Annotated in this window: 47 protein-coding genes and 4 pseudogenes (2 of these 51 cut by a window edge); 19 read left to right on the top strand and 32 right to left on the bottom strand. The window is 61.9% G+C overall.

The genetic code is table 11. The annotated features are described in order from the left end of the window. The 3 genes from NMB39_RS26730 to NMB39_RS26720 form a co-directional block, all read right to left on the bottom strand. On the bottom strand, positions 1–538 hold the 5' portion of the coding sequence (locus NMB39_RS26730; RefSeq protein ID WP_046070550.1) for an SPOR domain-containing protein. The gene continues 164 nt to the left of window position 1, outside the view; 538 of the gene's 702 nt are visible here — the first part of the coding sequence; it begins with the start codon at positions 536–538; its stop codon lies off the left edge, out of view. Position 539: 1 nt separating this feature from the next. Beyond that, positions 540–2276 (bottom strand): arginine--tRNA ligase, encoded by a 1737-nt coding sequence (argS, locus tag NMB39_RS26725; RefSeq protein ID WP_306956886.1) that lies wholly within the window; start codon positions 2274–2276, stop codon positions 540–542. Between the two features lie 187 nt (positions 2277–2463). Further along, positions 2464–4683, bottom strand: a complete 2220-nt coding sequence (locus tag NMB39_RS26720; protein WP_494339850.1) for a primosomal protein N' — start codon at positions 4681–4683, stop codon at positions 2464–2466. Between the two features lie 215 nt (positions 4684–4898). On the opposite strand from NMB39_RS26720, the gene rpmE reads away from it, so the two are divergent. From rpmE to NMB39_RS26705, 3 genes are all read left to right on the top strand, one after another. Beyond that, on the top strand, positions 4899–5135 hold the full coding sequence (gene rpmE / locus NMB39_RS26715) for a 50S ribosomal protein L31 (protein WP_003237330.1): 237 nt from the start codon (positions 4899–4901) through the stop codon (positions 5133–5135). A gap of 14 nt (positions 5136–5149) precedes the next feature. Next, on the top strand, positions 5150–5956 hold the full coding sequence (locus NMB39_RS26710) for a thermonuclease family protein (RefSeq protein ID WP_494339851.1): 807 nt from the start codon (positions 5150–5152) through the stop codon (positions 5954–5956). Between the two features lie 182 nt (positions 5957–6138). After that, on the top strand, positions 6139–7407 hold the full coding sequence (locus NMB39_RS26705; RefSeq protein WP_005784034.1) for a malic enzyme-like NAD(P)-binding protein: 1269 nt from the start codon (positions 6139–6141) through the stop codon (positions 7405–7407). 207 nt (positions 7408–7614) lie between these two features. On the opposite strand, the gene NMB39_RS26700 is transcribed toward NMB39_RS26705, so the two are convergent. Further along, positions 7615–10077, bottom strand: a complete 2463-nt coding sequence (locus tag NMB39_RS26700) for a penicillin-binding protein 1A (protein ID WP_494340564.1) — start codon at positions 10075–10077, stop codon at positions 7615–7617. A gap of 233 nt (positions 10078–10310) precedes the next feature. Between NMB39_RS26700 and pilM the strand changes: the two genes are divergently transcribed. The 10 genes and pseudogenes from pilM to hemE all read left to right on the top strand — a co-directional run bounded on the left by pilM (position 10311) and on the right by hemE (position 24784). After that, the gene (gene pilM, locus NMB39_RS26695; protein ID WP_198719545.1) at positions 10311–10967 is read left to right on the top strand and encodes a type IV pilus assembly protein PilM; all 657 of its coding nucleotides are present in this window, start codon (positions 10311–10313) and stop codon (positions 10965–10967) included. Then, positions 10964–11515 carry a PilN domain-containing protein gene (locus NMB39_RS26690; RefSeq protein WP_494339852.1) on the top strand — a complete coding sequence of 184 codons (552 nt, stop codon included), beginning with the start codon at positions 10964–10966 and terminating at the stop codon, positions 11513–11515. Before pilM ends, NMB39_RS26690 begins: the two co-directional genes overlap by 4 nt. Next, on the top strand, positions 11512–12483 hold the full coding sequence (locus NMB39_RS26685) for a pilus assembly protein PilP (protein ID WP_494339853.1): 972 nt from the start codon (positions 11512–11514) through the stop codon (positions 12481–12483). Before NMB39_RS26690 ends, NMB39_RS26685 begins: the two co-directional genes overlap by 4 nt. Positions 12484–12621: 138 nt before the next feature. Further along, positions 12622–13878, top strand: a pseudogene (locus tag NMB39_RS26680) (type IV pilus secretin PilQ); the annotation flags it as partial. Positions 13879–13882: 4 nt separating this feature from the next. Further along, entirely contained in the window at positions 13883–14401 is a 519-nt protein-coding gene (aroK, locus tag NMB39_RS26675) for a shikimate kinase AroK (RefSeq protein ID WP_003187914.1), read from the top strand. Positions 14402–14526: 125 nt separating this feature from the next. Further along, positions 14527–15627 carry a 3-dehydroquinate synthase gene (gene aroB / locus NMB39_RS26670; RefSeq protein WP_057023505.1) on the top strand — a complete coding sequence of 367 codons (1101 nt, stop codon included), beginning with the start codon at positions 14527–14529 and terminating at the stop codon, positions 15625–15627. A 10-nt stretch (positions 15628–15637) separates the two neighbouring features. Continuing rightward, positions 15638–17209, top strand: coding sequence for an SPOR domain-containing protein (locus tag NMB39_RS26665; RefSeq protein ID WP_057023504.1), 1572 nt, complete (start codon positions 15638–15640; stop codon positions 17207–17209). Between the two features lie 351 nt (positions 17210–17560). Next, positions 17561–22006: a glutamate synthase large subunit gene (gene gltB / locus NMB39_RS26660; protein ID WP_057023503.1), complete on the top strand. Its 4446-nt coding sequence runs from the start codon at positions 17561–17563 to the stop codon at positions 22004–22006. A 32-nt stretch (positions 22007–22038) separates the two neighbouring features. After that, positions 22039–23457, top strand: coding sequence for an FAD-dependent oxidoreductase (locus tag NMB39_RS26655; RefSeq protein ID WP_494339854.1), 1419 nt, complete (start codon positions 22039–22041; stop codon positions 23455–23457). A gap of 259 nt (positions 23458–23716) precedes the next feature. Beyond that, positions 23717–24784 (top strand): uroporphyrinogen decarboxylase, encoded by a 1068-nt coding sequence (gene hemE, locus NMB39_RS26650; RefSeq protein WP_046070564.1) that lies wholly within the window; start codon positions 23717–23719, stop codon positions 24782–24784. Positions 24785–24844: 60 nt separating this feature from the next. On the opposite strand, the gene NMB39_RS26645 is transcribed toward hemE, so the two are convergent. Continuing rightward, positions 24845–26056 (bottom strand): MFS transporter, encoded by a 1212-nt coding sequence (locus NMB39_RS26645; protein WP_370881247.1) that lies wholly within the window; start codon positions 26054–26056, stop codon positions 24845–24847. A gap of 180 nt (positions 26057–26236) precedes the next feature. Between NMB39_RS26645 and NMB39_RS26640 the strand changes: the two genes are divergently transcribed. Beyond that, positions 26237–27130: a LysR family transcriptional regulator gene (locus tag NMB39_RS26640; RefSeq protein ID WP_494339855.1), complete on the top strand. Its 894-nt coding sequence runs from the start codon at positions 26237–26239 to the stop codon at positions 27128–27130. Positions 27131–27251: 121 nt separating this feature from the next. Here NMB39_RS26640 and NMB39_RS26635 read toward each other — a convergent pair whose 3' ends face one another. The 20 genes from NMB39_RS26635 to NMB39_RS26540 are packed head-to-tail and all read right to left on the bottom strand — an operon-like array spanning position 27252 to position 44565. Continuing rightward, positions 27252–27647 carry a hypothetical protein gene (locus NMB39_RS26635; RefSeq protein ID WP_494339856.1) on the bottom strand — a complete coding sequence of 132 codons (396 nt, stop codon included), beginning with the start codon at positions 27645–27647 and terminating at the stop codon, positions 27252–27254. 25 nt (positions 27648–27672) lie between these two features. Further along, on the bottom strand, positions 27673–28899 hold the full coding sequence (locus NMB39_RS26630; protein ID WP_057023497.1) for a beta-ketoacyl-ACP synthase: 1227 nt from the start codon (positions 28897–28899) through the stop codon (positions 27673–27675). Beyond that, entirely contained in the window at positions 28899–29627 is a 729-nt protein-coding gene (gene fabG, locus NMB39_RS26625) for a 3-oxoacyl-ACP reductase FabG (protein WP_057023496.1), read from the bottom strand. The genes NMB39_RS26630 and fabG overlap by 1 nt, the downstream gene beginning before the upstream one ends. Then, positions 29624–30085, bottom strand: a complete 462-nt coding sequence (locus tag NMB39_RS26620; RefSeq protein WP_046070571.1) for a hotdog family protein — start codon at positions 30083–30085, stop codon at positions 29624–29626. The genes fabG and NMB39_RS26620 overlap by 4 nt, the downstream gene beginning before the upstream one ends. Next, entirely contained in the window at positions 30082–31248 is a 1167-nt protein-coding gene (locus tag NMB39_RS26615) for a beta-ketoacyl-[acyl-carrier-protein] synthase family protein (RefSeq protein ID WP_464005937.1), read from the bottom strand. The genes NMB39_RS26620 and NMB39_RS26615 overlap by 4 nt, the downstream gene beginning before the upstream one ends. Beyond that, the gene (locus tag NMB39_RS26610) at positions 31245–31727 is read right to left on the bottom strand and encodes a hypothetical protein (protein ID WP_494339857.1); all 483 of its coding nucleotides are present in this window, start codon (positions 31725–31727) and stop codon (positions 31245–31247) included. The genes NMB39_RS26615 and NMB39_RS26610 overlap by 4 nt, the downstream gene beginning before the upstream one ends. Beyond that, entirely contained in the window at positions 31724–32473 is a 750-nt protein-coding gene (locus tag NMB39_RS26605; RefSeq protein ID WP_057023493.1) for a class I SAM-dependent methyltransferase, read from the bottom strand. The genes NMB39_RS26610 and NMB39_RS26605 overlap by 4 nt, the downstream gene beginning before the upstream one ends. Beyond that, positions 32470–33717, bottom strand: a complete 1248-nt coding sequence (locus NMB39_RS26600) for an NAD(P)/FAD-dependent oxidoreductase (RefSeq protein ID WP_057023492.1) — start codon at positions 33715–33717, stop codon at positions 32470–32472. The genes NMB39_RS26605 and NMB39_RS26600 overlap by 4 nt, the downstream gene beginning before the upstream one ends. Before the next feature lie 33 nt (positions 33718–33750). After that, positions 33751–36063, bottom strand: a complete 2313-nt coding sequence (locus NMB39_RS26595) for an MMPL family transporter (RefSeq protein WP_494339858.1) — start codon at positions 36061–36063, stop codon at positions 33751–33753. Continuing rightward, a complete protein-coding gene (locus NMB39_RS26590; RefSeq protein ID WP_494340565.1) occupies positions 36053–36703 on the bottom strand; it encodes an outer membrane lipoprotein carrier protein LolA in 651 nt (216 codons plus the stop codon). Before NMB39_RS26590 ends, NMB39_RS26595 begins: the two co-directional genes overlap by 11 nt. A gap of 29 nt (positions 36704–36732) precedes the next feature. Continuing rightward, on the bottom strand, positions 36733–37158 hold the full coding sequence (locus NMB39_RS26585; RefSeq protein ID WP_494339859.1) for an acyl-CoA thioesterase: 426 nt from the start codon (positions 37156–37158) through the stop codon (positions 36733–36735). After that, positions 37151–38692 (bottom strand): HAL/PAL/TAL family ammonia-lyase, encoded by a 1542-nt coding sequence (locus NMB39_RS26580; protein ID WP_494339860.1) that lies wholly within the window; start codon positions 38690–38692, stop codon positions 37151–37153. The genes NMB39_RS26585 and NMB39_RS26580 overlap by 8 nt, the downstream gene beginning before the upstream one ends. Beyond that, entirely contained in the window at positions 38676–39611 is a 936-nt protein-coding gene (locus NMB39_RS26575; protein WP_494339861.1) for a lysophospholipid acyltransferase family protein, read from the bottom strand. Before NMB39_RS26575 ends, NMB39_RS26580 begins: the two co-directional genes overlap by 17 nt. After that, a complete protein-coding gene (locus NMB39_RS26570) occupies positions 39608–40342 on the bottom strand; it encodes a glycosyltransferase family 2 protein (protein WP_494339862.1) in 735 nt (244 codons plus the stop codon). The genes NMB39_RS26575 and NMB39_RS26570 overlap by 4 nt, the downstream gene beginning before the upstream one ends. Next, on the bottom strand, positions 40335–42005 hold the full coding sequence (locus NMB39_RS26565; protein ID WP_057023485.1) for an ApeI family dehydratase: 1671 nt from the start codon (positions 42003–42005) through the stop codon (positions 40335–40337). Before NMB39_RS26565 ends, NMB39_RS26570 begins: the two co-directional genes overlap by 8 nt. Next, positions 42002–42547 carry a COG4648 family protein gene (locus NMB39_RS26560; protein WP_057023484.1) on the bottom strand — a complete coding sequence of 182 codons (546 nt, stop codon included), beginning with the start codon at positions 42545–42547 and terminating at the stop codon, positions 42002–42004. Before NMB39_RS26560 ends, NMB39_RS26565 begins: the two co-directional genes overlap by 4 nt. Then, complete coding sequence (locus tag NMB39_RS26555) at positions 42544–42798, bottom strand: acyl carrier protein (protein WP_003209389.1); 255 nt, start codon at positions 42796–42798, stop codon at positions 42544–42546. Before NMB39_RS26555 ends, NMB39_RS26560 begins: the two co-directional genes overlap by 4 nt. Positions 42799–42807: 9 nt before the next feature. Continuing rightward, a complete protein-coding gene (locus NMB39_RS26550; protein ID WP_043047212.1) occupies positions 42808–43077 on the bottom strand; it encodes a phosphopantetheine-binding protein in 270 nt (89 codons plus the stop codon). After that, on the bottom strand, positions 43055–43867 hold the full coding sequence (locus NMB39_RS26545; protein WP_057023483.1) for a lysophospholipid acyltransferase family protein: 813 nt from the start codon (positions 43865–43867) through the stop codon (positions 43055–43057). The genes NMB39_RS26550 and NMB39_RS26545 overlap by 23 nt, the downstream gene beginning before the upstream one ends. Continuing rightward, positions 43843–44565: a beta-ketoacyl synthase chain length factor gene (locus NMB39_RS26540; protein ID WP_306956898.1), complete on the bottom strand. Its 723-nt coding sequence runs from the start codon at positions 44563–44565 to the stop codon at positions 43843–43845. The genes NMB39_RS26545 and NMB39_RS26540 overlap by 25 nt, the downstream gene beginning before the upstream one ends. 337 nt (positions 44566–44902) lie before the next feature. Between NMB39_RS26540 and NMB39_RS26535 the strand changes: the two genes are divergently transcribed. Further along, a complete protein-coding gene (locus NMB39_RS26535) occupies positions 44903–45673 on the top strand; it encodes a ParA family protein (protein WP_057023481.1) in 771 nt (256 codons plus the stop codon). A 472-nt stretch (positions 45674–46145) separates the two neighbouring features. Then, positions 46146–46370 carry a DUF6124 family protein gene (locus NMB39_RS26530; protein ID WP_043047208.1) on the top strand — a complete coding sequence of 75 codons (225 nt, stop codon included), beginning with the start codon at positions 46146–46148 and terminating at the stop codon, positions 46368–46370. A 130-nt stretch (positions 46371–46500) separates the two neighbouring features. Here the strand turns inward: NMB39_RS26530 and trxC are convergent, their stop codons facing one another. After that, entirely contained in the window at positions 46501–46935 is a 435-nt protein-coding gene (gene trxC / locus NMB39_RS26525; RefSeq protein ID WP_124399081.1) for a thioredoxin TrxC, read from the bottom strand. A gap of 82 nt (positions 46936–47017) precedes the next feature. On the opposite strand from trxC, the pseudogene NMB39_RS26520 reads away from it, so the two are divergent. After that, positions 47018–47233: pseudogene (locus tag NMB39_RS26520) on the top strand (hypothetical protein); the annotation flags it as partial. A gap of 50 nt (positions 47234–47283) precedes the next feature. On the opposite strand, the gene selO reads toward NMB39_RS26520, so the two are convergent. The 5 genes and pseudogenes from selO to NMB39_RS26495 all read right to left on the bottom strand — a co-directional run. Then, entirely contained in the window at positions 47284–48747 is a 1464-nt protein-coding gene (gene selO / locus NMB39_RS26515) for a protein adenylyltransferase SelO (RefSeq protein ID WP_494339863.1), read from the bottom strand. Positions 48748–48795: 48 nt separating this feature from the next. After that, the gene (gene mscK, locus NMB39_RS26510; RefSeq protein WP_057023477.1) at positions 48796–52179 is read right to left on the bottom strand and encodes a mechanosensitive channel MscK; all 3384 of its coding nucleotides are present in this window, start codon (positions 52177–52179) and stop codon (positions 48796–48798) included. A gap of 49 nt (positions 52180–52228) precedes the next feature. Further along, the gene (locus NMB39_RS26505) at positions 52229–53971 is read right to left on the bottom strand and encodes a potassium/proton antiporter (protein WP_057023476.1); all 1743 of its coding nucleotides are present in this window, start codon (positions 53969–53971) and stop codon (positions 52229–52231) included. Positions 53972–54201: 230 nt separating this feature from the next. Then, positions 54202–54801, bottom strand: a pseudogene (locus NMB39_RS26500) (methyl-accepting chemotaxis protein); the annotation flags it as partial. A gap of 303 nt (positions 54802–55104) precedes the next feature. Continuing rightward, positions 55105–55761: pseudogene (locus tag NMB39_RS26495) on the bottom strand (MCP four helix bundle domain-containing protein); the annotation flags it as partial. A gap of 343 nt (positions 55762–56104) precedes the next feature. Between NMB39_RS26495 and NMB39_RS26490 the strand changes: the two are divergent. Beyond that, positions 56105–56335 (top strand): hypothetical protein, encoded by a 231-nt coding sequence (locus NMB39_RS26490; RefSeq protein WP_003187970.1) that lies wholly within the window; start codon positions 56105–56107, stop codon positions 56333–56335. Continuing rightward, on the top strand, positions 56332–56625 hold the full coding sequence (locus NMB39_RS26485) for a cell division protein ZapA (protein WP_003187971.1): 294 nt from the start codon (positions 56332–56334) through the stop codon (positions 56623–56625). The genes NMB39_RS26490 and NMB39_RS26485 overlap by 4 nt, the downstream gene beginning before the upstream one ends. Here the strand turns inward: NMB39_RS26485 and NMB39_RS26480 are convergent. Continuing rightward, positions 56622–57671: the 3' portion of an acyl-CoA dehydrogenase gene (locus NMB39_RS26480; protein WP_306956903.1), read on the bottom strand. The gene runs 753 nt beyond the window's last position; only the last 1050 of its 1803 coding nucleotides appear in the window; its start codon lies off the right edge, out of view; it ends in the stop codon at positions 56622–56624. The two genes, NMB39_RS26485 and NMB39_RS26480, sit on opposite strands and share 4 nt — an antisense overlap.

Below are 57671 nucleotides of genomic sequence, written 5' to 3'. Positions count from 1 at the left end.
ACAGGATGATCTGCGCCCGCACCCGGTCCGCATCCGCCTGTTTCGGGAACGAGCCCGCCTGCAGGAAGAACTTGGTCACCGGCGCGGCCTTGGTGGCAGCGACCGGCGGTGGTGGCGGCGGCGTGATCCCGGCCAGCGCGGCCTGGGCGCGGGCGGTGTCGATTTTCGCGGCTTCGGCAGGTGTCACCGGCGTGGTTGGCACTTGCGGCGTCGGCAGGGTCTTCTCCGGCACGGCATCAGGAGGCACGATCACTTCCGATTCCGGCAGCAGGGTGTAGAAGTCGTACTTCGGCTTCACCGGTGCAGTCGGGCTCGGTGCGGTCTTGTTGGCCTCGGCGATTTTCGTGGCCTTCTGCTGTTCCTGTTTGACGCGCTTGACGTCATCACCCTGGCCAGGTTCGAGCTTCATCAAAAATACGATGAATGCGCCGACCGTGAGGCCGATAGCCATCCACAGCCAGCCCGGAATCGGCTGCTTCGCCGGGGCCTGGTAGCGGCTGGCGCCGCGCTTGGGTGCAGGTTTTTTCTTGGCAGCCAACTTACATACGCTCCAGAGTTTCCAGGCCCAAGAGTTCCAGGCCTTGCTTGAGGGTGCGTCCAGCCAGGGCGGCGAGGCGCAGGCGACTTTGTTTCTGGGCTTCGTTGTCGGCGGTCAGAATCGGGCAGTTCTCGTAAAAACTGGAGAACAACCCGGCCACTTCGTACAAATAGGTGCACAGGATATGCGGTGTGCCTTTCTCGCCGACGCTGTTGAGCACTTCGCCGAACTGCGCCAGCTTGGCGGCCAGTTCCTGCTCATGGGCGGCATCCAGCACGATCTGGCCTTCGACTTCGCTGAAGTCCTTGCCCAGCTTGCGGAACACGCCCGCCACGCGGGTGTAGGCGTACAGCAGGTACGGTGCGGTGTTGCCTTCGAAGTTGAGCATCAGCTCGAAGTTGAAGCTGTAGTCGCTGGTGCGGTGTTTGGACAGGTCGGCATATTTCACCGCGCCAATACCCACCACGCGGGCGATGTTGCGCAGGTCGGCCTCGGCCAGCTCCGGGTTCTTTTCCTTCACCAGGTTGTAGGCGCGTTCCTGGGCTTCGGTGAGCAGGTCGATCAGCTTCACGGTACCGCCATCGCGGGTCTTGAACGGGCGGCCGTCGGCGCCGTTCATGGTACCGAAACCCATGTGTTCCATATGCATCGGGTGGGTGACGAAACCGGCGCGGCGGGCCACTTCGAACACTTGCTGGAAGTGCAGGGCCTGGCGCTGGTCAACGAAGTACAGCGCACGGTCGGCCTTGAGCACGCCGCTGCGATAGCGCACGGCGGCCAGGTCGGTGGTGGCATAGAGGTAGCCGCCATCGGCCTTGACGATGATCACCGGCAGCGGCTCGCCGTCGGCGGTCTTGAATTCTTCGAGGAACACGCACTGTGCGCCGTTGCTCTCCACCAGCAGGCCCTTGGCCTTGAGGTCGTTGACTACGTTGATCAGGTCGTCGTTGTAGGCGCTTTCACCCATCACGTCGGCCATGGTCAACTTCACGTTGAGCAGCTCGTAGATTTCCTGGCAGTGGGACAGGGAAATTTCCCGGAAGCGGTTCCACAGCGCCAGGCACTCCTCATCGCCCGCTTGCAGTTTGACCACCAGGCCGCGGGCGCGGTCGGCGAATTCTTCGGATTCGTCGAAACGCTTCTTGGCGGCGCGGTAGAAGTTTTCCAGGTCGGCCAGCTCGTTGCTGGTGATCGGGTTTTCCTGCAGGTAGGCCATCAGCATGCCGAACTGGGTGCCCCAGTCGCCCACATGGTTCTGGCGGATCACCGTATCGCCGAGGAATTCCAGCACCCGGGCCACGCCGTCGCCAATGATGGTGGAGCGCAGGTGACCAACGTGCATCTCCTTGGCCAGGTTCGGCGCCGACAGGTCAATGACCACGCGCTGGGCAGCGCCAGCCTTGTGCGCACCGATGTTGGCATCGGCCAGGGCGGCGTCCAGGCGCGAAGCCAGGGCCTGGGTGTTCTGGAAGAAGTTGATAAAGCCCGGGCCGGCGATCTCGGCCTTGGTCACACTGGCGTCAGCCGGCAGCGCGGCAATGATTTTTTCCGCCAGGTCGCGGGGTTTCATACCGGCCGGCTTGGACAGCATCATCGCGATGTTGCTGGCGAAGTCGCCGTGGGTCTTGTCGCGGGTGTTCTCCACCTGGATCGCCGGCGACAGGCCTTCAGGCAACACACCTTCGTTGACGAGTTGGGTGAGGGCTTGTTGGATCAGCTGGCGAATGGTGTCTTTCATGGTGTTCTCTTTCGACCGCAAGCGGCGGCGCGCGATGCGCAGGTGGAAAAACTGGGCATTATCCGTGGCGAGGGCGAGCTTGCCAACCGTTCAGACTAGATGGCGGACCTGCGGGCCTCATCGCGGGCAAGCCCCCTCCCACATTTGAAGGTGTTCACATTTCAAAATGTGGATGGTGGCTTGCCTGTCAATACAAATCTACCGGGTCTACATCCAGTGACCATCGCACTTGTCGGCCGCTGGGTATTTGCTCCAGCTCAAGCATCCAGCGACTTAATAGCCGATGCAGCGGCGCACGGGAGGTTGCCTGCAAGAGTAGCTGAGCGCGATAACGTCCGGCGCGACGCTCCATGGGGGCGGGTACCGGCCCGAGCAATTCGATGCCGCTCAGACTCAATTCACCCAGCAAACCCTCGGCGGCACTGCATGCTTCATCCAGGAAACCTTCGGCTTGTCCCGGTTTATGCGCCTCGGCACGCAACAATGCCAGGTGTGCAAAGGGCGGCAGGCCAGCGGCGCGGCGTTCACTCAAGGCCTGCTCGGCGAAGGCAAAGTAGCCTTGTTCCGTCAGTTGAATCAGCAATGGATGGTCGGCCAGGTGCGTCTGGATAATCACCCTGCCCGGCTCTTCGGCCCGTCCGGCGCGCCCTGCCACCTGCACGATCAACTGCGCCATGCGTTCGCTGGCGCGGAAATCCCCGGAGAACAACCCGCCGTCGGCGTCCAGGATCGACACCAGGGTCACCCGCGGGAAGTGATGCCCTTTGGCAAGCATTTGCGTGCCCACCAGGATGCACGGTTGGCCTTTCTGAATGGTGGCAAACAACTGGTTCATCGCGTCTTTGCGCGAGGTGCTGTCGCGGTCGACCCGCAGCACCGGGTAATCCGGAAACAGAATGCCCAGGCGCTCCTCGGCGCGCTCGGTGCCAGCCCCTACTGGACGCAGGTCCACCTTGCCGCACTGCGGACAATGGCGCGGCACCCGTTCCACATGGCCGCAGTGGTGGCAGCGCAGTTCGCCATAGCGCTGGTGCACGGTCATGCGTGCATCGCAGCGTTCGCACCCGGACATCCAACCGCAGTCATGGCACAGCAGCGTCGGGGCAAAGCCACGGCGATTGAGAAACACCAACACCTGTTGGCCTGCGGCAAGGGTCTGGCCGATGGCCTGTTGCATCGGGCCGGAGATACCACTGTCCAGCGGGCGGCTCTTTACGTCCAGGCGCAGGAACCGTGGTTGCTTGGCACCGCCGGCGCGCTCGTTCAGACGTAGCAGCCCGTAGCGGCCGGTGTAGGCGTTGTGCAGGCTTTCCAGGGATGGCGTGGCCGAGCCCAGCACAATCGGGATGTCTTCCTGGCGTGCGCGCACCAGTGCCAGGTCGCGGGCGTGGTAGCGCAGGCCTTCCTGTTGTTTATAGGAGCCGTCGTGTTCCTCGTCGATGATGATCAGCCCGGGGTTCTTCATCGGGGTGAACAGCGCCGAACGGGTGCCTATGATGATGTCGGCTTCACCGTCCCGCGCCGCCAGCCACGACTCCAGGCGCTCACGGTCATTGACCGCCGAGTGCACCAGGGCGATGCGGGCGTTGAAGCGTTGTTCGAAACGCGCCAGGGTCTGTGGGCCCAGGTTGATTTCGGGTATCAGCACCAGTGCCTGCTTGCCGGCCTGCAGGGTTTCGCGGATCAGTTGCAGATACACTTCGGTCTTGCCACTGCCGGTGACGCCGGCCAGCAGGAACGCATGGAAGCTGTCGAACCCAGCGCGAATCGCCTCATACGCGGCGCGTTGCTCGGGGTTCAGTGGCAATTCCGGTTGGGCCAGCCAGTGTTCGTGGCGCGGGTCCGGGGCGTGCTTGCGGATTTCCACCTGCACCAGGCCCTTGGCCAACAGCAGGTCGAGGCTGTCTTTGCTCAGCATCAGCTTGCTTAACAGCTGATGGGCGACGCCATGGGGGTGCTGGGCCAGTGTGGCCAGGGCTTCACGCTGGCGCGGGGCGCGGGCGATACGCGGGTCGTCCAGGCGTGCACCGGGCGCCATTGACCAGAAACGTTCTTGTCGCGCTTCGGCCAGTTCGCCCTGGCGCAGCAGCACCGGCAAAGCCCAGCTCAAGGTGTCGCCCAAGCTGTGCTGGTAATACTGCGCGGTCCACAGGCACAGCTTGAACAGCTCGGGCGGCAGCGGTGGCGTGGTGTCGAGGATGGCTATGGCGGGCTTGAGCTTTTCGGCGGGCACTTCGCTGTGATCGGTAACTTCCACCAGGATGCCGATCATCTCCCGCCGCCCGAACGGCACACGCACACGCATGCCCGGCTGCAACTGCGCCCGCAGCACGCCGGCCGGAGTCCGGTAATCGAACAGGCGGCGCAGGGGCGAGGGCAGGGCTAGGCGCAAAATGGCGTCGGGCACGCGAGGGGTCTCATATAAAGGCGGGCGGTGGTGCAGGGGCGCGAGCCTAGCAGAGAGGGGAGGGCTTGGGTATGCCACGGTTTTCTGATGAAAGGGGGGGTTCGACCAGAAGCGCCGCTTGCGCGTTTAAAAAGGTCTGGTAGAATCCGCGGCCTAATTACGTGCGGTATTCGACAATAGTGTCGAGTGGCGGCACGCTAGCCCGAGGAAGTGCCATGAAAGCCGATATCCATCCAGCGTACGAAACCATCGAAGTCACCTGCAGCTGCGGCAACAAGTTCGAAACCCGTTCGAACCTGTGCAAGCCACTGGGTACTGACGTATGCAACGAGTGCCACCCGTTCTACACCGGTAAGCAGAAAACTCTGGACACCGGCGGCCGTGTACAGCGCTTCGCAGATCGCTTTGGTGCTTTCGGCAAGAAGCCTGCTGCTGCTACTCCAGCAGAGTAAGGTTCAAGAGCCTTATGGGCTTTTGCCAGCTGTTGAAAAAGGCGTCCCTTGTGGGCGCCTTTTTTGTGTCTGGGATTTGGCTGGCGACCGTCCGGGCCGAAGCATTCTGCCCCGCACCGGCCTCTGTGGCGCATGTCGAGGTGCAGCGGGTGGTGGACGGCGACACCGTGCGCCTCAAGGATGGCCGCAGCGTGCGTATGATCGGCCTCAATGCGCCGGAAACCGGCAGGAAGGGGCGCACTGACGAGCCATTTGCCGTCGCCGCCCGCCAGCGTCTACAGGCCCTGGTACAGGCCAGTGATGGGCGTGTCGGTCTGGTGCCGGGACGCGAGGGCAAGGATCACTACGGTCGTACCCTGGCCCACCTTTACGGCGCCAACGGTGAGAACCTGGAGGCGCAATTGTTGGCCGAGGGTCTGGGTTTTCAGGTGGGCGTGGCGCCGAATGTGGACTTGGTTGCCTGCAAGCAGGCCGCCGAAAACAGCGCCCGCCAAGCGCGGCTCGGCCTGTGGCGCCAATCGCCGGTGCAGACCGTGGCGCAACTCAAGCAGTCCGGGTTTGCCCTGGTCACTGGCCGGGTCAGCAAGATCGAGCGCAATCGCGGCGGAATCTGGATTGAGTTGCAGGGTTCACTGGTATTACGCATTGCACCCAATCTGACCAGTCGTTTCGACGCGACCCTGCTCAATGGTCTGCAAGGCCGCACCATCGAGGCGCGTGGCTGGGTGCAGGATCGCTCCCGACGCGGCGGCCTGAAAAAAGGCCAGTCACGCTGGCTGTTGCCACTGACCGACCCCAGCATGCTGAAATCAGCGTCTTGAATAAAAAATTGTAGACATTTTTTATTTCGATTGTGAACAGTTGAGCCCTTGTATCCCGTGGCTCTTGGCCAAAAGTCGTAGCCCAGGGCCCTTGACACCTGTGACTGCCCAGTCTTGTAGGGACTTTACGACACGCGTATCCTCGGCGGTCCGTCGACCAACAGTAAAAGCGGAATGCCGATATGTCTGATTTGAAAACTGCCGCTCTCGAATACCATGCCCATCCTCGTCCAGGAAAGCTGAGTGTAGAGCTCACCAAAGCCACTGCCACTGCTCGCGACCTGTCGCTGGCCTACAGCCCTGGTGTTGCCGAGCCCGTACGTGAAATCGCCCGTGACCCAGAACTGGCGTACAAGTACACCGGCAAGGGCAACCTGGTTGCAGTGATTTCCGATGGCACCGCGATCCTTGGCCTGGGTAACCTCGGTCCATTGGCGTCCAAGCCAGTCATGGAAGGTAAAGGCGTGCTGTTCAAGCGCTTTGCCGGCATCGACGTTTTCGACATCGAAGTCGATTCCGAGAGCCCGCAGGCTTTCATCGACACGGTCAAGCGTATTTCCATCACCTTTGGTGGCATCAACCTGGAAGACATCAAGGCACCTGAGTGCTTCGAGATCGAAAAGGCCCTGATCGAGCAGTGCGACATTCCGGTATTCCACGATGACCAGCACGGCACCGCCATCGTTACCGCAGCCGGCATGATCAACGCCCTGGAAATCGCTGGCAAAACCCTGGGCGAGGCGAAGATCGTCTGCCTGGGCGCCGGCGCTGCGGCCATTTCCTGCATGAAGCTGATCATCAGCATGGGCGCCAAGCTGGAAAACATCTACATGGTCGACAGCAAGGGCGTGATCCAGTCCGAGCGTACCGACCTGAACCAGTACAAGGCGATGTTTGCCCATCCGTCCTCCAAGCGCACCCTGGCTGACGCCCTCGACGGTGCCGACGTGTTCGTCGGCCTGTCTGGCCCGAACCTGCTGAGCGCCGAAGGCCTGAAGTCCATGGCACCGAACCCGATCGTGTTCGCCTGCTCCAACCCGGATCCGGAAATCTCGCCAGAGCTGGCCCACGCCACCCGCAGCGACGTGATCATGGCCACCGGTCGTTCGGACTACCCGAACCAGGTCAACAACGTCCTGGGCTTCCCGTTCATCTTCCGTGGTGCCCTGGACGTACGCGCCAAGCGCATCAACGAAGAAATGAAAGTGGCCGCCGCCAACGCCCTGCGTGAACTGGCCAAGCTGCCAGTGCCTCAGGACGTCTGCGACGCCTACGGTGGTGCCAAGCTGGAATTCGGTCGTGAGTACATCATTCCGAAGCCAATGGATAAGCGCCTGATCACCCTGATCTCCGATGCCGTGGCCAAGGCCGCCATCGAGACCGGCGTGGCGACCTTGCCGTATCCTAAGAACTACCCGCTGCAAAGCGTGGATGATGTGTTCAACGGCTAAGCTGTTGTAGCGCACCAACAAAAAGCCCCGGCTCGAATGAGTCGGGGCTTTTTTTATGGCAATTCTCTTGAAGCCTATAGAGGTCAAATGTGGGAGGGGGCTTGCTCCCGATGGCGGTGTATCAGTCGCCATATTCATTGACTGACAGTCCGCCATCGGGAGCAAGCCCCCTCCCACATTTGGATCTATGTTGCGTCTTGAATCGGGTCAGAACAAATCGATCGGCGCGCCTTCGTCCGCCGGCAGCGGGCTGCCCGGTGCCACGCCATTGCCCAGCTCGTTGACCGACGGCGGCGTGTCTTCGCTTTTGAACAGCTCGAAGTACGCATTCGGCGTGCTTGGCGACGCGGCGCGGCCACTCACCGGGTCGATGCGCAGGCTGAGGATGCCTTCCGGTTCGGGCTGGGTGTGCAGTGGCTTGTCCTTCAGCGCGGCGCCCATGTAACTCATCCAGATCGGCAGGGCGACGGTGCCGCCAAACTCGCGGCGGCCCAGGCTTTCAGGCTGGTCGTAACCGGTCCACACAGTGGTCACGTAGTCGCCGTTATAGCCAGAGAACCAGGCGTCCTTGGATTCGTTGGTAGTACCGGTCTTGCCGGCAATATCTGCGCGGCCCAGGGCCAGTGCGCGGCGGCCGGTGCCCTTCTTGATCACGTCTTGCAGGATGCTGTTGAGAATATAGGTGGTACGGCCATCCACGATGCGCTCGGCGACTGCCGGGGCTTGCGGTTCGGTGGTCGCGGGGGCGGTTGCCGCAGGCGTCGTGCCTGGGGTTGGCTCAATGGTGATGCCGCCATTACTCGGTGCCGCAAGGCCATCGGTCGCTGCCACGCCATTGACCACGTCACCCGGCACCCGCGGTGGGTTGGCGGTAAACAGCATGTCGCCATTGCGGCTCTCGATCTTGTCGATCAGGTACGGCGTGATCTTGTAGCCGCCGTTGGCAAAGGTACTCCAGCCGGTGGCGATCTCCATCGGCGTGAGAGTCGCGGTGCCCAGGGCCAGGGACAGGTTTGGCGGCAGGTCGGACTTGGCGAAGCCAAAGCGCGTCATGTAGTCGATGGTCTTGCCCACGCCCATTGCCTGCAACAGGCGAATCGACACCAGGTTGCGCGACTTGTACAGCGCTTCGCGGATACGGATCGGGCCGAGGAAGGTGTTGGTGTCATTCTTCGGGCGCCAGACCTTGTCCAGGTATTCATCGACAAACACGATCGGCGCGTCGTTGACCAGGCTGGCGGCGGTGTAGCCGTTGTCCAGCGCGGCGCTGTAGACGAATGGCTTGAAGCTCGAACCCGGCTGGCGCTTGGCCTGGGTGGCGCGGTTGTAGTTGCTCTGCTCGAAGGCAAAACCGCCGACCAGTGCACGGATCGCACCGTTCTGCGGGTCCAGGGACACCAGGGCGCCTTGGGCGACCGGCACCTGGCTGAACTTGAGGCTGTCATCCTTCTGGCGTTGCACGCGGATCAAATCGCCCACCTGGGCCACGTCGGACGGCTGCTTGGGCATCGGCCCCATGCTGTTGGTATTCAGGAATGGTCGCGCCCACTTCATGCTGTCCCACGCCACATGCGCTTCGCCGGTACGGGTCAGCACCTGGATGCCGTCTTTTGTCACCTGGGTGACGATGGCCGGGTCCAGGCCGCTGATGGAGCGCTGCTTGCTCAATTCGGTGGTCCACGCGCTCAGGGTCTTGCCGGGCAGGCGCGATTCCGGACCGCGGTAGCCGTGGCGCTGGTCATAGGTGATCAGGCCTTCATGCACCGAGTTGTTGGCGATTTCCTGCAAGTTGCTTGGAACCGTCGTGGTCACTCGGAAGCCTTCGGTATAGGCGTCGCTGCCATAGCGGCCAACCATCTCGGCACGCGCCATTTCGGCGATATACGGCGCATTCACTTCCGGCGTCGGCACGTGATAACTGGCGTTCAGTGGCTCGGCTACAGCGCTTTCGTAGGCGGCCTGGTCGATCTTGCCCAGCTTGTACATGCGCCCCAGGATCCAGTCGCGCCGCTCTTTGCTGCGCGCCGGGTTGGCCAGCGGGTTAAAGCGCGATGGGGCCTTGGGCAGGCCGGCAATCATGGCCATCTGCGCCAGGCTGGCGTCACGAATCGACTTGCCATAGTAGACCTGGGAGGCGGCCTCGATGCCGTAGGCGCGGTTACCCAGGTAGATCTTGTTGACATACAGCTCGAGGATTTCGTCCTTGGTCAGCTGACGTTCGATCTGCAGTGCCAGCAGGATCTCGGTGGCCTTGCGGGAAAAACTGCGCTCGCTGGTAAGGAAGAAGTTCTTCGCCACCTGCATGGTAATGGTGCTGCCGCCGGATTGAATGTGTCCGCTTTTTACCAGCTGCGTGGCCGCGCGCACCAGGCTGCTGGGGTCGACACCGTAGTGGTTGGCGAAATTGTCGTCTTCGGCAGACAGCAAGGCGCTGATGAAATTGGGCGGAATATCGGCGAAACGGATCGGTGTACGGCGCATTTCGCCGAACTCCGCGATCAGTTTTTCATCGCTGCTGTAAACCCGCAAAGGAATCTGCAACTGGATACTTCTGAGGGCCTCTACGGAAGGCAAACCCGGACTAAGGTAGAGGTAGGCCCCGCTGAGTACGAGCAGCAGCCCGCAGACGATGGCGACAATGGAGTACCCGAAAAACTTCAGCAGACGAATCAAGGCTTTTGGATTTCCAGAGAAAAGAATGAGTTACGCGTCGGGGCATGCATGGCTAACGATGGATCGACCCGGGCAGCAGATAAAAAGCGGGAAAAAACGCTGGGCATTAAAGCATTTTTCAGCTTGGGGCGTCATTCGCGTGCCTTGAACAAGCCGACCGGATGCAAGGTGCCTGGCAGCAATCAGACGATACGACAGCCGGTATGACAGGGAAAGTTTTGGGGAGTTTTATGGGAAATGGATTTTTCAGGCGAAAAGTCGACACCGTCCTAGGGGTCGATATCAATGACAGCAGCATCAGGTTGATCGAGCTGGGCCGTTCAGCGGGCGTTTTCAGCGTCCAGGGCTACGTGACCCAGGCGCTGCCGACCCATGCGGTGGTCGATGGTGCCCTGTTGGACGTCGAAGGCGTGGGGCGGGCATTGCAGCAGGCATTATCGCGCCTGCGGCCCTCAGCCCGGAGCGCCGCCGTGGCGGTGGCGGGCCCTTCGGTTATCACGCGGTTGATCGAAATGGATGCAGGCCTCAGCGACGAGGAAATGGCCTGGAAGATCCAGATGGAAGCCGACCAGTTTATTCCCTATCCATTGGATGAAGTGGCCATCGATTTTCAGGTCCGGAGCCCGTCGGCCCAGGGGGAGCAATGGGTCGAAGTGATGTTGGCAGCGTGCCTGCGCGAGCAAGTCGAGGCGCGTGAAGCGGTTTTGGCTCTGGCGGGGCTGGTGCTGCAGGTGGTAGATGTGGAAGAGTTTGCATTGGAGCGCGCTTGCCGTCAGGATTTTGCCAGCTTCGCGCCGGGTCATCGAGTCGATGGCGCACAATGGGCCGTGGATGCCCAGGAGATGGGAGTGGCTTGCGGGTTGGCCCTGAGGAGTTTCGCTGGATGATACGAATCAATCTTTTGCCTTGGCGCCAGGCGCTGGCGGAACGCAGGCGTAGATATTTCCTGATGCTGATGCTGGCGTTTGCCTGCCTGGCACTGGCTGCAGTCTGGTTGGCTGATCAGGTGATCGACCAGGCGATAGATCGGCAGGTAAGTCGCAACAATCGCCTGGGTGAGGACATTGCCGTACAGGATTCACGGATCAGGACCATTGACGACCTGCAGGAGCGCAGCCAGCAGTTGGCCGAACGCATGAAGGTTGTGCAGGATCTGCACGACGCCCGTTCTTCCGGTGCCCGGCTGTTCGATCAGTTGGCTCGCGCAGTGCCCGAGGGCGTACATCTGCATGAGGTGGTGGCGAACGGCGATACCATCAGCATCCGCGGCAGTGCTGAAAGCCACCAGGATATCGCCCAGCTGATGCGTCGGCTCGAGGCCACGCAAGGGGCTCACGCGACTCGTCTGCAGCGCGTGCGGGCCGAAGGCGAGCGCGGCGAAAGTGAATTTCAGCTAATGGTGCGCCAGGGGGAAACCGTCGAGGCGCAACCATGAGCCTGCCCTGGCTCGACGTTTCCACGCTTTCCCACAACGCTGCCAAATGGCCCTTGCCCTGCCGGATCCTGCTCGGCTTTGCGCTGGCCGGCCTGGTGCTGCTGGTGGGTGAGGCTTTGTACCTGGGCCCGTCGCGGGAGCAGCTGCAGGCGCTCGAGGTTCGGGGGCATGCACTGCAACAGCAGCTTGCAGAAAAAACAGGATTGGCTACCAGTCTGGAGGCGCGTGCCGATCATTTGCGCGTGATGGAGGATAAGGTCGTGAGCCTTCTGCGGCAGTTGCCCGCAGAGTCCGAAGTGCCTGCCTTGCTCGAAGATGTTGCCCGGTTGGCGGTTGCCAATGGTGTATGGGTCGAGGGCATTAGGGTGCTGGATGAGGAGCCTCGGCAGCTCTACACCGAACAACCTATGCAGATGGGCGCGATCGGGGCCTACCACGACCTGGCGGCGTTCGTCAGTGCCTTGGGTGGGCTGCTTCGGGTCATCACCGTGCAGGATGTCACGCTTCGGCCTGAGGGCGCCTTGCTGCGTCTCGATATGTTGGCCAAGACCTATCGGGGCGCCACGCCAAGCGGCAAGGCCCGCCAGACGTTCGAGTCGGGCCCGCGATTTGTCTATGACCCTTCAACCCTGCGCGATCCGTTCCTGTCGCCCACCTTGCAGGCCGCCCGCGTGCCCGGTCGGCCGGCGCTTTCGCCGGATCTCACCCGGCCACGGGGGCTGCTGGAGGGCATGACCATCGATCAGTTCGAAATGGTCGGCACACTGTCCAATGGCGTGCAGGCTTTCGCCTTGCTGCGTGCGGGATCATTGGTGCATCGCCTGGCGGTCGGTGATTACCTTGGGCCGGACCATGGCCAGGTCACGGCCATCCAAGACGGTTATATCGAACTGGTCGAGCTGTTCCCCGATGACCAGGGCGCATGGCTGGAACGCCCGCGAACCCTGGTGCTGAACGTCAACTCATAACGGAATCAAACAATGAAAAGGACTTTCTCGTCCTTCGGTGTGGCGCTATGGATAGCGTTCACGGCACCGATGGCTGCCGCTGTGCCCAATCGCCCGGACCTGATCCGCCTGCCGCCGCCTGACAGTGCCTTGCCGGTCAGCTATACGGGCGAAAAATTGACCCTCAATTTTCAGGACATCGACCTGCGGGCGGTATTGCAGCAAATCGCCGATGTCGCCGGGCTCAACCTGGTGACCAGCGACGAGGTGCAGGGCTCGATCACCCTGCGGCTCAAGGACGTGCCCTGGGACCAGGCGCTGGATCTGGTGCTGCAAACCAAGGGCCTGGACAAACGGGTGAAGGCCGGCGTGTTGCTGGTGGCGCCCGCCGATGAATTGGCCGCTCGCGAACTGCTGGTGCTGGAGTCGCGCAAGCAGATGGCCGAGCTGGCACCGTTGCGTCGGGAGTTATTGCAGGTCAATTACGCCAAGGCTGCGGACCTGGCCAAGCTGTTCCAGTCGGTGACCGGTTTTGAGGGCGCCACGGATGAACGCGGCTCGGTGGCGGTGGATGACCGCACCAACAACATCATCGCCTACCAGACCGGCGAACGGCTGGAAGAGCTGCGGCGCATCGTGGCGCAGTTGGATATCCCGGTACGCCAGGTGATGATCGAGGCGCGAATCGTCGAGGCCAATGTCGACTACGACAAAAGCCTGGGCGTGCGCTGGGGTGGGCGGCTCAGCCGCGGCAACTGGGGCGCCGGAGGTATTTCCAAGCCCCTGGCGGACGGCGCCGAGCCCCCGCAAAGCCCGCCCAGTTCACCCTTCGTCGACCTGGGGTCGCTGACCGGTACGTCGGGGCTGGGTATCGCCTACATCACCGACAACCTGTTGCTGGATCTCGAACTGACGGCGATGGAGAAAAGCGGCAACGGCGAAATCGTTTCGCAGCCCAAGGTTGTCACGTCCGATAAAGAGACTGCGCGCATACTCAAAGGCACCGAGATTCCCTACCAGGAGTCCACCTCCCAGGGCGCTACCTCGGTGTCCTTCAAGGAAGCGTCCCTTTCACTGGAGGTCACGCCGCAAATCACCCCTGATGACCATGTGATCATGGCGGTCAAGGTCACCAAGGACGAGCCCGACTACCTGAACCGGCTCAATGACGTGCCGCCGATCAAGAAAAACGAAGTCAACGCCAAGGTGCTGGTTCGGGATGGCGAGACTATTGTCATCGGCGGGGTTTTCTCCAATACCCAAAGCAAAGTGGTAGATAAAGTGCCATTTTTGGGCGATGTACCGTATCTTGGCCGCCTTTTCCGACGCGATGTGGTGGCGGAGAAAAAATCCGAGCTGCTGGTATTCCTGACTCCGCGTATTATGAATAACCAGGCGATTGCTGTGAGTCGTTGATTCTGTGCGAAATTTGATTCTTGTAGGACCGATGGGGGCTGGAAAGAGCACCATCGGCCGTTTGCTGGCCAAAGAGCTGCGCCTGCCATTCAAAGACTCCGATAAGGAAATTGAATTGCGCACGGGTGCCAATATCCCATGGATCTTCGATAAGGAAGGCGAGCTGGGTTTTCGCGACCGTGAGCAGGCGATGATTGCCGAGCTGTGCGGCTGCGACGGCGTGGTGTTGGCGACCGGCGGTGGCGCAGTGATGCGCGATGAAAACCGTCGTGCGCTGCATGCCGGTGGTCGGGTGGTGTATTTGCATGCGTCGGTCGAGCAGCAGGTAGGCCGCACCGCCCGTGATCGCAATCGCCCGTTGCTGCGCACTGCTGACCCGGCGAAAACCTTGCGGGACCTGCTTGCACTACGCGATCCGCTGTATCGGGAAATCGCCGATCTGGTGGTGGAAACCGATGAACGGCCACCGCGAATGGTGGTGCTCGATATTCTTGAGCGCCTGCAGCGGCTGCCACCCCGTTAAAGCCTGGCCCGAAATGCGCTATTCTCGGCGGCGCGCCATAACCTTGCGAGGTGTGGCGTAGAGCTATCAAGTGGTGTCGGATCACGGCGCTGCCGGTCGTCAATATATCTTCAACGCGGGGACACATGCAGACACTTAAGGTCGATCTAGGCGAGCGCAGCTACCCGATCCACATTGGCGAAGGTCTTTTGGACCGGCCCGAGCTGCTTGCACCGCATATTGCCGGTCGGCAGGTGGCGATCATCTCCAACGAAACGGTCGCACCGTTGTATCTTGAGCGTCTGAGCCGCAGCCTTGTGGCGTATTCGGTGATCTCTGTGGTGTTGCCTGACGGCGAAGCCCACAAGAACTGGGAAACCCTGCAACTGATTTTTGATGGCCTGCTGACTGCGCGTCATGACCGTCGAACTACCGTGGTCGCCCTGGGCGGCGGTGTGATCGGCGACATGGCCGGTTTTGCCGCGGCCTGTTACCAGCGCGGCGTGGACTTTATCCAGGTGCCGACCACCCTGTTGTCCCAGGTCGATTCGTCGGTGGGCGGCAAGACCGGTATCAACCATCCGCTGGGCAAGAACATGGTCGGTGCTTTCTACCAGCCCCAAGCCGTGCTGATCGATACCACCACCCTCAACACCTTGCCGCCGCGGGAGCTGTCGGCGGGCCTGGCGGAAGTCATCAAGTACGGGCTGATCTGCGACGAGCCCTTCCTGACCTGGCTCGAAGAACACGTTGATGCCCTGCGCGCACTCGACCAGGTGGCCCTGACCGAAGCGATTTCCCGCTCCTGCGCCGCCAAGGCGCTGGTGGTGAATGCCGACGAACGGGAGTCTGGCGTACGCGCCACCCTGAACCTGGGCCATACCTTCGGCCATGCGATCGAAACGCACATGGGCTATGGTGTGTGGTTGCATGGGGAAGCCGTAGCGGCTGGCACTGTGATGGCATTGGAAATGTCGCAGCGCCTGGGCTGGATCAGCGCCCAGGAGCGCGATCGTGGCATCCGCCTGTTCCAGCGAGCCGGTTTGCCGGTCATCCCGCCGACGGAGATGACCGAGGCCGATTTCCTCGAACATATGGCAATAGACAAGAAAGTGATCGACGGTCGACTGCGACTGGTGCTGTTGCGCCACATGGGCGAGGCAGTGGTGACCGACGATTATCCGAAAGAGATTTTACAGGCCACGCTGGGAGCGGATTACCGCGCCCTGGCCCAGCTTAAAGGTTAATAAGATCCCGATGACTAGTTTGCATGCCGACGAGGCGTTCCTCGGCCATTATCACTTGAGCCATGACCCTTTCGCTCCACGGGTGCCTGGCTTCAAATTCTTCCCGGCCCAGCGCAAGCCCGTGCTGGGGCAACTGCACCACCTGGCACGCTACAGCCAGTTGCTGCTGGTGGTCACCGGCCCGTTGGGCAGCGGCAAGACCTTACTGCGCCAGGCGCTGGTCGCCAGCACTAACAAGCAATCGGTGCAGAGTGTGGTGGTCTCGGCCCGTGGCGCCGGCGATGCTGCAGGCGTGCTGCGCCAGGTGGCCCAGGCGCTGGACGTGGCCAATGCCGAGCCAAACGCGATTCTCAAGCAGGTGGTGCAACTGGGCCTGACCGGCCAGGAAGTCTATCTGCTGGTGGACGACGCCGAGCAGCTTGACGAATCTGCCCTCGAAGCGCTGCTGGCGCTTGCTGCGGGCACGCCGGAAGGTCGCCCGCATGTGTTCCTGTTTGGCGAGTCGTCGTTGATCGCCGATCTGGAGCAGATCAGCGGTGATCAGGAACTGTTCCACGTCATTGAGCTGCAGCCCTACGAAGAGGAAGAAACCCGCGAATACCTGGCTCAACGCCTTGAAGGCGCCGGGGCGGGTATCGAACTTTTCTCCGCTGCGCAGATCTCTGATATTCACGAAAGCTCCGATGGCTGGCCTGGCAACATCAACCAGGTTGCCCGCGATGCAATGATCGAAGCCATGATTGCCAGCCGCTCAGCGGTCAAGCGTCCAAAGATGGGGTTCACTATGCCTAAGAAGCACGTATTGGCTATTTCCGCCGTTGTCGTGGTCGCTGTTGCCGCCGCCTGGTTGATCCCGGGTCGCAATAAAGCACCGACAACGACCGGCGCGCCAACTGAGCAGGCGCAGTTGCCACTGGGTAAGCCCACGCCAAACGTCGAGTTCGCCAACTCCGGCCAACCGACCAACCTGCCGATGGTTGGTCAGCCTGTAATGCGTGGCCCGCTCGCCGAAGAAGCCGGTGGCATTTCCGAAGGCGACGACGGTGTGCCGGTGGAAGGATCCAGTGCCACGCCGCCGACCGTGACCACCACCGCGCCGCCTGCCGGCGTACCGGCTGGCACGCCAGCAACCCCGGTAGCGCCTGCCGCGCCGGTAGCGCCAGTTGCCAAGCCGACTCCGGCGCCGACGGTTGCGACAGCCAAGCCCGCAGCCCCAGTTGCCAAGCCGGCACCCGCACCTGCGGCCAAGCCTGCTGAAAAACCCGCGGCCACCGTGGCCAAGGCCGGCGCCGCCGGCAGCAGCTGGTACAGCAGCCAGCCTACCGGCAACTTCGTGGTGCAAATCCTCGGCACCAGCTCCGAGGCCAACGCCCAGGCGTTCGTCAAAGAGCAGGGCGGCCAGTACCGTTATTTCAAGAAAGTGCTCAACGGCAAGCCTCTCTACGTGATCACCTATGGCAGCTTCCCAAGCCGCGCCGCAGCTGATTCGGCCATCAAAGCCTTGCCAGCGAAGGTCCAGGCTGGTAAACCTTGGCCTCGCACTGTTGCCAGCGTTCAACAAGAACTGGCAACAACTCGCTGAAGATCCGGCGGCCTTACCCAGGCCGCCCTCCCGGCACCTCAAAAAAGATCGCAAGGCGTGCAGCCCCTCCAGGCCGCGCGCTTTGTGGTGTCTGCGTCACAGTGGCTTTTGAGTCGTAGCGGTCAGAATTAAAAAAGTTTTGACTAGCACAGCATATCGCTTTAAACCTTTCATAAATGCGACATAGATTTGCGACATTTCGTCGCTAAATTTGTGGGCGTCTGTGTCGGTGTGTACAATGACCTCCCTTTTGCCCCCGCTAAGTCGGCGTACGTTCGACGTGGAAGGTAACCGGTTGAATTGAAAAGAAATTTGCCTCGGTATAAGAGGCAGCCTGGTGAGAAAGTGTCTATGAAAGCAGGTCTGTACCAACCCGATGAATTCAAGGATAACTGCGGTTTCGGCCTGATAGCCCATATGCAGGGCGAGCCCAGTCATACCCTTTTGCAAACGGCCATCGAGGCCCTGACCTGCATGACCCACCGCGGTGGGATCAACGCCGACGGCAAGACCGGTGACGGTTGTGGCTTGCTGATTCAAAAACCCGACCAATTCCTGCGCGCTGTCGCCAAAGAGCATTTCGCCGCCGACCTGCCCAAGCAGTACGCCGTGGGCATGGTGTTTTTCAACCAGGACCCGGTCAAGGCCGAAGCCGCTCGCGAGAACATGAACCGCGAAATCGCCGCCGCCGGCCTGCAACTGGTCGGCTGGCGCAAAGTGCCAATCGACACCAGCGTGCTCGGCCGCCTTGCCCTGGAACGTCTGCCACAGATCGAACAAGTGTTCATAGCAGGCGACGGCCTGAGCGATCAGGACATGGCGATCAAGCTGTTCACTTCGCGTCGCCGTTCGTCGGTGCTCAATGCTGCCGATACCGATCACTACATCTGCAGCTTTTCCCACAAGACCATCATTTACAAAGGCCTGATGATGCCGGCGGATCTCACCGCCTTTTATCCGGACCTCAGCGATGAGCGCCTGCAAACCGCGATCTGCGTGTTCCACCAGCGCTTCTCCACCAACACCCTGCCGAAATGGCCGTTGGCTCAGCCGTTCCGCTTCCTCGCCCACAACGGCGAGATCAACACCATCACCGGCAACCGCAACTGGGCCGTGGCCCGTCGCACCAAGTTCGCCAACGATCTGATGGACCTGGAAGAGCTTGGCCCGCTGGTCAACCGCGTGGGTTCCGACTCCTCCAGCATGGACAACATGCTCGAACTGATGGTCACCGGTGGTATCGACCTGTTCCGTGGCGTGCGCATGATCATTCCGCCTGCGTGGCAGAACGTCGAGACCATGGACCCGGACCTGCGGGCGTTCTATGAATACAACTCGATGCACATGGAACCCTGGGACGGCCCGGCCGGCGTGGTCATGACCGACGGTCGCTACGCGGTGTGCCTGCTCGACCGTAACGGTCTGCGCCCGGCACGTTGGGTTACCACCACCAACGGCTTCATCACCCTGGCGTCGGAAATCGGCGTGTGGAACTACAAGCCGGAAGATGTGATCGCCAAAGGCCGCGTCGGCCCGGGCCAGATCCTGGCCGTGGACACCGAGACCGGGCAGATCCTCGACACCGACGCCATCGACAACCGCTTGAAGTCTCGTCACCCGTACAAGCAATGGCTGCGCAAGAACGCCCTGCGCATCCAGGCGACCATGGAAGACAACGACCACGGTTCGGCTTTCTACGACATCGACCAGCTCAAGCAGTACATGAAGATGTACCAGGTCACGTTCGAAGAGCGCGACCAGGTGCTGCGTCCGCTTGGCGAACAAGGCTACGAGGCCGTCGGCTCCATGGGCGACGACACGCCGATGGCCGTGCTGTCCCAGCGCGTGCGCACCCCGTATGACTATTTCCGCCAGCAGTTCGCCCAGGTCACCAACCCGCCGATCGACCCGCTGCGCGAAGCCATCGTGATGTCCTTGGAAGTGTGCCTCGGTGCCGAGCGCAACATCTTCCAGGAGTCGCCTGAGCACGCTTCCCGCGTGATCCTCAGCTCGCCGGTCATCTCCCCGGCCAAATGGCGCTCGCTGATGACCCTGGAGCGTCCAGGTTTCGACCGCCAGATCATTGACCTGAACTACGACGAAAGCCTCGGCCTTGAAGCTGCGGTGCGTAACGTCGCCGATCAGGCCGAAGAAGCCGTGCGCGCCGGGCGTACCCAGATCGTGCTGACCGACCGCCATATCGCGCCAGGCAAGCTGCCGATCCATGCTTCGCTCGCCACCGGCGCGGTGCACCACCGTCTGACCGAAAAGGGCCTGCGTTGCGACTCCAACATCCTCGTTGAGACCGCTACCGCCCGCGATCCGCATCACTTTGCAGTGCTGATCGGTTTCGGCGCGTCGGCGGTGTATCCGTTCCTGGCGTACGAAGTGCTCGGCGACCTGATCCGTACCGGTGAAGTCCTGGGCGATCTCTATGAGGTGTTCAAGAACTACCGTAAAGGCATCACCAAAGGCCTGCTGAAGATCCTGTCGAAGATGGGCATCTCCACAGTCACCTCGTACCGTGGCGCGCAACTGTTCGAAGCCATTGGCCTGTCGGAAGAAGTCTGCGAGCTGAGCTTTCGTGGTGTGCCGAGCCGCATCAAGGGCGCACGTTTCGTCGACCTCGAAGCCGAGCAGAAAGCCTTGGCGTTGGAGGCCTGGAGTGCACGCAAGCCGATCCAGCAAGGTGGCTTGCTCAAGTTTGTGCACGGTGGCGAATACCACGCCTACAACCCGGACGTGGTCAGCACTTTGCAAGCCGCCGTGCAGCAGGGCGACTACGCCAAGTTCAAGGAATACACGAGCCTGGTGGATAACCGCCCGGTATCGATGATCCGCGACCTGTTCAAGGTGAAGACGTTGGACACGCCGATGGACATCAGCGAAGTCGAGCCGCTGGAATCGATCCTCAAGCGCTTCGACTCTGCCGGTATTTCCCTGGGTGCCTTGTCGCCCGAGGCCCACGAGGCCCTGGCCGAGGCCATGAACCGCCTGGGTGCGCGTTCCAACTCCGGTGAAGGCGGCGAAGATCCGGCGCGCTACGGCACCATCAAGAGCTCAAAAATAAAACAGGTCGCCACTGGCCGTTTCGGCGTTACCCCGGAATACCTGGTCAACGCCGAAGTGCTGCAGATCAAGGTGGCCCAGGGCGCCAAGCCTGGTGAAGGCGGCCAGTTGCCAGGCGGCAAGGTCAACGGTCTGATCGCCAAGCTGCGTTATGCGGTGCCGGGCGTGACGCTGATCTCTCCACCGCCGCACCACGACATCTATTCAATCGAAGACTTGTCGCAGCTGATTTTCGACTTGAAACAAGTCAACCCGCAGGCCCTGGTCTCGGTGAAGCTGGTGGCGGAAGCTGGCGTCGGTACCATTGCTGCCGGCGTGGCCAAGGCCTATGCCGACCTGATCACTATCTCCGGCTACGACGGCGGTACCGGCGCTTCGCCGCTGACCTCCATCAAGTACGCCGGCGCGCCATGGGAACTCGGCCTGGCCGAAACCCACCAGACCCTGCGTGGCAACGACCTGCGCGGCAAAGTGCGGGTACAGACCGACGGCGGCCTTAAAACTGGCCTCGACGTGATCAAGGCGGCGATCCTCGGCGCCGAAAGCTTCGGCTTCGGCACCGCGCCAATGATCGCCCTGGGCTGCAAGTATTTGCGCATCTGCCACCTGAATAACTGCGCCACTGGCGTAGCGACCCAGAACGAGAAGCTGCGCAAGGATCACTACATCGGCACCGTCGACATGGTGGTGAACTTCTTCACCTACGTCGCCGAAGAAACCCGTGAGTGGCTGGCCAAGCTGGGCGTGCGCTCCCTCGAAGAGCTGATCGGGCGTACCGACCTGCTGGATATCCTCGAAGGCCAGACCGCCAAGCAACAACACCTGGACCTGACGCCGCTGTTGGGCAGCGATCACATTCCGGCAGACAAGCCACAATTCTGCCAGGTGGACCGCAACCCGCCGTTCGACAAAGGCCTGTTGGCCGAGAAGATGGTCGACATGGCGGGCAGTGCGATCAATGACGCCAGTGGTGGCGAATTTGCCCTGGATATCTGCAACTGCGACCGGTCCATCGGCGCACGCATCTCCGGCGAAATCGCGCGCAAGCACGGTAACCAAGGCATGGCGAAAGCGCCGATCACCTTCCGCTTCAAAGGCACGGCGGGCCAGAGCTTCGGCGTGTGGAACGCCGGCGGCCTGCACATGTACCTGGAAGGCGACGCCAACGACTACGTGGGCAAGGGCATGACCGGTGGCAAGCTGGTCATCGTTCCGCCGGCCGGCAGCGTCTACAAGACCCAGGACAGTGCCATTATCGGCAACACCTGCTTGTACGGCGCCACCGGAGGCAAGCTGTTCGCCGCCGGCACCGCCGGTGAGCGCTTCGCCGTGCGTAACTCCGGTGCCCACACCGTGGTGGAAGGCACTGGCGATCACTGCTGCGAGTACATGACCGGCGGCTTTGTCGCGGTACTGGGCAAGACCGGTTACAACTTCGGTTCGGGCATGACCGGCGGTTTCGCCTACGTGCTCGACCAGGACAATACCTTCGTCGACAAGGTCAACCACGAGTTGGTCGAGATCCAGCGGATCAGCGGCGAAGCCATGGAGTCCTACCGGAACCACTTGCAGCACGTGCTGGACGAGTATGTCGAGGAAACCGGCAGCGAATGGGGTCGTGAACTCGCCGAGAACCTCGATGATTACCTGCGTCGTTTCTGGCTGGTCAAGCCCAAGGCTGCCAACCTGAAATCCTTGCTCTCCAGCATCCGTGCCAACCCGCAGTGATATGCGCCTGAACAGTTTGATGAGGTTTTAACATGGCTGAACGTCTGAATAACGACTTCCAGTTCATCGATGTCGGGCGCAAAGATCCGAAGAAGAAACTGTTGCGTCAACGCAAGAAAGAGTTCGTGGAAATCTACGAGCCCTTCAAACCCCAGCAATCGGCCGACCAGGCTCACCGCTGCCTGGGGTGCGGTAACCCGTATTGCGAGTGGAAGTGCCCGGTGCACAACTTCATTCCCAACTGGCTCAAGCTGGTGGCCGAGGGCAACATCCTCGCTGCCGCCGAGCTGTCGCACCAGACCAATACCCTGCCGGAAGTCTGCGGCCGGGTGTGCCCGCAGGACCGTCTGTGCGAGGGGGCGTGCACCCTCAACGACGGCTTCGGCGCGGTGACCATCGGTTCGGTGGAGAAGTACATCACCGATACTGCGTTCGCCATGGGCTGGCGCCCGGACATGTCCAAGGTCAAGCCGACCGGCAAGCGCGTTGCGATCATCGGCGCGGGCCCGGCGGGCCTGGGCTGTGCCGACGTATTGGTGCGTGGTGGCGTGACCCCGGTGGTCTTCGACAAGAACCCGGAAATCGGTGGCCTGCTGACCTTCGGTATTCCCGAGTTCAAGCTGGAAAAAACCGTACTGAGTCACCGTCGTGAAGTCTTCACCGGTATGGGTATCGAGTTCCGGCTCAATACCGAAGTCGGCAAAGACATCACCATGGAGCAACTGCTCGCCGAATACGATGCGGTGTTCATGGGCATGGGCACCTACACTTACATGAAGGGAGGCTTTGCCGGTGAAGACCTGCCAGGCGTATATGACGCGCTCGACTTCCTGATCGCCAACGTCAACCGCAACCTGGGCTTTGAAAAGTCGCCGGAAGATTTCGTCGACATGAAAGGCAAGAAGGTCGTGGTGCTTGGCGGTGGCGACACCGCGATGGACTGCAACCGTACGTCGATCCGCCAGGGCGCCAAGTCGGTCACCTGTGCCTATCGCCGTGACGAGGCCAACATGCCCGGCTCGCGCAAAGAGGTGAAGAACGCCAAGGAAGAAGGGGTGAAATTCCTCTACAACCGCCAGCCGATTGCCATCGTCGGTGAAGACCGTGTCGAAGGCGTGAAGGTGGTCGAGACCCGTCTCGGCGAGCCGGATGCCCGTGGCCGTCGCAGCCCTGAGCCGATCCCGGGCTCCGAAGAGATCATCCCGGCCGACGCCGTGGTCATCGCTTTCGGCTTCCGCCCAAGCCCGGCGCCATGGTTCGAGCAGTTCCAGATCCAGACCGACAGCCAGGGCCGCGTCGTCGCCCCGGAACAAGGCCAGTACAAGCACCAGACCAGCAACCCGAAAATCTTCGCCGGTGGCGATATGGTGCGCGGGTCTGACCTGGTAGTGACAGCGATTTTCGAAGGCCGCAACGCCGCCGAAGGCATCCTGGACTACCTGCAAGTCTGACCCCGATCCTGAATTGAAATGGGATCAAACTGTGGGAGGGGCGGTGCGACGATTCGACTTGCCCCCGATAGCGGTGTATCAGTCACCAGATTCATTGACTGACGCACCGCAATCGGGAGCAAGCCCCCTCCCACATTTGTTTTGCGCTCTGTGCAAGCTACCGCGACAAATTGACCCGATAGACAAAAGGCACGGCGCATTCCGTGCCTTTTGCGTCGCGCTCTGAGAAAATGCCCGCACTTTTTTTGCGGATGCCGACATGACTGCCCTCAAGAACGACCGTTTCCTTCGTGCCCTGCTCAAGCAACCTGTAGACGTCACCCCCGTGTGGATGATGCGTCAAGCCGGTCGCTACCTGCCGGAATACCGCGCCAGTCGCGCCCACGCCGGCGACTTCATGAGCCTGTGCATGAATCCTGCGTTCGCCTGTGAAGTCACGATGCAGCCGCTGGACCGCTACCCACAACTGGACGCGGCCATCCTCTTTTCCGACATCCTCACCATCCCCGACGCCATGGGCCAGGGCCTGTATTTCGAAACCGGCGAAGGCCCGCGCTTCAGGAAAGTCGTCAGCACCCTGGCCGATATTGAAGCCCTGCCGATTCCTGATCCGCACAAAGACCTCGGCTATGTGATGGATGCGGTCAGCACCATCCGCCGCGAGCTGAACGGCCGCGTGCCGCTGATCGGCTTCTCCGGTAGCCCCTGGACCCTGGCCACCTACATGGTCGAAGGCGGCTCGTCGAAAGACTTCCGCAAGACCAAGGCCATGCTCTACGACAACCCGCAAGCCATGCACCTGCTGCTGGACAAGCTCGCGCAGTCGGTCACCTCGTACCTCAACGGCCAGATCATGGCCGGCGCCCAAGCGGTGCAGATCTTCGATACCTGGGGTGGCAACCTGTCGGCGGCGGCGTACCAGGAATTCTCCCTGGCCTACATGCGCAAGATCGTCAGCGGGCTGATCCGCGAACATGAAGGTCGCAAGGTTCCGGTCATCCTGTTCACCAAGGGCGGCGGCCTGTGGCTGGAAAGCATCGCCGATGCTGGCGCTGATGCATTGGGCCTGGACTGGACCTGCGATATCGGCGAAGCCCGCCGTCGCGTTGGCAACCAGGTTGCGCTGCAAGGCAACATGGACCCCACTGTGCTGTACGCCAAGCCGGAAGCGATCCGCACGGAAGTCGGGCGCATCCTGGCCAGCTATGGCAAGGGCACCGGCCATGTGTTCAACCTCGGCCATGGCATCACGCCGGAAGTGAATCCGGAACATGCGGGTGCATTCCTGCGTGCGGTGCATGAACTGTCGGCGCAATACCACGAATAAAGCACAAAGCAAAAATGTGGGAGGGGGCTTGCCCCCTCCCACATTAAAAGCCAGAAACCTTCAGACCTGCCCCAACGGCGGCAACTTCGCCAGCTTCAACGCCACCAGCAACGCGCCAATCAGCAGCGCCACGATAAACCCGCCAATCCCGTTCCATCCGGCAAAGTGCCAGAAGAACCCGCCCGCCGTCCCGGCAATACTCGATCCCACGTAGTAACAGAACAGGTAAAGCGACGACGCCTGCCCCTTGGCTTTCACCGCGCGGCGGCCGATCCAGCTGCTGGCCACCGAATGCGCGCCGAAGAAGCCGAAGGTGAACACCAGCATGCCCGGCACTACCAGCCACAGCGGCGTGAACAGCGTCAGTAACATCCCCGAAAGCATCAACACGATGGTGCCCCACAGCACGCGGCGGCGGCCAAGGCGGTCGGCCAGGGAGCCGATCTTGGCCGAGCTGTAGATACCCGAGAGGTACACCAGCGACAGCAGGCCCACCAACGCCTGGCTCAGCTCGTAGGGCGAAGCCAGCAAGCGATAACCGATGTAGTTGAACATCGTCACGAACGCGCCCATCAGCAGGAAGGCTTCGAGGAACAGCCACGGCAGGCCCGCGTCCTTGAAGTGCATGACAAAACCATCCACCAGGCTACGCGGCTTGAGGCTGCTTGCGCGGAAGTTGCGCGATTCAGGGAGGATCTTCCAGAACACCGTGGCGGCGATAAGCGCCAGGGCACCGATGATCAGCATTGCGGTGTGCCAGCTGACGAAGTCGATCAACACGCCGATGATCAGGCGCCCACTCATGCCTCCAATCGCGTTGCCGCCGATGTACAAACCCATGGCCAGGCCGATGTGCTGCGGGTGGATCTCTTCGCTGAGGTAGGTCATCGCCACGGCGGCCAGGCCGCTCAGGGACAGGCCCACCAACGCCCGCATCAGCAGAATCCCCTCCCAGGTCGGCATCAGACCGCTGGCGATGGTGGCGAGTGCGGCGCAGAACAACGCGGCGACCATCACCGGCTTGCGCCCCAGCCTGTCGGAAATTGGCCCGGTGACCAGCAGGCCGCAGGCAAGCATCGCGGTCGCCACCGATAGAATCAGGCTGCTTTGCGCCGCATTGATGGAAAACTCGTGGGACAGCGCCGGCATCATCGGCTGTACGCAATACAACAGGGCAAAGGTGGCAAACCCACCGGAGAACAGCGCCAGCACCGTGCGCATGAACATCGGCGTGCCTTTTTCGATGTACGCGTCATTGAGCTGCGCCACCACTTCGTCGAGGGCGGAGGGGGGCGTTTGTTGGGTGAGTGGAGCAACAGCAGAATTCACGGAGACCTCGGGGAGGAAGGGCTGCCAGGACCGGCAATGCAAAAAAGAATATAGCTGCCTAATGATTCTTTCCAATATATTGTTCGACCTGTTTGATAGGTTTTACGACCTAATGAGGGATACATGGAATTACGTCATCTGCGGTACTTCATCGCCGTTGCCGAAGAACTGCATTTTGGTCGCGCCGCGCAGGTGCTGGGTATCTCGCAACCGCCCCTGAGCCAACAGATCCAGGCGCTGGAACAAGAGGTGGGTGCGCGGCTATTTGAGCGCACCAATCGTCGGGTCGAGCTGAGCGAGGCAGGGCGGCTGTTCCTGCAAGAGGCGCGACTGGTACTGGCCCAGGTCGACAAGGCGGCGGACGTGGCGCGCAGGGCGCAATCGGGAGAGCTCGGGGAATTGAAGATCGGCTTCACGTCTTCCGCACCGTTCAATTCCAGCATTCCCCAGGCGATCTTTGCGTTTCGCCAGGCTTTCCCGGCCGTGCACCTCAACTTGCAAGAGATGAGCAGCACCGAGGTGGCCGAGTCGCTGGTGGATGAGTCGATCCAGGTCGGGCTGATGCGACCTTTGCCATTGCCCGATTCGCTGAGCGTGGTCGAGTTGATGCGCGAGCCGCTGGTCGCGGTCTTGAACGCCGGCCATCCCTTGGTGGAAGGCAGCGAGCGCGGCTTGCACCTGGCGCAATTGGCGCAGGAGCCCTTTGTGTTTTTCCCACGCACCTACGGCAGCGGCCTGTATGCCCAACTGCTCAACCTGGCCCGCGACGCCGGGTTCAGCCCGCATTTTGCCCAGGAAGCGGGGGAGGCGATGACCATCATCGGCCTGGTGGCGGCGGGGTTGGGCGTGTCGGTGTTGCCGGCGTCTTACCAGCGTATTCGCATTGATGGCGTGGTCTATCGCACGCTGCTCGACCCAGAGGCGATGACGGCGGTGTGGCTGGTACAGCGCAAGGGCGTGCAAACGCCGATGGCGAAGGGGTTTGTGGAGTTGTTGACGCACAGGGCATCTGAATAACGCCCTTGAGAACATGGCATATCTCATGTGGGAGGGGGCTTGCTCCCGATAGCGGTGGTTCAGTTAGAGAGACTGAGACTGACACACTGCTATCGGGAGCAAGCCCCTCCCACATTTGGCCTTACTGCATCCCGGCCGAGCGTAACCCCGCCAAAATATCCCGATCCAGCATGCTTATCCAACGATTGTAGTTGCGGTGGATCTTGCCGTCCTTGTAGCCCAGGTCGCGGCTGTCGCGGTAGGTGATGGCGTAGCTGTTACGGCTGTAGCGGATATCGATGGCAGCATAGAACTGGCCACGCACGGTGATCTCGGCCTGCACCAGTTGCGGGCTCAGGCGTTGCACGGTCCACTCACGTTTCTGCAGGGCGGCGACGATGGTTTGTTTCATCTTTTCTTCGCTGACCTGGCTGGTGGCCGGCAACTCATGTTGGGTGTTGAGCACCGGCTTGCTGGTGCAACCGGCGGTGGTCAGCAGGGCCAGGGTGATCAGGGTCGCGCGTAGCAGGGAAGACATTCCGTTTTCTCCAATCGATTAAAAGTCAGGACCAGCGGCGGAAGATCAACGAGGTGTTGACGCCGCCGAAAGCGAAGTTGTTGTTCATCACATAGTCGTTGTGCATCTGCCGAAAGCCCCCTTGCAGGTAATCGAGCTCGCCGCATTGCGGGTCGACCGAGTCCAGGTTGAAGGTGTGCACGTACTCGTCGCGGTTCATCATTTCGATGCTGAACCACGACTCCAGCGCGCCGCAGGCACCCAGGGTGTGGCCGAGGAAACTCTTCTGCGAGCTGATCGGCATGCGGCTGCCGAACAGGCTGCTGGTGGCTAGGGTTTCGGCGATGTCGCCCTGGTCGGTGGCGGTGCCATGGCCGTTGACGTAGCCAATGGCGGACGGTTCAAGCCCGGCATCTTCCAGGGCCAGTTCCATGGCGCGGCGCATGGTTTTCTGCTCCGGGCGGGTGGTGTGCTGGCCGTCGGCGTTGCTGCCAAAACCGACCAGCTCGGCGTGGATGTGCGCACCCCGCGCCAGGGCATGTTCCAGCTCCTCGAGCACCAGCATGCCGCCGCCTTCGCCGATCACCAGGCCATCGCGGCCGCTGTCGTAGGGGCGTGGGCTGGTTTGCGGTGCGTCGTTCTTCAGGCTGGTGGCGTAGAGCGCATCGAACACCATGGCTTCGGTGGGGCAGAGCTCTTCGGCGCCACCGGCGAGCATCAAGGGCAGCCGCCCGAACTTGATCGCCTCGTAGGCGTAGCCGATGCCCTGGCTGCCGCTGGTGCAGGCGCTGGACGTGGGGATCAAACGCCCGGTGAGGCCAAAGAAGATGCTGATATTCGCCGCTGTGGTGTGGGGCATCATGCGCACATAGGAGTTGGCGTTGAGCCCTTCGGCCACCGAGTTGAGCAGCATATTGCCGAAGGCCTTGATCTCATCGGTGCTGCCGGTGGACGAGCCACAGGCCACGCCCATGCGCCCGTCCTTGATCGACTCGTCACCGAGCAGACCGGCGTCGTGCAACGCCTGTTCCGCCGCCCACACTGCCAGGCGCGAGACGCGGCCCATGCTGCGCAGCTGCTTGCGGGTCCAGTGGGCGGGCACGACGAAATCATCAATGGGCCCGGCCAGGCGCGTGTTCAATTCGGTAAAGCGGTCCCACTCATCCATGCGCCGGATGCCACTGCGGTTGGCGCGAAAGTTGGCGGCAATGGTCCCCCAGTCGCTGCCCAGGGAGGTCATGCCGGCCATGCCAGTGACGACGACGCGCTTCATCAGCACAGGCCTCCGTTCACGGCCAGCACCTGGCGCGTGATATAGCTGGCTTCGGCCGACATCAGGAAATTCACTGCGCCAGCGACTTCTTCCGGGGTCCCCATGCGTTGCGCGGGGATCATTTTCATCAGTTCTTCAACGGGGACGTTTTCATCCAGCATCGCAGTATCGATCAACCCGGGCGCCACGCAGTTGACGGTGATCTTGCGCTTGCCCAACTCGATGGCCAATGCCTTGGCCGCGCCGATCAGGCCGGCTTTTGAAGCGCTGTAGTTGACCTGGCCGCGGTTGCCGATCAACCCGGAGACCGACGTGATACACACGATGCGCCCGGCGGCGCGGCGGCGGATCATCGGCATCATTACCGGGTGCAGCACGTTGTAGAAACCATCAAGGTTGGTGCGCATCACTACGTCCCAGTCGTCTTCCGACAGCGCCGGGAACGCGCCGTCGCGGGTCAGGCCAGCATTGAGCACCACGCCGTAGTAGGCGCCATGTTGCTCCACATCGGCTTCAAGGATGGCCTTGCAATTGGCGCGGTCGGACACGTCGAATTGCAGCACCCGCGCCTTGCGCCCCAGGGCCTCGATCTCGACCTGCACGGCGTCGGCTTCGGCGCGACCACTGCGGCAATGCAGCACGATGTCATGGCCGGCCTGGGCCAGGCGCAGGGCAATGGCGCGGCCGATGCCACGGCTGGAGCCGGTGACCAGTACGGATTCAGTCATGGCGTTTGGTCCTTCGATTCATCTAGATAGTTGGCCGCCTGGGGCGGTCGAAATACGTTCAAGCGGGCGCTGGCCTGGATACCGTCGCCGGTGAGGTGGCATTCGAACACACCCATTCCGTTGTCGTCTTCCAGGGAACGCAGGCCGTGGATATTCAGCTCGGCGCCGGCGGGAAAGTGCTCCACGTTGCACTCGAATTTGCGCGTGCCCAACAGGAAGCCCAGCTCTACCGCCTGGCCTTGCTGGCGCGCACGGCAGCCGGCATAGGCGGCGACGCTTTGCGCCATCAACTCCAGGCCGACCCAGGCCGGCAGGCTGCCGTCAGGGCGGTTGAACAGGCCGCCGGGCTTGACGGTGACGCGGGTGCGGACCTGCTCTTCATCGAACGACAGCACCTGGTCGATCAGGATCATGTCGCCCGCATGGGGCAGTAGTTCGGCAAGTGGCCAATCGATCATGGGGCCTCTGCAATTATCAGGCTGACGTTGTTGCCGCCGAAGGCAAACGAGTTGCTCATCAGGCAGGTTTTTTCCAAGGTGTCGCCGCTGCGTGTCCATTGCAAGGCGGGCAGCGCCGGATCGGCTTGGCCGTCCCATACGTGGGGTGGCAGCAAGCCGTGGCTCAGGCTCAACCAGCAAAACGCCGCTTCCAGGGCTCCGGCAGCGCCGAGGGTGTGACCGGTCATGGGTTTGGTCGACGAGCAGGCTACGCCATCGGGGAACAGGCTGGCGACCGCCAGGCTTTCCATGGCGTCGTTGTGTTGGGTGGCGGTGCCGTGCAGGTTCAGGTAGCCGATCTGCTCGGGAGCCAGCTTTGCGTTGGCCAGGGCCTTGCGCATCGCTTGCAGCGCGCCCTTGCCGCTGGGCTCCGGCGCGGAGATATGATGGGCATCGCAACTGGCTCCGCTGCCCAGCAAGGCGATCGGTGCCGGCTCGCGGCTCATCAGGAACAGCACCGCCGCTTCACCGATATTGATGCCGTTGCGGTTCACCGAGAACGGATTGCAGCGCTCGCTGGAGACCGCCTCCAATGCGGTGAAACCGTTCAGTGTCAGCTTGCACAGGCTGTCCACGCCGCCGCAGATCACCGCATCGCAGATGCCGAGATCCAGCAGGCGCTGGGCACTCATCAGTGCCCGGGCGCTGGAGGTGCAGGCGGTAGAAATCACATAGGCCGGGCCGCTCAGTTGCAGCCAGTCGGCGAGGAAATTCGCCGGGGCGCTGAGTTCCTGTTGCTGGTAGTCGTAGTCGGCGGGGAATTGCTGGTCGCGCAGGTAGTGGGCAATGCCGCGGCTGGCCTCATCGATGCCTGAGGTGCTGGTGCCGAGCACAATGCCGACCCGCGAAGGCCCGTAGGTTTGGATCGCCTGGCGCAGCTGAGCTTCGATCTGCAATGCCGCTTCCAACAGCAACTGGTTATTGCGGCTGCTCTGTTGGCCCAGCGTCACCGGCAGGGGCGCCAGCTCGCCGTGCACGGCCGCCACCGGCACCACGCGCTCCGGCACCCAACCGCCTTCGGCGCGCATGCCCGAGCAGTCGCCGGCAAACAGCCTGCGGCTGACTTCGGCCTGGCCGCGGCCAAGGGCGCAGATCACGCCGAGGGCATTGAGGTAAGCGGTCATCGTTTGAGGCCCAGCGGAGTAATGCGATAACGCAACGGCTGGGCCGCCATGTTCACGCTGAACACCTCGGAGGACTGAAAGACGATCTGCCAATGGCCCGGCAGCGTGCGCGTCAAGTCCATGGCCTGGGCGTGCGGATACAGCGCCGGCACTTCATCGGCCGAGGTCAGGGCAAACAGCAGCGCGGCGAACAACTCCCGGGCCTGGGGATTGGGTGGCAGCAAACCGTCGGCCTGCCATTGGCCATCGACCAGCTTTTGCCGGGCCAGGGGAATGCCCAGTGGGTCCATCATCGACCAGCGAATCGCGCTGCCTTCGCGTTGGATCACCAGCAACCAATCCTGGCTCTGGCCGTCCGCAAGGCGTTGCACGTGTAATTGCATCGGCAAGGCCAGGGTTGGCATTCTTTCCGGCAGCGGTGCCTGGCTGGCGCAGGCGCTCAGCAGCAATACGCAACCGATCAACAGCAGGCGCATCATGGGGCAGCATTCTCCAAAGGTTTACGCGCTACGCAGTTGACCAGGGTTTCCTCGCGCTGGCCTACCGGCGGCGCCTTGCGCAGGCCCCAGCGCTCCAGCAGGCCGAAGTCGCTGGAGCGGCTCCACCACAGGTAGGGGTACGAGACATTTTGCGGGGCAAATTCAAAGCCCTGCTCGCGGAGCATCTCCAGGTATTGCTCGGCGCTTTTCTGCACATGCATCGGGTGGCGGAACAGCCAGCGAATCACCCAGGTGTCGATATAGGCTTCGGTGGATTCGGCAAACAGCAGATAACCGCCCGGCTTGAGCACCCGATAAAACTCCTTGAGCGCGCGATGTTGCTCGACCAAGTGGTGAAAGGTCTGGTGGCAGAACACGATATCCACGCTGGCATCCGGTACCTTTAGGGTGGCGCAGTCGCTGCCGATCAACTCGACAGCCATGCCCTGGCGCTCGGCTTCTTCGCGGCTCAGTTCGAGACTGTGGGGGTCAGCATCCAGGCCGATCAGGCGTGAGGGCGCAAACACCTCCTGCAGCAACCTGAAGGATTTACCCTGGCCGCAACCGGCGTCGAGCAATACCGGCGCCAGCGGCAGCGGCTCGCTGAACAGGCTGCGCAGGTCATTGATCGCCACGCGCAACACGTGATGCTGCCAGGTATGGCTGCGCAGGAACCAGAAGCCGAACCTGGTTTCTTCGACGTAATTCTTGCTCAGGTAGTTTTTTCCAACGGCAGGACTACTCATACCACTTCACTCGCACAAATATCCGACAACATCCGCAACCGCCGCTTCGGTTCGCTGACAAACGGGTTGCGCTCATCCCAGGCGTAGCCGGCCAGGATCGCGCTGATCATGCGGCGAATCTCCGGTGAGCTGCCAGGATGGAAAATCACGTCCTGGAATGTGCCGGCATACCAGCCTTCGACGTAGCAGCGGAAGGTGTCGACACCACGTTTCAAGGGCTCGGCGAATTCGCTTTGCCAGTCGACAGTCTCACCGTTGAGCTGACGATGCAGGACCGCAGCGGCCATGCTCGCCGAACGCATGGCGATGGTCACGCCCGAAGAGAACACCGGGTCGAGGAATTCCGCCGCATTGCCCAGCAGCGCAAAGCCCGGGCCGTGCAGGGTTTTGACGTTGGCCGAGTAACCACCGATGCTGCGCGCCGGGGTGTCCCATACGGCATTGCTGAGCACGCCGGACAGGCTTGGCGTTTCGTCGATGAAGCTGCGCAGGCAGGCGTCGAGGTCGCTGTCGCGGCCATCGAAATGCGCCTTGGCCGCAACCACGCCCACTGAGCAGCGGCCATTGCTGAACGGGATGGTCCAGAACCAGATATCGCGCTGGGTTGGATGGGTGGTGACGAGGATCTTGGTGCGATCGAAGCCTGGGTGTGCGATGTGGTCTTCGACGTGGGTAAACACGGCCTGGCGCAGCGGAAAGTTCGACGGTGCTTCAAGGTCCAGCAGACGCGGCAGCACGCGACCATAGCCGCTGGCGTCGAGCACGAACTTGGCCTTGATGTGGTACTCGCTGCCGTTCTGTCGGCGCACATGCAGGTAGCGGCACTCGCCGGAGAAATCCACGCCGACAATGGTGTGGCCATAGCGGATGTCCACGCCCTGCAACGCCGCCTGATCGGCCAGCAATTTGTCGAACTCGCCGCGTTGCACCTGGTAAGTGGTGGGCTTGCCGTTGCTGAACGTGTCACCAAAATCAAACGCACTGTAGCGCTCGCCCCAGGCGAAGGCAGCGCCGGTTTTTACCTGGAAGCCCGCCGCTTGTACGGCGTCGAGCATGCCCGCTTCTTCGATAAAGTCGATACAGTGCGACAGCAGGCTTTCGCCAATCGAAAAGCGCGGGAAATGCTCGCGCTCGATGATCAATACATCATGCCCTTTGCGCTTTAACAGCGCGGCCGCGATAGCACCGGAAGGCCCGGCACCGATCACCACCACCTGGCGACGTTCCATTTCAACTATGGGCACGAGGGCTCCTTGCCGCATGGGCGATAATCGCATTCATAAGGTGTGTTTCTGCTGCCCGGCCCAGGGCGCCAGCATAAAGCTGAACGCCAGGCCGAGGCTGACCGACAGGCCGAAATTACTCACCGCCGGTGTACTGGAGACTGCCAGCAGGCCGAACGACAACCAAGTCGTCAGTGCTGCCAGCAGCGTCCCCAACAGGCTGACAGCCGGGCCGCCGATCTGCTCGCGCATCAAAATCGCATAGTCAACGCTGATGGCCGTCACCAGCAACAGGCCGAACAGGCTGAACAGGGTCAGTGGCTGGCCCAGCCAGCCGAGGCTGGCCAGGCTGCACAGCGCGGCCAGCAGCGGCAGGGCGACGATACGCAAGGCACCGCCAAAACCAAAGGGTGCAATCAGCAACAGTACAATCAGCACGCAGGACATCAACTTCAATTCGGCGGCGCTGATTTGCGTGTCAGCAAAAACCCGGTTCAAGTCGCCCAGGCGATCGACCAATTGCACACCGGGCAAGTCCAGTGCCTGCACCCGCAGTAGCGCCGGGTTGTTCAAGCCTTGCAGGCTGACCATGGCCGCGACGCCGCCGTCCACCGGGCCGAGCCACAGCGTGCGCCAGGGTTCGGCCAGCGGCCCTTGCAATGCTGCGTCGATGTCGGTGATGGGCAGCGCCTGCAACTGCGCGATTTCAGCTTGCAGGGCGCTGGCGGGCACACCCAGGTCCAGCAGCGGCTGCCAGTGTTGCGGCAGTTTGTTCAGCGCGTCCCGCAGTTGTTGCTGTTCGTCCGCCAGGCTCACCAGCTGATTGAGCGCCAGGTAACCCTCGAGCTTGTCCATATTCACTAACTGATCCAGGCGTTTGCCCAGGGCGGCTTGGCGTTCCAGCAACTGTTGCTGATTGTCGGCCCGCACCAGGAAAAACTGGCTGGTGGGCTGGAACCCGGTGATGCGCGCTACGGCCTGGGCTTCCTGGAGCAATTGCGGCGGCGCGCCGATCCATTGGCGGATATCGTTCTTGCTGTTCAGTTGCCACAGGCCCCCGGCGCAGAACAACAGTACCCACACCAGCAGCACTGAACTGGGCACGTGTTTGATCAGCGCCGTACGCATCTGCCAAAGACTTTCGGCGATGCGCAGCGGCCATTGCGCCGGGCGCAGTTCCACACCCTTGAGCAACGCCGGCAACAGGCACACGGCGCACAAATAAGCACCAACTAGCCCGGCGGCGGAGAACACCGCGATTTGCGTCAGGGCCGGGAACGGTGTCCAGGCCAATGCCAGGTAGCCGATGCAACTGGTGGCCAGGCTCAGGCTCAGCCCCGGCAGGGTCAGGCGCAACGCCGGCCAACTGCGCCAGGGTTGCAGGCTCCAGCTTTTCGACAGGTAGTGCAGTGGGTAATCCACCGCCACGCCGATCAGGCTGGAACCCAGCACCAGGGTCATCACATGCATATGCCCGAACAGCGCCACGCAGGCCACCGCGCCAAACAGCATGCCCACCATTACCGGCACAAACGCCAGCAATACGCGCCAGCGGCGGAACGCCAACAGCAGCAACAGCAGGATGCCGACGGTCGCACCGCCGCCGACCCAGGTGATTTCCCGGGTGGCCTGGCGTTGCCCGTTGGCGGCATAGAGCAAGCCGCTGGCGGCGAGCAACTGCGCGCCTTGCTCGCCGGCTTGTGCGCGACTGGCCTGAAGCAGATCCGCCACTTGCAGCGGCAATTGCATATCGAAGGCATTGCCGGTGGTGCGCGCCCGCAGCAGCACCCAGCTTTTGCCGTCGGCGTCGGCGATCAAGGCGCCGCTGCCGATATCCAGTTGCACCGAGCCGTGTTGCGGCTGACTGTTCTGTATGCGCCCGGTCAGGCCCAGCCAGTCGTCCTGGCTCGGCACCAGGCTGAAGCCGGTGAACGGGTCGAACAGCGCTTGCACCCGTTGCTGGATGAAGGCGTCGGGTTGCTCAATCAACTGCTCGCGGTCCTTGGCCGAGAGCATCGACAAGCGCCCGCGCAGCAGTTGCTCGCGCAGTGCTGGCAGGTCGGCCTGCAGGTTCCACTGCACTTTTTCAAACAAGCCGCTGGCCTGCCAGCGCTCGCCCAATTGTTGTGCCATGGCCAGCGCTTGCTGGCGGTCGGCATGCCCCACCAGCACCAGCATTTCGCGGTTGAGCGGCTCCTGCATGCGCTGTTCGGCTTGCTGTTCAAAGGCGTCCGGCGTGCTGCCGGGCACCAGCTCCATCAGGTTGGCCGACAACGGCGCGCCATGGCGCCACTGCCAGCCGGCCAGGGCCAGCACGGCCACCAGCAGGATCAGGAACAGACGCGGCAGCAGGCGCTCACTGGGCAAAGTCGTGTTGCTCCGCTGCGCTCAAGGGTTGGCTGGCCGTGCTGTCCTGCATGCGCAGCACGGTGCTGTCGCCCTGGGTTTCCAGCAGTTCGATGGTGTGCACCAGCTCGCCGCCGTCGATATTGATCCGGGTGAACACTTGCTTGAGCAGCAGCGAGCGCGGGATCAGGGTGAGCTTCCATTGCTGGGCCTGGCCTTGCAGTTGCAGTTCGAAGTCACGCTGCAAGCCGCTGCTGTCGCCCTGCAGCACCGCGAGGAACAGGCGATTCTGCTCGGCGCCGGCGCTCTTGTTCGGCAGCGGTTGCCAGCCGTTGGCGTCACGCCGGGCAATGCCTTGGGCGTTGATGCGGTAGTCCTGTTGCAGTGGGGTTTTGAGCAGCCACAGCAGGCCGTGATCCTTGGCGAGCACGAAGGTGCCTTTGCTGACGAGCGGCTGGGGCAGGGCGCGCAGGTGTTTTTCCTGGATGAAGTTGCCGTGGATGACGGAAGGTTTTGCAAGCTGGTCGCTCAACTGCTGCAAGTCGAAAGCCTGGGCATTGAAGCTCAGCAACAACGCGACCCCTGTAGGAGCGAGCTTGCTCGCGAAAAACCTGAGGGCGCTGCGCAGTGTCAGTTGGCGCGCGTTATCGTTAACGTCCATCGCGGGCAAGCCCACTCCCACAGGGGATCTCATTTCAAGGCTCTCTCTACGGCGTCGGTGAATATCTTGGGCGAGGCCAGCTGCATCTCGCGGCTGGCGATTTCCACCGCCACCTGCACGGTGCTGGCGCGAGTCAAGCGCTCGCCGCTGGCCAGGTCAGTGATCAGGTAGTTGACCTTCAAACGATTCTCCCACTCCACCAGGCTGGCGCGCACATTGAGGGTCTGGCCGAAGGTGGCGCCACGTACATAGCGTAGCTGCATGTCGATCACCGGCCAGGCGTAGCCGGACTCGAGCATCGCCGTGTAGTTATGGCCGATCTTGTCCAGCAACGCACAGCGCGCCACTTCCAGGTACTTCACGTAATGCCCGTGCCAAACCACGTTCATGGTGTCGATATCGAAAAACGGCACGAGGATTTGCGTGTCGCTGTGCAACACACCCTGACTACGCATGCAGCCCCCAGTGTTGCTCGGCGATACGTTGCAGGCACAGGCGCAGTTCGCTTTCCAGGGCGCGGTCTTCGATGACCGGCGGGAAGTCCTTGGCCAGCTCTGCGTGCATCGCGGCCAATGCCGGTGGCAGCGGTCGTGCATCCTGCGCCTGGGCGCGCAGCCACACGCCCTGGTTGGCAGCGAGCAGGGTAGCGGCGGCGACCTGTTCGGTCAGCTCCAGCACACGGATGGCGTCGCGGGCGGCGATGGTGCCCATGCTGACCTTGTCCTGGTTGTGGCACTCGGTGGAGCGTGAGAACACGCTGGCCGGCATGGTGTTTTTCAAGGCTTCGGCGGTCCAGGCGCTGGTGCCGATCTGCACGGCCTTGAAGCCGTGGTTGATCATCGCGCGGTCTTCGGGGGCGCCCGACAGGTTGCTTGGCAGGCCATGGTTGTAACGCACGTCCACCAGCAGCGCGAGCTGGCGGTCGAGCAGGTCGGCGACGTTGGCCACCAGGGTCTTGAGGCTGTCCATAGCGAAGGCGATATGCCCGCCGTAGAAGTGCCCGCCGTGCAGCACGCGTTCTGCTTCGGCGTCGATGATTGGGTTGTCGTTGGCGCTGTTGAGCTCGATCTCGATAAATGAGCGCAGCCAGTTCAGGCTGTCGGCCAGCACACCGAGGACATGAGGGGCGCAACGCAAGGAGTAGCGATCCTGCAAGCGATGCAGCGGCGCCGTTGGCGCATCAATCGCCAGGTCGTTGCGCAGCCAAGCGGCGACTTGCATCTGGCCTGGGTGCGGCTTGGCGGCGAACAGGCGCTCGTCGAAGTGCTCCGGGTTGCCTTGCAGCGCCACCACATTCAGCGCGGTGATGCGCGTGGCCAGATGCAGCAGGTAGTCGGCGCGGGCGAAGGCCAGGCAAGCAATGCCGGTCATTACCGCGGTGCCGTTCATTAACGCCAGGGCTTCCTTGGGCCGCAATACCAGCGGCTCCCAGCCCAGTTCGCGATGCACTTCGGCCGCCTGGCGACGTTCGCCTCGGAACAGCACTTCACGTTCGCCGGACAAGGTCGCGGCCACGTAGGACAGCGGCGTCAAGTCGCCGCTGGCACCCACCGAACCCTCTTCCGGGATCAGCGGCAGTACGTCGTGTTCGAGGAAGGTGTGCAGGCGCTCCAGCAGTTCCACGCGTACCCCGGACACGCCGTGACACAGCGACTGCAAACGCGCCGCCAGTACCGCCCGGGTCGCCTGGGCATCGAGCAACTTGCCCAACCCGCACCCATGAAAGGTGTACAGATGACGGGGCAGCGCCTCGACATGTTCCAGCGGCACCGCCACCACGCAGGAATCGCCGTAGCCGGTTGTCACGCCGTAGATCACGCCTTCCTTGTCCAGCAGCGAGTCGAGGAACTGCGCGCCCTTGGCGATGCGTTGGCGATACGCCACGTCATCTTGCAATTGCGTGGGCACCTGACGGTTGGCCAGGGCCAGCACGTCTTCGATGCGCAAAGGGCGTTCGCCAAAGGTTACCGGCTCAAGATGCGTCGTCATCGGTCTTCCAGAAAGGGTAAAAGTTGAACCATTGTTGGGGCGCTTGCAGGCAAAACTGGGCCAGGCGTGCGGCGTAGCGTGCGGTCCACTCGGCAATCACTTGCTCGCGGGTGCTGCGCTTCCATTCGATCAACGGCGCGAAAGGCTCGATGGTCAGGCGATAGCGGCCTTGGTGTTTGAGGCACATCAGCAGGTTCACCGGGCATTTGAGCAGGCCGGCCAGCAGCCACGGGCCTTGGGGGAAGGCGGCGGCATGGCCGAGAAAGTCCACGCGCACCGTGCGCCCGCCGTGCAGCGGTATGCGGTCGCCGGCAATCGCCAGCCACTCGCCGTCGTCCAGGCGCTGGCTGAGCAGGAGCATGGTGGCCGGGTCCAGTTCGCTGACCTGGATCAGGCGCAAATGGGTGGCGCCGGCTTCGCCCAACAGGCGGTTAAAACGCTCGGCGTGCTTGGTGTGCACCAGCACGTTCATGGTCACCTGCTCACCGATCTCCGCCAGGGCGCGGCACACTTCGAGGTTGCCCAGGTGCGCGCCCACCAGCATCTGCCCGCGTGCGCCACGCAGTTGCCCGCGCAATTGCGCCGGGTCGTCGATGTCGATCTGCTCCAGGCTTAGCTTGCCGTTCCACACATCGAGCTTGTCCAGCAGCGAATCGGCGAAGGCCATGAACTGGCCGAAGACTTTCCTGTGGGTGGGATGCAGCTCATTGCGCCCACTCCATTCGGCCAGGCGCTGCTGGTATTGCCAGGCGCTGTGGCGGGCGGTGCGGCCGAACAGGAAGAAGTAAAAAACGATGCTGTACAGCAACGGGCTCAACAAACGACGACCGAGGATTTTTGCCGCGACCGCGGTGAATTTCATCAACCAGAAGCTGCCACGTTCCTCGCGATCGGCCCAGTGCTTGGTGCTGTCGCTCATGCCTGCCACCGTCGCCACAGGATCATCGGCGCACGCACCAACATGCCGAAAAACAGCCGCGTATGCATAGCGCTGATGCGAACGTTGTCGCGGAACAAGCGAAAGTGCGACAAGCCGTCAGCCGGGTAGTGCACCTGGGTCGGCAGCCAGCGCATCGGTTGGTTGCGCCAGGCCAGGCGCACCAGGATGTCGGAGTCGAAATCCATGTGCGTGCCGATATAAGCCGAGTCCATCAAGGCCAGGGTCGGCGCCAGCGGGTACACGCGAAAGCCGCACATCGAGTCGCGGATCTGCAACGACAGGGTGTTGATCCACACCCACACGTGGGTCAGGTAGCGCGCATACAAGCGGCCTTTGGGCACGCTGTCGTCGTATTCGGGGTAGCCGCAGATGATCGCGTTGGGGTGCCGGCGGGAGGTATCGATAAAGGTCTCGACCTCACGCAAGTCATGCTGGCCGTCGGCATCCACTTGCAGGGCGTGGGTGTAACCCAGGCGCGCCGCTTCCCGGAAACCGGCCATGACCGCGCCGCCTTTGCCTTGGTTGCTGGGCAGGGTCAGCAGGGTGACGCTGTCCAGCGTCGCCAGTTGCGCCAGCACCGCTGCGCAGGCCGGGCTGCTGCCATCGTCGACCAGCAGGCAGGGCAGGCCGCTGTCGAGCAGGCTGTGGACCACCGCGGGCACGGCGGCTTCGTGGTTGTAGACCGGGATCAGGGCGCAAGGGTTATGCATGTGCAGCCTCCAGCACTATCCGTCCGCTGGAACAGGCAGCGATGCCGTTGCGGTAGGCGAAGTACAGCTTGCGGCGTTCCCGGTCAAAGCGCAGGTGCAGTTCGATTTGATCGCCTGGACGCACCAGTTGCTGGAACTTGAGCACTTCCATCCCGGCGAATGTGCCCGGCAACTCCAGCAGTTGCTGGCCCAGGTTGAATGCCCACTCCACCTGCACCACGCCTGGCAGCACAGGCGTCACCGGGAAGTGCCCGCTGAAATAGGCCAGGTCCGGCGGAACGCTCAGTTGCACGGTCCATTCGCCATCGGCTTCGACCTGCTCCAGCACTTCGGGGGCTTTTGGCCGGGGAGCCAGCAGAAGTGCTTCGATGTCGGCCTGGGGCAGCTTGCCCTGGCTGTTCAGCGGCAATTGGCGCAGCAATCGCCAGCGCCGGGGCAGAGCCAGGGCTTCGCAATGTTGGCCCAGGTGCTGGCGCAGGGTTTGGGTGAGCGTGCGCCGGCCCTGGTTGCGCAGGGCGTGCAGGCCAGCCGCGCTGAGTACCACCAGGGCACCGAGGGAGGCGCGGTTTTCCTGCACCACGCCCAGGCGGGTTTCCGCAACCCAGGGGTGGGTCATCAGCGCTTGTTCCAGCATCGGCAGGGAGATGCGTTTTTCTTCCAGCTTGACGATGCGGTCCAGACGGCCCAGCAATTCGAAACGGCCATCGGCATGGATGCGTGCGGCGTCGGCGGTCTGCTCCACATGCCCTTCGGGCAGGTATTTTGATGCGATGCGCAGCGCGCCGTCGGCATCCTGGCTCAGTTGCACATCGGCAAACGGCTGCCAGGGTTGCGCGCCCTGGCGCCAGGCGATGCCGCCGGTTTCCGAGCTGCCGAGAATTTCCGTCGGCCATTGCTGCAAGCGGTCGTATAGGCTGCCGGCGGCTTCAACCGGCAAAGCACCGCCGGAGGAAAACACTCGCGCTACTTGGCTCAGTGCCGCCCAGTCGAGGTTGTCGCCCATGCGCTTGAGCAGCGCCGGGCTGGCAACCCAGGCAAATTGTGGGTGCTCGCGGCTGGCGCGCTGCATGTCCTCGGGAAATGCCAGTTGCTGGCGCACAAAGCTGCGGCCGGCGCACAGCGGCCACAGCACGCGAAACAGCAAGCCGTAGATGTGCTGGGTAGCGACGCTGCCGATGATGCAGGCGTCTTTGAGGTCCGCCCCCCACAGGGCTTCCAGCGCCTGGACTTCATTGGCCAGTTGGCGCAGGGATTTGTCGATGCGCTTGGGCTCACCGCTGGAGCCGGAGGTACACAGGCTCAGTTGGCAGCTGTCCAGATCAAGAACCGCAGGGCTCAGTGGCGCCTGGTACAGCGCCTCGAGGTCAGCGGCTTCGGTCAGCCAGGCGTCAACGGCAGGCGCCCAGCGTTGGCGGGTCTGGGGTTGCAGGTCGGCGGGCAGCAACACGCTGGCACCGGCGCGCCAGGCGCCCAGCAAGGCAACCGCCAGGACGCCGGCGTCTTCCAGGTACACGGCCAGGCGCCGGATGCCTCGCGCCTGCAGGCCGGCCGCCAGGCGCAGTGACGCTTCCCACAGTTGGGCGTGATTCATGTCAGGCTCGGTGGTGACCGAGCGCTGTTGCAGCGGCTCAAGCAACAAGTGCTCAAGTTTCAACCCATTCATACGCGGCCTCGAAGCCTTTGTCGTACCAGCCATTCCACGGCAAACAACAGCGCCATCAGCCCGTAGGCGATCAAGCCGTTGTACAACGTCCACCAGCTCAGCGGCGCCCACAGCGTGAGTGCGGCGGCGAGCAAGCCATTACACAGAAAAAATGCACTCCACACCACGGTGACCTGGCGGGTATACACGATTGCCTTCGGCGGCAGCTGCGGGTCAGTCATGCGTGCCAGGCGCTCGACCATCGGCGGGCCGTATTTCAGGCTCAGGCCGAACAGCGCCAACATGAACGCGCTGACCAGGCTTGGGTACCAGCGCAGCCACTGCGGGTTATCGAACCAGGCCAGCAGCAGGCAGAACAGGATCACCGTCGCCGCCATCCAGCGGCTGCCCGGGCGCCGCGCAGCCGTCAGGGCGCGCAGCAGCCACAAACTGCCCAGCAACAAGCCGAACTGCCACGGCGCAAAGTGCTCGGTGCCGTAATACACAGCGAAGGGGTACAGCAGCCCCGCCAACAACAGTCCAAGGCCGATCAGCCGGCTCATGCGGCGGGCTGGACCAGACGGTACACCGCCTCAACCACGTCGTTCACAGTGCGTACGGCCTTGAACTCTTCGGCGGCGATCTTCTTGCCGGTCTGGCGCTTGATGTGGTCGATCAGGTCCACGGCGTCGATGCTGTCGATTTCCAGGTCCTGGTACAGGTTGGCGTCAAGGGTGACGCGTTCAGGTTCCAGCTCAAACAGTTCCACCAAGGCGTCGCGCAGGGTGTTGAAAATATCGTCACGAGTTTGCATGGTACGGTCTCAAGCTGCCTGTCGGGCCGTGACGAACGCCGCAAGGCTGGCCACGTTGGTGAAATGATTGCGGGTGTCCTTGGCGTCAGCATCGATCTTGATACCGTAGGTTTTCTGGATCGCCAGGCCCAATTCCAGGGCGTCGACCGAGTCCAGGCCCAGGCCTTCGCCGAACAGGGTCTGATCGCTGCCAATATCGTCGGCGCTGATGTCTTCCAGGCCCAGGGCCTCGATGATCAGCTCTTTTATCTCGTGCTCAAGGCGGTGTTGGTCGCTCATCTTCGGCGAGCTCCTTAATGAAATAGTGATGCAGGTAATCGTTGAGCTTGCGTGAAGCCTGGGGCGCGGGGCCGAGCGCGGCAAACGCTTGTGGCTCTATATCGGCTCCCACGCGCAAACTGAAGTGGAATCGACGTTTGGGAATGCGATACCAGGGTTCGGCCTTGGTCAGGGTCGTGGGGCTGACCTTGATCACCACCGGGGTGATGATTGTCGCACCGCGCAGGGCAATGGCTGCGCCACCGCGATGAAAGGCAGGCGCCGCGCCGGGCGTGGTGCGGGTGCCTTCGGGAAAGATGATCAGGGTCTGGCCGGCGCGCAGGGCGTCGGCAGCCGCATCGAGCATGTCGGCGCTGCCGTCGTTGCTGATATAGCCGGCATCGCGCACCGGCCCGCGGGTGAACGGGTTCTGGAACAGGCTCTGCTTGACCACGCAGTTGGTCTGGCGCATCAGGCCGATCAGGAACACCACGTCGATCAGCGACGGGTGGTTGGCGACGATCATCTGCCCGGGGCGCCCGAGCTTTTCGGCGCCCTCGACGCTGAAAGTGAGGATGCCCAGGGATTTCATCAAGCGGATAAAGAACCAGAACAGGCAACTGATGGTGTGGCGTGCGCGCTTCTGGTGCTGCGTGGCGTCGCCCGGCAGGCAATTAAGCAGCGGAAACACCAGCAAACGCAGGCACAACCCGCCCACGCCGAACAGGAAAAAGCTCGCGGCGGTGGCGAACAGGCGCCAGTAGTAGGCGTCCCGAGGCTTGTCGGTCAGGGCTTGCGTTGCCAGTTCCATACGCGGTTCTTCCAGGCATGTTGGCAGGCGCCCTGTTCGGTCAACAGGGTGCGCAGCAGGTTCAGGGCATGGGGCCACTGGGCGGTGGTGGTGGGTTGGACAGTGGCGCTGGTAAGTTCCAACTGCCACTCGTCGCCCGGGGTCAGCAACAGGCCGAGGGCGTAGGGGAACGGCACGTCATCGATCCAACCGGCGTAGGCTTCGGGCGGCTGTTCTTCGGTGATCACCAGCAGCACCTCCGGGGCCCCTTCATTGAGCAGTGCGGCGGCTTCGAGCAGGCCGTGCTCCAGGCCATCGCCTGCGGCGGCGAGGGCGGTCATTTCACTGGTTTCATTGCGCAGGATCGACCACAGGCCAATCACTGCGTTGTGCACCGACAGGCTGAACTGGGTTGGCGACAGCGGCTGGTCGTTGGCCAGGTCGCTGAGGATATCGAGGGTGCGCGGGGTTTCGCCGTGCCGGGAGATAAACACCAGGGGCAAATCCTGCAAACCCTCGGCCAATGGCCAGCCCACGCTGAAAGCCATGCGCGCCAGGCGGCTGAGGCGGCGGCGTTGCATCGCTGGCAAAAATGACACATCCGGCGAGGCTTCACTGACAGGCAGCAACACCGGGGCCCGGCACCAGGCGTGCCAGTCGTCCGCGGTCTCCAGGCCAGGAGCCCAGGCGCGCCATTGGGCGATGTTGAAGTTGATCACTGAGAAGTTATCCCGCCCCTGCGGGCTTCCATGTGCGGCCGGTAGCCCCGAATACCGGGACAGGCAGCGATGGCCGAATGGCGCGCATTATCCCGGTGCCGTGGGGTTCTAGCAAACTTTGGTAAAGAATTGTTCAAGTCTGATTACAAATGAGTGGGCAGGAATGACAGATTGTCTCTTACCCGGGGGCGACTTGGATTGTCGGACCGCTCCTATTCATTTGTGCGTGATGTACTAAGGCTTACCGGTAATGCAGCAGTGCATGGATGAACGAGGTAGCTAACGGGCGCTTTTGCGCTCTACACTCGGGCATTCATTGATACACGGAGGTTTTTCCATGCGGCGCGTGGTGTTCAATCAGAAAGGCGGGGTTGGCAAGTCCAGCATCGCCTGCAACCTGGCGGCCGTCAGCGCCAGCGAAGGTTACCGGACCCTGTTGGTGGACCTCGATGCACAAGCCAACTCGACCCAATACCTCACCGGCTTGACCGGCGACGATATTCCCATGGGAATCGCCGACTTTTTCAAGCAAACCCTGTCTTCCGGGCCGTTTTCCAAGAAGAACAAGGTGGATATCTACGAAACGCCGTTCGACAACCTGCACGTGATCACCGCCACTGCCGAGCTGGCAGACCTGCAGCCCAAGCTCGAAGCCAAGCACAAGATCAACAAGCTGCGAAAGCTGCTGGATGAGTTGAGCGAGGATTACGACCGGATTTACCTCGATACGCCACCCGCGTTGAACTTCTATGCGGTTTCTGCGCTGATTGCGGCTGATCGTGTGCTGATCCCCTTCGATTGCGACAGCTTTTCACGCCAGGCCCTGTATGGCCTGCTGGCGGAAATCGAGGAACTGAAGGAAGACCATAACGAAGGCCTGGAAGTGGAAGGTATCGTGGTTAACCAGTTTCAGGCCCGGGCCAGCCTGCCGCAGCAGATCCTGGATGAACTGATTGCCGAAGGGCTGCCGGTGCTGCCGGTGTACCTGGCCAGCTCGGTGCGCATGCGCGAGTCGCACCAGGAGAGCAAGCCGCTGATCCACCTGGACCCTCGGCACAAGCTGACCCAGCAGTTTGTGGAGTTGCACAACCTGCTGGAAAACGCCTGATCTCAAGTGCCACACAGATCCAATGTGGGAGGGGGCTTGCTCCCGATTGCGGTACGTCAGTCAGTACATATTTGGCTGATACACCGCTATCGGGGGCAAGCCCCCTCCCACATTTGGATGGTATTCCAATGAATCGTCCCACAGAGGCTGTAGGACCGGTCTGGCAATAGGGCTTGTGCCTTGTAACCTTGCCTACAGCTACGCCAGAATCGGCCGGCTTGTGCGTCTGGATAGGCGTCTCTAAGGTTTGCCGGTCGCTGAATGTTCAGTGATCGGGTTTAGTAGCCCAACCGACCAAAGCATTTGTACCGCTCCAAAAGCATGGCGTTTATCGCCTATCTGATGGTGGCTGTATGCAGGGCACCTTCGGGTGCGCCGGTCTTTGCTTTGTTCCCCGGTCTACTAACCTGCGTACAGCTGCCACCCTTCGTTTAGTAGCGAAACGGTAGTGGCCCTATCAGGGAACAAATGCATGTCTATCAGTCTTTTCAATGTGTCGCCCAACCTGCCCACCGAAGCTCTAGTTCTCAACAGCTACGAAACCTTCTCCTCCGTGCGCACGCTATTACTCAACTTGTCCAACGACCTCACCGGCGAGCACCGCGACGTAGCCCTGGCCATTCACCAATTAAGCGAACTGGGCGTCATGCTGGTCGCCCAGATGATGGACCGCGAAGCCCCACTACCCCAAAGCTGAAACACGGTCAAAAATGTGGGAGGGGGCTTGCTCCCGATGGCGGTGTATCAGTCACCTGATAAGTTGACTGGCCCACTGCTATCGGGAGCAAGCCCCCTCCCACACTGTCCTGCGGTGTTCTGAAGGGGGGTTACACCCCCTGACTACGCAACCAGCTCATCAACTGCGGCAACGGAAACGCCCCACTCTGGCGCGCCACTTCTCGACCGTTCTTGAACAGAATCAAACTGGGAATCGAACGAATCTCCAACTGCGCCGACAGCTGCTGATTGGCCTCGCTGTCCAGCTTCGCCAACCGGCACTTGCCTTCAAGCTGCCCGGCGGCCTGCTCAAATACCGGCGCAAACGACTTGCACGGCCCGCACCAAGCCGCCCACACATCCACCAGCAACGGCAAATCGCCCTTGATCTGGCTGGCGTAGTCGCCTTGTTTCAATTCAAAGGGCTTGTTCAACAACACCGGCTGTTTGCAGCGCCCGCATTTGGGCGCATCACCCAGGCGTTCGCCGGGGATGCGGTTGAGACCGTTGCAATGTGGGCAGGGGATTACAAGAGTTTCGGACATCGGGGGCTCCTTGGGGGCGGCTATTGGCTTCAATCTGGTGTCGGCGACGCGGTTTATCAACACTCGATAAAAAGGACAAAGCATGAACGACGCTTTGAAACTGGCCATTGAACATTGGCCTTACGTTGCAACGCTGCTGCGCAAACCCCAAACCGAGGATGATTATGACGCCCTGGTCGAGGCGATTGATGAGCTGCTCGATATCATAGGAGAAGATGAAGACCATCCAATGGGTGGGCTACTGGACATCATTTCTGACTGGGTGGAGGCCTATGATCTGGAGCATCAGCGTATGCCTCAGATCTGATGAGCCTATTCACCGCAGAATAATTCCATTGTCTTTGGGGCTTACGATGAACAACTAATCTCCAAATGCTTGCCCCAATCCGGCGGCCGCTGCGCGTATTGTTCCATCCCCGCTTGTTCCTCAAACGGTTTGGAAAGCACCTCATGCAGCCGTCGCACTTCGCTGTAGTCCCCCGCCTCGGCGGCGGCGATGGCGTTTTGTGCCAGGTAGTTGCGCAGGATGTACAGCGGGTTCACCGCATGCATGCGCTCACGGCGTTGCTGCTGGGCGTAGTCCCCATCCCGCGCAATACGGGCTTTGTATCGCTCGGCCCAGGCATCGAACCCGGCCAGGTCGACAAAGTCATCGCGCAACCGCTTCACTGCAAGCTCCGCGGACTCATCGCCCAGCCGCCGGAAGAACAGCGTGTAGTCCACGCCGCTGTTCTGCATCAGCTTGAGCAAGCCCTCCACCAGTTTCTGGTCATCGTCTTCGGCAGTGGTCAGCCCCAGCCGGCGGCGCATCAGGTCCAGGTAGTGGGCCTGGTAGAACGGCAAGTACAGGCCAAGCGCTTCTTTCAAGGCGTCAACACTGATAAACGGCGTAAGCGCCTGGGCCAGCGCGCTGAGGTTCCACTGTCCGATCGGCACCTGGTTGCTGAAGGAATAACGCCCTTCATGATCCGAATGGTTGCAGATGAAGTGCGCATCAAAGTCGTCAAGGAACGCAAACGGCCCGAAGTCGAAGGTGATGCCGAGGATCGACATGTTGTCGGTGTTCATCACGCCATGGCAAAAGCCATAAGCCTGCCATTTGGCGATCATCTCGGCATTGCGCTCGACGATTTCGCGGAACATCGCCAGGTACGGCTCAGGCTGCTCGCGGCACTCGGGGTAATGCAGGTTCAGCACGTGCTCGGCCAGCTCGGCCTGCTGTTCGGGCTTCTTGGTGTAGTAGAAGTACTCAAAATGCCCGAAGCGGATATGACTCTGGGCCAGGCGCAGAACCATGGCGCCACGTTCCTGTTTTTCACGCCATACCGGGGTGCTCGAGCCGATCACACACAGCGCGCGGCTGCTGGGGATGCCCAGCGCATGCAGGGCTTCGGAGGCGAGGAATTCACGAATTGAAGAGCGCAACACGGCACGCCCGTCGCCCATGCGCGAGTAAGGCGTCATGCCAGCGCCCTTGAGGTGCAAATCCCAATGTTCGCCGGCCTGGTTGTACACCTCGCCCAGCAGCAGACCGCGGCCATCGCCCAATTGCGGGGTGTAGCCGCCGAATTGATGCCCGGAATAGACCATCGCCCGCGGTTCTGCCTCGGCCCACAGCTTGTGGCCGCCAAACAGTTCGGCAAATACCGGTGTTTCGGCCACGGCCGGGTCGAGGTCCAGCAGGGCCATGGCGGCCTTGCTTGCCACCACCAGGCGCGGTTCGTCCAGCGGCTCTGGCAATACGTGGGTTGAGAACGCGTCGCCCAGGCGTGCGAAGCGGTTGTCGAAGGTCAGTTCGTCGAGGGCTTTCACCGGCCATCTCCAGCAGAATGTCCGAGTATTCTGCTGGGGATAGGGCGTTTAGTCGAGTTTGCTCGGTGGCGGCTCCGGCGCATCCACCACTTTGCCTGCGGGAGGCTCCGGTGCGTCGGGCTTGTCGACGGGCTCGACGATGGTCTTGCGCTCATCCTCGGCCGGCACCAGTTTGTATTCTTGGCCGTGAAGGTTTTTCAGGTAGATCTCCATCTGCCGGAACGAGATGTTGATGTGCTGTTTCTTGAATTCGCGGTTGATAAAGCGGTTGACCTCGTCCAGCACCGGGTTGCGGTCGCCCAGGTCGCGTACGTGCATACGCAACTCGTGGTCCAGGGTGCTTTCGCCGAAGTTGAGGAAGTACACATGGGGTTCGGGCTCTTTCAACACCCGTGGGTTTTCCCGTGCGGCCTTCAGTAACAATTCCTTCACCAGGTCCAGGTCCGAGCCGTAGTCCACCCCGAGTTTGAGGGTCACCCGAGTGATGGTGTCGGTCAGCGACCAGTTGATCAGTTGCCCGGTAATGAAGGTTTTGTTCGGGACGATGATGTCCTTGTTGTCGAAGTCGGTGATGGTGGTGGCACGAATGCGGATCTTGCTCACCGTCCCCGACAGGTTGCCGATGGTGATGGTGTCGCCAATGCGCACCGGGCGTTCGAACAGGATCATGATGCCGGAGATGAAGTTGGCGAAGATCTCCTGCATACCGAAACCGAGGCCCACCGACAGCGCGGCCACCAGCCATTGCAGCTTGTCCCAGCTCACACCGAGGGTGGAGAGCGTGGTCACAAAGCCCACCCCGGCAATGATGTAGGACAGCAAGGTGGTGGTGGCGTAGGCGCTGCCCTGGGCCAGGTCGAGCTTGGACAGCACCAGTACTTCCAGCAGGCCGGGCAGGTTGCGCGCCAGCGCGAAGGTGATGCCGATGATGATCGAGGCGCCCAGCAGGTCGCCGATGCTGATGGGCACCATGCTGATATTCGCGCCCGTGCCGCTGGTGTATTCGTACAGGGTGACGTTATCCAGGTAGGAAAATACCGAGATCAGGTCCGACCACACCCAGTACAACGCCGCGATAAAGCCGCCGAGCAAGGCCAGGCGGATCAGGCGCAAGGATTGTTCATTGACCTTTTCGATGTCCAGTGTCGGCTCTTCCACCACGGCTTCGCCTTCACCGGCGTCCTTGGCGGCCTGGCGTTTGGCCAGGGCCCGGGCGTAGGCCAAACGCCGGGCGGCGACGCTTAACCAGCGTACAAAGGTGGCCTCGATCACCAGCCAGAACATCAGCAGGTACAGGGTGTTGATCAGCCGGTCGCTGAGTTTCAGTGCGGTGTAGTAGTAACCAAAGCACACGGCAATAAACAGCGCGACCGGCAGGGCGGTGAACAGCAGCCCGATGGCCTTGCGAAACAGCGAGGCCTTTTCGTGGGTCGGGCTGTTGAGCAGCAGGCGGCTCAGCAACCATGCCATCAGCGCGTAGCAGGTGAGCACCACGGCGATGCCCAGCACGTCGTCGGCCAGCGCCGCCGGTTGGTGTTCGGCAATCGCCACCACGGCCACCAGGGCCAGCACCACCAGGCCGAGCTTGCGCACCCAGCCTTGCAGGAATTCAACCTGAGGCTTTTCCCAGCGGAAGTGCAGTTCCGCCACGCCGCCCGGCGCCAGGATGCGATAGGCGGTGTAGAAGACCAGCCAGGCCTGGGCGATCTGCAGCAGTGCCGCGCCCAGGTTGGCGTTTTGCCCACGGGCGTCGATCTGCAAGGCGTAGCCGCACAGGGCCAGGCCCAGCGACACCGGCATCGCCAGCAGGATATTGATCAGGATGGCCTGGGGCGTGTGCCACTGGCTGTCGCGCTTGAAGTGGCCGATATCCAGGTGAACCTTGTTCAGGCGCTGGTACAGGGCCTTGCGGCGCCACAGCAACGCGCCAATCAGCAACAGCAGCGGCAGGAACAGCAGCGGGCGCTGGGTCAGGCCGTCATATAACTCACTGACACTGGAGGCCCAGGGCAGAGTAGTGATCTGTTTGCTCAGGTGCGCCGGTACGGTTTCCAGCCACTCGGTGTCCAGCGGCTTGTTGCTGGGGATCCAGAACATCTGCTCGTCGAGGGTCGCGCGCAACGTGGTAGCTGTACTGAGCAGTTGTTTCTGGTTCAGTTGCAGGGTGATGGATTCGTTGAGCAATGCACTCAGCTCGCGGCTCAGGCGTTCCAGCAGGTCGCTGCGGGTGATCGCCAGTTCCAGCAAAGTGCGGCGCAGTTGCGGGGTGATGTCGTCCGGCGGCTGGTCGGCCAGCAACTTATCCACATAGGCACTAGGAGAACTGATCAGCTCGCGCTGCTGATTGACCTCGAACTGGTAGAGGCGAATGTTGGCGATATCGTCAGCCAGGTCGCGGTCCACGGTAAGGCGTGGCAGGGCCTGTTTCTGCTTATACAGAATCTTGGACAGCAGCAGGCTGCCCTTGAGCACGTTGATCTGCTCGTCCAGGGCCGAATCGCTCTGGGTCACGGTGTCCAGTTGCTGCTTGGTCTGCAGGTTTTTCTGGGTCAGATCGTTGAGGCGGTCGGTGCTTTTGAGCAGGTAATCGGAGAGCTTGAGGTTCGCCGCGCTTTCCGTGGCCAACAGGCTGCTGCCACCGGCTTTCTGCGCTTCGATGGACTGTTGGGTGACGGTCTGTTGGGATTGGGCCAGGCGTTTCTGGTTGATCAGGGTTTGCAGGTCCTGGATTTCCTGCTCCAGGCGCGCGGTTTTTTCCTGGATCAGGTCATGCTGGCTGTTGCCCAGGTCTTGCAGTTGGCTGTTGCCGGCCAATTCCTGGCGGCGTAGGGGGATCAGTGCATTCAGGGCCGCCAGTTCAGCGTTCAACTGGTTGCGCTGGTCGCCGCTGAGAGCCTTGCCATTGTCTTTGCCGAGTTTGAGCGTGGCGTTGATCTGCTGGATGCGCGTCTGGCTGCTGCTGATTTCGGTCTGGGCGCGCTCGGGGCGGGTCTGGGCGGCAATGGTCAGGCTGTTGGCCTCGGCCAGCTCCTTTTGCAGGTCGCCTTGCTGGGTGGTGCGTTGTACCAGCAATTGCTCGAGCTGCGGCACCGGGAGGGTGGCATAGCGTTGGGCCACCGGGATGACCTTGGTAGCCTTGAGCCGGGTCAGCTCGCGCTGGTTCTCGGTGGTCTGGCGCGGAGCCTCTTCCAGCTGGCGCTTGAGGTCGGCCAGGCGCTGTTCGTAATCCTGCTTGTTGCCCAGGTAGGTCAGGGTCTGCTGCAGGATCGCCTGCAACGCCTTCATGTCGGCGTCGGGCAGCTTGCGATCGGGCAGTTTATCCAGGTTTTGCTGGATGGCGTCGGCGCTGGGCGGGTCGGCGGCGTATACGCTGCCGACACAAAGGGTCAAGCCCAGCAGGGCAGTGGCGAGAAAAGTGCGCAGGGTTGGCATAGAGACCGGTCTTGCAAGGTGAAGAATCGGGGCGTTATTGCCCCGCAGTTTAGAGGAAGAGTCCGGGGCCCGGGCGACTTCCTTCGGGGAATCTGACGCCGACTTTGCCAATCTTGTTCCCGTCCATGACCGCGACGGTCCAGATGGTGTTGTTCCATTCCACCTGGTCGCCCACTACCGGTGCGCCGCCGACCTTCTGGGTAATGAAGCGGCTCAATGGCATGTCCGGGTCGATACCCTCCAGCTTGAGCCCGTACAGGGCCGAAACCGCGCCCAGCTGGGCGTCGCCCTCGAGAACGAAGTCGCCGAAGAAGCGCAGGTCGAGGCCGCGTTGCGGTGCCTGGCTGAACAGTTTGCCCAGGGCAGGCAGGTTGTGTTCATGGCCGATCACACAGAGCAGATCGCCGACTTCCAGCACCGTACTACCCGACGGATGGAGCAGTTGCTGGCCCCGGAACAGCGCAGCGATGCGCGTGCCTTCGGGCATTTTCAGCTCGCGCAGGGCCGCGCCGATGCACCATTTTTCCGCGCCCAGGCGGTAGACGAACAGCTCCCACTCGCTGGTGACGTGCACTTCCAGGGCGGCCCGGGAAATCGGGGCTGGGTCCGGCGGTACGGTGACCTTGAGCAGCTTGGCCACCCACGGCAGGCTTGTGCCCTGCACCAGCAGCGACACCAGCACGATAAAGAACGCCAGGTTGAAGTACAGCTGCGCGTGGGGCAGGCCGGCCATCAGCGGGAACACCGCGAGGATGATCGGCACCGCGCCGCGCAGGCCGACCCAGGCGATGAAGGCTTTTTCGCGCCCGTGGAACGCCTTGAACGGCAACAGCCCGACCATCACCGACAGCGGCCGTGCGAACAGAATCATCCACAGCGCCAGGCCCAGGGCCGGCAAGGCGATGGGCAGCAGGTCATGGGGCGTGACCAAAAGGCCCAGCACCAGGAACATGCCGATCTGCGCCAGCCAGGCCATGCCATCGAGCATATGCAAAATGCCATGGCGGCTGCGCACCGGGCGGTTGCCGATTACCAGGCCGCACAGGTACACGGCCAGGAAGCCGCTGCCGTGCAGGGCGTTGGTCAGGGCGAAGACGAACAGGCCGCCGGCGATCACCAAAATCGGGTACAGGCCGTTGGCCAGGTTGATGCGGTTGACCAATTGCAACATCAGCCATCCGCCGCCCAGGCCCACCAGGCCACCGATGCCGAATTCGCGGATAAGGTGCGTCAGCAGGCTCCAGTGCAGGCCGGTCTGGCCGCTGGCGAGCATGTCGATCAGGGTGACGGTGAGGAACACCGCCATCGGGTCGTTGCTGCCGGATTCGATCTCCAGGCTGGCGCTGACTCGTTCGTTGAGCCCTTTGCCGCCCAGCAGCGAGAACACCGCTGCAGCGTCCGTGGAGCCGACGATGGCGCCAATCAGCAAGCCCTGGATGATATTGAGGTCGAACAGCCAGGCCGCGGCCATGCCCGTGAGGCCGGTGGTAATCAACACCCCCACCGTAGCCAGGGACAAGGCCGGCCACAGCGCCACACGGAAGCTCGCCACCCGTGTGCGCAACCCGCCGTCGAGCAGGATCACGGCCAGGGCGAGGTTGCCTACCAGGTAGGCGGTCGGGTAGTTATCGAAAATGATGCCGCCGCCATCGACGCCGGCGGTCATGCCTACGGCCAGGATGATCACCAGGATCGGGATGCCCAGGCGGGACGAAAGGGAGCTCACCAGAATGCTCGCACTCACCAGCAACGCGCCGATCAAGAACAGGCTGTTGATGGTCGTCGCATTCAAAGGCAGTACTCCAGAGCAGGGAAGACGGGGCGCAAACTGACCATGCAGTCTGCGTGCCAGGGATTCTAACCTGTTGAAATGCTGCGCTGTCAAAAAGCTTTTTCTGAATTTTTGCAGAAGCAAATGTGGGAGAGGGCTTGCCCCCGATAGCGGTGGGTCAGCCACAGATAAGTCGACTGATATACCGCAATCGGGGGCAAGCCCCCTCCCACATTTTCAAGTGCAGTCACTTAGAGACGGAAGCGACCTACCATCCCGTTCAGGTCCACTGCCAGGCGCGACAATTCACTGCTCGCCGCGCTGGTCTGGCTGGCGCCCGTAGCGGATTGCACCGACAGATCGCGAATGTTCACCAGGTTGCGGTCCACTTCCCGCGCCACTTGGGCCTGTTCTTCCGCCGCGCTGGCGATAACCAGGTTGCGCTCGTTGATCTCGACAATCGCGGTGTTGATGGTATCCAGCGACATGCCCGCACCTTTGGCGATGTTCAGCGTCGATTCGGCCCGCTCGGTGCTGTTGCGCATCGAATCCACCGCATGCTCGGTACCCGTCTGGATGCTGCCGATCATGCGCTCGATCTCGCTGGTGGACTGCTGGGTGCGGTGGGCCAGGGCCCGCACTTCATCGGCCACTACGGCGAAACCGCGCCCGGCTTCCCCCGCCCGTGCGGCTTCAATTGCCGCGTTCAGGGCCAGCAGGTTGGTCTGGTCGGCCAGGCCGCGAATCACGTCCAGTACCTTGCCGATATCCCGCGATTCATTGGCCAGGTCGCCAATCAGCGAGGCGGTGGCTTGCACGTCGGCGCTCATGCGTTCGATGGCGGTGACGGTTTCCTGCACCAGATCGCGGCCATCACCGGCTGAGGTGGTGGCGTTGCGCGAGGCCTCGGACGTGCTCACCGCATTGCGTGCGACTTCTTCCACGGCGCTGGTCATCTCGTTGACGGCGGTGGCGGCTTGTTCGATTTCATTGTTTTGTTGGGTCAGGCCGCGGGCGCTTTCGTCGGTGACGGCGTTCAGCTCCTCGGCAGCGGAGGCCAGCTGCGTGGCGGAGCCGGCGATGCGCTGCAGGGTGTCGCGCAGCTTGTTTTGCATCTTTGCCATGGCCGCGAGCAGGCGGCCGGCCTCGTCATTGCCGTCTACGGTGATCGGGCGCGTGAGGTTGCCTTCGGCGACTTCTTCCGCGGCTTCCAGGGCTTGGGCGATAGGCACCGTGATGCTGCGGGTCAGCAGCCAGGCGAACAACAGGGTCAGCGCCGTGGCAACCACCAGCAGGCCCACCACCAGGTTAAAAGCCAGGTCGTATTGGTCCTTGGCTTGCTGGTTGGTGTCATTGGCCATCGTATTGTTGATCTCCAGCAAGCGGTTGAGCACCGCGTTGACTTGCTCGGAGTTGTTCAGCAGCTCGGTGTTGAGCAGGGTGCGCAACTCGTCAGTCTGGTTGGCGCGCGACAGGCTCTTCATGCGCTCTTCAATCTGGTGGTACTGGCCCAGCAAACCCACGTACTCATTGTAGGTGGAGCGCTCTTCGCTGCTTTCGATCAGCTTTTCGTAGACGCCCTGGGCGGTACGAATCTGCTGGTTGCGCACATCGAAGGCTTCCAGGGTCTTTTGCTGTACTTCGGGCTCGCGATTGGTCAACAAGCGGTAGGACAGCACGCGCAGGCGCAGGGTCAGTTGGGTGAACTCGTCGAGGGCGCGAATGCTGGGCACGCTGGATAAGGTGATGTCTTCGGCGGCTGCGCGAATCTTGCTCATCTGGTTGAGCGCGAACACACCGAGCAACAACATCAGGGCGCCAATAAACGCAAAGCCGAGGAAGGCCCTCGGAGCGATATTCATATTACGAAGTGACATGCTGGAATCCTGGGGGAAAGCGCGATCCATGCGGCCGTGAGACGAGGTGTGCATCTGCTATCGGCCATGCGACTAAAGTCTTAAAGGGCTGCGCGCTTTTGTCGCACCTGACGAGGGGTTGGACGGATTCAGGAACCAGATCGGGTAAATGCAGTCACTAAGGCTCGAAAGTGCAGCCCGGCCCCTGAATAATCGGGCTGTACGCCGGGGATAACCCTGGCATCCGAGGTGAATTTTCTTTATCGTCACCGCCCTTTTAAATACCCGAGAAATCAAAATGTTAGAAGCATCCCTCAGCCAATTGGAACAACTGGTCAGCGACCTCGTACAACAGAATCAAGAGCTGCTGGGCAGCAACGAATCCCTCAAGGCCGAACTGGCCCGTGCCAAGGATGAAAACGACAGCCTGCAACTGAACCTGATGGAGCAGGAAGAAAAGCACGGCGCCACCGCCGCTCGCATCCAGGCACTGGTTGAGCGTGTGAGCGCAGGCCCTGTCAGCGCATGAGTGAGGGGATAAAGGTCGTTTCGATTCTCGGAGAGGATTATTCGATCAAGGCGCCGGCCGGCGAAGATCAAACCCTGATGCATGCCGTGACCATGCTCAAGGCCTCCCTGGCGGTGACCAAAAAAAAGTACCCGACCCTGATCGGTGACAAATTATTGGTATTGGCCGCGCTGAACCTGTGCGCCGAACAGATCGAAATGCAGCAGGCGCACCAGCAGGAACTCGACCGTTACCAAGAGCAAGTCAGCGCCACGGTTGATGTGATTTCCAAGGTGATCGGGCAGCCCTAGAACCAGTCGTCTTGCATCCCCAGGCACGTATCGTCGCGTGCCTCCAGAATCGCCAGTTCATGATGGCAGCCTGGTACTTCCCACGTCAGAAAGTATCGGGCGGCCTGGAGCTTGCCCTTATAGAAGGCCACATCGGCCGCGTTGCCCTTGGCCAGCCCTTCTTCGGCGCGGATCGCCTGTTCCAGCCAGCGCCAGCCGATCACCGTATGCCCGAACACCTTCAAGTACAGTGCCGAGTTCGCCAGGCTGGTGTTGACCTTGCCCTGGGCGAGATCGGTCAGCAGGCCAATGGTGACGCTTTGTAGTCGATTAACCAGTTGCTCCAATGGCTCCCGTAGTGCCGTAAGTGACGGGTACCGCTGCGCCCGTGCACCGGTCTCGGCGATCAAGCGAATCAACTGTTTCAAACCGGCTCCACCGTTCTGTGCCAATTTGCGCCCGAGCAAGTCGAGGGACTGGATACCGTGGGTGCCTTCGTGGATCGGGTTCAAGCGGTTGTCGCGGTAGTACTGCTCCACCGGGTATTCGCGGGTGTAGCCATGGCCGCCGAGGATCTGGATCGCCAGTTCGTTGGCCTTGAGGCAGAACTCCGACGGCCAGGATTTGACGATAGGCGTGAGCAGGTCGAGCAGTTCGTGGGCTTGTTTGCGCTCGACGTCGGCGGGCAGGGTGGTGGTGTCGTCGAACAGCCGCGCCGCGTACAGGCCGAGGTCGAAGGCGCCTTCCACATAGGCTTTCTGGGTCAGCAGCATGCGCTTGATGTCGGCATGCTGGATGATCGACACCGGTGCGGTGCTTGGGTCTTTGCTGTCTGGCAGTCGGCCTTGCGGGCGCTCCCGGGCATAGTCCAGCGAGTAGAGGTAGCCGGCGTAACCAAGCATCACCGCGCCCATGCCCACGCCGATGCGCGCCTCATTCATCATTTGGAACATGCAGCTCAAACCCTGGTGGGGCTTGCCCACCAGATAGCCGACACAGTTGCCGTTATCCCCGAAGTTCAGCGCGGTGGACGTGGTGCCGCGCCAGCCCATCTTGTGAAACAGCCC

It is taken from the genome of Pseudomonas sp. FBCC-B545 (assembly GCF_059134095.1).
The sequence above is the reverse complement of the archived record's forward strand: the minus strand, read 5'-3'. Positions and strand labels throughout refer to the sequence as shown.

Bases quoted from the DNA above. Each gene is read 5' to 3' on its own strand.
- argS (WP_306956886.1), bottom strand. From the start codon at position 2,276: ATGAAAGACACCATTCGCCAGCTGATCCAACAAGCCCTCACCCAACTC.
- rpmE (WP_003237330.1), top strand. From the start codon at position 4,899: ATGAAAGCCGATATCCATCCAGCGTACGAAACCATCGAAGTCACCTGC.
- NMB39_RS26710 (WP_494339851.1), top strand. From the start codon at position 5,150: ATGGGCTTTTGCCAGCTGTTGAAAAAGGCGTCCCTTGTGGGCGCCTTT.
- NMB39_RS26705 (WP_005784034.1), top strand. From the start codon at position 6,139: ATGTCTGATTTGAAAACTGCCGCTCTCGAATACCATGCCCATCCTCGT.
- pilM (WP_198719545.1), top strand. From the start codon at position 10,311: ATGGGAAATGGATTTTTCAGGCGAAAAGTCGACACCGTCCTAGGGGTC.
- NMB39_RS26690 (WP_494339852.1), top strand. From the start codon at position 10,964: ATGATACGAATCAATCTTTTGCCTTGGCGCCAGGCGCTGGCGGAACGC.
- NMB39_RS26685 (WP_494339853.1), top strand. From the start codon at position 11,512: ATGAGCCTGCCCTGGCTCGACGTTTCCACGCTTTCCCACAACGCTGCC.
- aroB (WP_057023505.1), top strand. From the start codon at position 14,527: ATGCAGACACTTAAGGTCGATCTAGGCGAGCGCAGCTACCCGATCCAC.
- NMB39_RS26665 (WP_057023504.1), top strand. From the start codon at position 15,638: ATGACTAGTTTGCATGCCGACGAGGCGTTCCTCGGCCATTATCACTTG.
- gltB (WP_057023503.1), top strand. From the start codon at position 17,561: ATGAAAGCAGGTCTGTACCAACCCGATGAATTCAAGGATAACTGCGGT.
- NMB39_RS26655 (WP_494339854.1), top strand. From the start codon at position 22,039: ATGGCTGAACGTCTGAATAACGACTTCCAGTTCATCGATGTCGGGCGC.
- hemE (WP_046070564.1), top strand. From the start codon at position 23,717: ATGACTGCCCTCAAGAACGACCGTTTCCTTCGTGCCCTGCTCAAGCAA.
- NMB39_RS26640 (WP_494339855.1), top strand. From the start codon at position 26,237: ATGGAATTACGTCATCTGCGGTACTTCATCGCCGTTGCCGAAGAACTG.
- NMB39_RS26635 (WP_494339856.1), bottom strand. From the start codon at position 27,647: ATGTCTTCCCTGCTACGCGCGACCCTGATCACCCTGGCCCTGCTGACC.
- NMB39_RS26630 (WP_057023497.1), bottom strand. From the start codon at position 28,899: ATGAAGCGCGTCGTCGTCACTGGCATGGCCGGCATGACCTCCCTGGGC.
- fabG (WP_057023496.1), bottom strand. From the start codon at position 29,627: ATGACTGAATCCGTACTGGTCACCGGCTCCAGCCGTGGCATCGGCCGC.
- NMB39_RS26620 (WP_046070571.1), bottom strand. From the start codon at position 30,085: ATGATCGATTGGCCACTTGCCGAACTACTGCCCCATGCGGGCGACATG.
- NMB39_RS26615 (WP_464005937.1), bottom strand. From the start codon at position 31,248: ATGACCGCTTACCTCAATGCCCTCGGCGTGATCTGCGCCCTTGGCCGC.
- NMB39_RS26610 (WP_494339857.1), bottom strand. From the start codon at position 31,727: ATGATGCGCCTGCTGTTGATCGGTTGCGTATTGCTGCTGAGCGCCTGC.
- NMB39_RS26605 (WP_057023493.1), bottom strand. From the start codon at position 32,473: ATGAGTAGTCCTGCCGTTGGAAAAAACTACCTGAGCAAGAATTACGTC.
- NMB39_RS26590 (WP_494340565.1), bottom strand. From the start codon at position 36,703: ATGGACGTTAACGATAACGCGCGCCAACTGACACTGCGCAGCGCCCTC.
- NMB39_RS26585 (WP_494339859.1), bottom strand. From the start codon at position 37,158: ATGCGTAGTCAGGGTGTGTTGCACAGCGACACGCAAATCCTCGTGCCG.
- NMB39_RS26580 (WP_494339860.1), bottom strand. From the start codon at position 38,692: ATGACGACGCATCTTGAGCCGGTAACCTTTGGCGAACGCCCTTTGCGC.
- NMB39_RS26575 (WP_494339861.1), bottom strand. From the start codon at position 39,611: ATGAGCGACAGCACCAAGCACTGGGCCGATCGCGAGGAACGTGGCAGC.
- NMB39_RS26570 (WP_494339862.1), bottom strand. From the start codon at position 40,342: ATGCATAACCCTTGCGCCCTGATCCCGGTCTACAACCACGAAGCCGCC.
- NMB39_RS26565 (WP_057023485.1), bottom strand. From the start codon at position 42,005: ATGAATGGGTTGAAACTTGAGCACTTGTTGCTTGAGCCGCTGCAACAG.
- NMB39_RS26560 (WP_057023484.1), bottom strand. From the start codon at position 42,547: ATGAGCCGGCTGATCGGCCTTGGACTGTTGTTGGCGGGGCTGCTGTAC.
- NMB39_RS26555 (WP_003209389.1), bottom strand. From the start codon at position 42,798: ATGCAAACTCGTGACGATATTTTCAACACCCTGCGCGACGCCTTGGTG.
- NMB39_RS26550 (WP_043047212.1), bottom strand. From the start codon at position 43,077: ATGAGCGACCAACACCGCCTTGAGCACGAGATAAAAGAGCTGATCATC.
- NMB39_RS26545 (WP_057023483.1), bottom strand. From the start codon at position 43,867: ATGGAACTGGCAACGCAAGCCCTGACCGACAAGCCTCGGGACGCCTAC.
- NMB39_RS26535 (WP_057023481.1), top strand. From the start codon at position 44,903: ATGCGGCGCGTGGTGTTCAATCAGAAAGGCGGGGTTGGCAAGTCCAGC.
- NMB39_RS26530 (WP_043047208.1), top strand. From the start codon at position 46,146: ATGTCTATCAGTCTTTTCAATGTGTCGCCCAACCTGCCCACCGAAGCT.
- trxC (WP_124399081.1), bottom strand. From the start codon at position 46,935: ATGTCCGAAACTCTTGTAATCCCCTGCCCACATTGCAACGGTCTCAAC.
- mscK (WP_057023477.1), bottom strand. From the start codon at position 52,179: ATGCCAACCCTGCGCACTTTTCTCGCCACTGCCCTGCTGGGCTTGACC.
- NMB39_RS26490 (WP_003187970.1), top strand. From the start codon at position 56,105: ATGTTAGAAGCATCCCTCAGCCAATTGGAACAACTGGTCAGCGACCTC.
- NMB39_RS26485 (WP_003187971.1), top strand. From the start codon at position 56,332: ATGAGTGAGGGGATAAAGGTCGTTTCGATTCTCGGAGAGGATTATTCG.